Raw genomic sequence first — 57,671 nt, 5'->3', positions numbered from 1 at the left:
TCAGTGTTATCTGATTGGCCCATAAAGTTACGGATGACCTGGGAATCATTACGGATAGGCCCGATGATCCTGCCTTCGCTGGTGACAATAATCAGGCGCTTGTCCGGCGGTGTCCATTTTACCAGGGCGCGGGTCAGCCGCCGCCACCAGAGCAGGTCATTCGCCGGATCCTGTGCGAGATCAGATTCAATATGTTGCTGCAGCATCATACCCTGCCGGTACTCAGCCTCCTGGAGCGGCATCAGCTGCCGGGAGTCGAGCTTCGGCACCATCAGCACCAGTAACAGCACCAGTGCCAGGGTAAACCAGAAGATGGCGAAAATCCGCGCCGTCAGGCTGCTTATCATGTTGCTGATACCATCAGGTAACCACGACCGCGTAAGGTTTTAAACCACGGCAGGCCGTCTGTGCGCTCCGGTAATTTGCGGCGCAGGTTGGAAATGTGCATATCAATGGCACGGTCAAACGGCGTCAGACGTTTGCCCAGCACTTCCTGACTTAAGTGTTCACGGCTGACCACCTGGCCGAGATGCTGTGCCAGCAGGTAAAGCAGGGTGAACTCAGTCCCGGTCAGATCCAGCACTTCGTCGCCGAAGCTGGCTTCCTGACGGCCCGGGTTGAGCTGGAGTTTATCTACCATCACCACGGAAGAGTTACTGCTGCTGTCGCTCTGCTGCTGTTGCTCACTCCAGTTGGAGCGGCGCAGAATCGCGCGTATACGCGCCACCAGCTCGCGATCGTTAAACGGCTTCGGCAGATAGTCATCCGCACCCAGTTCAAGCCCCAGAACACGGTCGAGGTCACTGCCGCGTGCGGTCAGCATAATCACCGGTGTCTGGTAGTTCTGGCGCAGTTCTTTCAGGGTTTCAATCCCGTTTTTGCGCGGCATCATGATGTCGAGCAATAACAAGTCTATGGAATCGTCAAGGAGGGTCAGTGCCTGCTCGCCGTCATGTGCAATGACAACGTTGAACCCTTCCATATCGAGTAATTCTTTTAACAGCGAGGTTAATTCGCGGTCATCATCAACAAGCAGTATTTTATTCATTATTCACGTCCTCCACGTGCAAAATACGACAACAAACGTTTCTATTCCATGACTTTACGTTCTTTTACATGCTCTGACGCATGTTTGCAGCCGGGTGCGTATAGTTAATTCCAACGGGTCAGGTGACGCAGACTCAGAAGTTTAAGGAGCTACTATGGGTAAGATAGCAACAATCACTTTAGCGTCAATGTTTGTGATGCAAAGTGCGCCCGGACTGGCGCAGGATTCAGAAAGTGATGGCTGCGTTACCCCGGTGCAGAGTCACAGTCAGTATAAAGGTATAACGACATCAGGGGGAGATGGTTATACCTCTATGTTGACCGGTATCCGGTTAACGGAACAGCAACGGATGCAGTTGCGGGATCTGATGCACAATTACCGCGACCAGTTACGGAATGTCCGTAACCTTGCAGAAGATGATATTGCGCTGTACGAGCTGGTTAAGGCCGAAAAGTTTGATGAAGCGGCGGTGCGTAATCAGCTGGAAAAGGAGATGCGCAAGCGGCTGGATTACCAGGTTGAGATGATACGGGTTCATCATCAGATGTATCAGTTACTCAACCAGGAGCAGAAAATGCAGCTGGATGCCAATTTTGAGCCGGAGAGTATTCATACTTCATCCGCCTCCTCCGCGCAGAATATGCCGGAATGAATTTGTCAGTAGTCATTTGTCAGAGTAGTGAAGTCAGTAGAGTCGTTAAGTAGCACCCAAGAAGTTTTTCCTTGCCATAGACACCATCCCTGTCTTTTACAGCCCCTCTTGAGGGGCTTTTTTTTATCTGTTTTTTGGGTACCGGAGATGCAGCCGGTAAAAAAAAGCGGCCTTGCGGCCGCCGTAATTGAATCACAACGAGAAATTAAAAGTTGTAGCGCACGCCGATATTGCCGTGCAGCGGCGATTCCGTTTTGTCGCCTTTGCGGTAATCGATTTCCGCATACGCCTGAATCTGCGGCGTGAAACGGACTGTTAACCCGCCGCCTGCTTTCAGGCTGTCCCCGGAGAAATCGGTATCAAACGTATTGCGCTGGTTAATGGTCACATCATTATTGCTGATAAACTCATGCTGCCAGGCCAGTGTGGCGTAAGGGGTGATGATCACCTGATTGTTCAGGGTGAAATCTTTACCCGCGTGCAGGCCGAGCTCGGATTGCAGGGATTGCTGTGCATCCAGTTTTGCCTGCATATTATTGTTCAGGTGAACTGATTTGCTGTCCGCACGCATATAGCTCAGGCGGGCATACGGCTCGGTCCGGAAGGCGTCCGGCAGATCAAAGGAGTAACCGGCTTCTGCGGATGCGCCGTAAGCATTCTGTGAATAATCCCCGCGGATGCTGCTGCGGTTGGTGGAAACCGCACGTAACTCATTGTTAAAATGGTTATATTTCAGCACACCATCGAGATACCAGCCGTTATCTGAGAACCAGGTGGCGTAACCCCCGGCAGTGACACTGTCGATGCTGCTTTCGCCGCCGCGCTGATGCTTCAGTTTGACATCGTTATAGCCGGTAAAGACGCCGAGCCACAATTTGCCGTTTTCCAGCGGGACGGATTTATCCGCACCCAGCTCAAAACCGGCCTGATTCAGTTTAAAGTGTGTGTGTCCGGTGCCTGCACGGGTTCTGTCGCCAGTCAGGCGCACCCATACCCCCGCATCGCCCTGATTATCCCGTAATTCGCCGCGGCGGAACCGCAGATTATCGAGTTCGTGATTAAAAATCAGCTGCGGCGCGGCAGACATGGATAACACTGCGTCGGTGGACGGTGTGGTTTTATTGTCCGGAACAACCGGCGGAACCGGCTTTTCAGGCTCGCCGGGTTCACCGGTATTGTCATCTTTCTGAGCCGCCAGATACCAGATTTTGCCGTTCTGCTCATCACGCTGATAGAGCGAGTACATATAGGTCCCGCCGTCCACCGCATTGATATTGGTACCGTCGAGGGCGCTCAGGCGGAACTGTGCATTGCTGCTTTCGTCCGTGATTACATCAAGACGTGACTCATCCGGACGGGTAATTTCAGCCCCGGAATCCTGTACATTCAGAGCATGGTCACCACTGCCGTTACGGATGGTGAGGTAATCACCCTGTTGTTCCGCAATGGCTGTGTTCATATAGAATGTCTGGCTGCCGGAGAGATTATCAATGGTCAGATGGCTGTACCCTGCATTAACCGGCGCAACAAACCGGATCTGCCCTTGTCCGCTGAGCGAACCGGCAAAGGCGGTATTCCCGGTATCGCCGGTGATCACCAGCAGGGTGCTGTCCGTGCCGGATAAGATAATATTTTCCGCATATGCCCCGGCATCTGCCGCCAGTCTGTCTTCCGCACCGGCAGTTAGTTGTACCTGAGACTGCTGATTAACGGTGGTGACGCCGAGGAGCTGTGCGCCGGCCGCCAGCCAGCTTTTGGCGCGATCACTCAGTGTGGTATCTGTCGCGGAGGAGGCTTCGTAAATACGTTGTACGGCGGTGTCATAGAGTTTGTTATTAATCGCTTGTCCGCCGCCTTTAATAATCTGGGCACCGCCGTTTTTTATCCGGTTAACTTCCGCAATACCGGCAGCAGCGGTAGTATTTTGACGGAAAATATATTGCTGACCGCCATCAACGGTTGTATTGGTGGCTTTGGAATCATCGACAACATATTGCCGGGCTCCGGCGTTCACGAGGGTATTATCGGCAAACCCTTTGCCGTGCAGTTGCTGTAATCCGCCGTCATTAATAATGGTACTGTCCGCAAATCCGCCGGATTTCAGCATCTGGGCACCGCCGTTATTGACAACGGTATCCAGGGATTTACCGTCCTGCTGGACATATTCATAACCGCCGTCATTAACCTGTGTGCCGGTTGATTCCCCGCCCAGGTAAATAAATAATTTCCCGCCGCTGTTGACGGTATTATTTTCAGACTGGCCCGGATCATCTGCTGTACCGGTATTACTGACATAAACAGTTCCGCCGTTGAGTACGGAATCTTTTAATGTTCCGCCGTCCAGAACACGGATTAATCCGCCGCTCTGAATATCAATACGGCTGCCGGTAGCCGGAAAACCGGTGTGATACCCGTCCACAGCGATGTTAGTATTTTTTCCTATCCAGGCTTCAGCGCCGCCCTGAACCCGGGAATCCTCAAACAGGCCAAGCACACTGAGTTTACTGCCGCTCAGCAGGGTCAGCTCTTTGGCAATCCCGATATAGTCTGCGGGATCGCCGATAACCGATGCGCCAACCTCATAGCACTGATCCGCGGTGAGTTCTCCGGTGAGTGTTGAGCTCCCGCCGTAAGTGATACTGCCTCTGTCACCACAGAATGTTTCTGCCATCACCAATGAAGGCGCGGTGGTAAAAATAACGGACAATATGGCGAGATGTAATATTTTCTTTTTTGGTTTCATGAGTAATTCCCTGGTGTCGGTATATATAACAAAAGCCATTTCGTCAGACGAAAAGGGTAAATATTTAAAGCAGTTATTTTTATTTATGAGATAAGTATCTTATTTAAGATTTGTTTAATCAACGGAGAGCAATATGCATATTTAAGTGGTTTTTTTAATTTTATTTGGTGGGAATGAATCTTAATACACAGGATGAATGAAGGTAATCTGATGGTTTTTTTATTTTATTGTCCAGTATAATATTCTTGTTAAGTCTGTTTTTGGGTTGGTATTGTTGTTTAAATTCCGGATTTGATTTACCGGAGGAAATGGCGATACCCGTGATATGAGTAATAATGATGGTGTGATAAATATTAAATTAGTATGTCTGAATGTTACTGATATTCTTGTTTTTAATACCTGCCATAAGTAATATTCAATAATTGCAAAAAAATATTATATAAAATTCTATTGCATTAATTGTGTCACAATGTAAATTTTTACATAGTTTATTACTGTTTGTTTTCATTAATTACATAATGTGCGGAGAATCCGGATATATATTCTTCTCCGGATGTGATTTTTGATTTCAAATTCCGGTTTTTACTCCTCTCTTTCCTGTAACGCATTTTTTGTGAAAAAAATGTTTCGGATACGCTAATTATTTTCTGTTTTTCGGGTATCCTTAACGGGTATGCTGAATAATATCCGGTTATGACGTACCGGTGTTTCCGGTGTCTCAAAATGACAAAAAAATCCGCAAAGGTAGGTGCATCCGGCGAAACCTTATTTTACTATAGGGTTAGGTGAATCAATTCAGCACCGCATTACAGCAGTGAATTCCCGAAGCCTGACCGGGGAAGCGTGATAACATGCCGCTCAGGTTTTTCAGATTTACACATATTACATCTGCAAATCAGAGGTCATCATGAGCAAGAAGATCAAACGAATCGGTGTGCTGACAAGCGGCGGTGATGCGCCGGGCATGAATGCTGCGATCCGCGGCGTTGTCCGCGCTGCGCTGTCAGAAGAGCTGGAAGTTATCGGGATTTATGACGGCTATCTCGGGCTGTATGAAAACCGGATGAAACAGCTCGACCGTTTCAGTGTCTCTGATGTGATCAACCGCGGCGGTACCTTCCTCGGGTCAGCCCGTTTCCCGGAATTCCGTGATGATAAAGTGCGGGAAACGGCGATTGAAAATATGCGCAAAAACGGCATCGACGCGCTGGTGGTTATCGGCGGGGACGGTTCCTATCTCGGCGCCAAAAAACTGACCGAAGCGGGTTTTCCGTGCATCGGTCTGCCGGGCACTATCGATAATGACGTGGCAGGAACCGATTACACCATCGGCTATTTTACCGCGCTGGAAACCGTGGTTGAAGCGATTGACCGCCTGCGTGATACCTCCACATCCCACAAACGTATCTCTATTGTGGAAGTGATGGGGCGCTATTGCGGTGACCTGACGCTGTCTGCCGCCATTGCCGGAGGCTGTGAATTTATCGTTCTGCCGCCGAACGAAGTGGAATACAGCAGTGATGAACTGATTGCAGAAATCAAAGCCGGGATTGATAAAGGTAAACGCCATGCCATTGTAGCGATCACCGAACATGTCACCGATGTGTATGAGCTGGCGCGCCAGATCGAGGCAACAACACATCACGAAACCCGCGCAACGGTGCTGGGCCATATCCAGCGCGGCGGTTCACCGGTGGCGTATGACCGTATCCTCGCATCCCGCATGGGCGCATATTCTATTCAGTTACTGCTGGAAGGTTACGGCGGCCGCTGTGTCGGGATCCAGAATGAAAAACTGGTTCATCACGATATTATTGATGCGGTGATGAATATGAAGCGGGTGTTTAAGAAAGACTGGTATGAGACCGCGAAGAAACTCTACTAAAAAATCCTCGTCATCCTTCAGTCCGTGGCCGTGTTGGCTGCGTTCGCCCACCCCGGTCACATACTGGTGTATGTTCCCGGGGATGTTCTCACTTTGCCGCCTTGCCACAAACTGAATGATTTAGAGGATTACGCGAATTGTCCTTCAGCCTGTGGCGGTGTTGGCTTCATTCATCGCTAGGGTCACATACTGATGTATGTTCCCGGGGCTCTTCATTTCGCCGCCTTGTCACACATTTTTTGTTGCATCTCTGTCTGTAACATGGAGAATTTAAAAGAAGTCGGATACCGGATTCATAAGGACAGTGGGGCAGACCTCAATATGCATATTATTATTGCTGCAATTTCAGCATTAGCGGCGCTTGTATGGGCGTTACATTCATTACAAAACTCAGGTGTTGATCTGAATTCGTTTAATCCGTTTACCTGGGCCCGGCGAAGAAAGTGGCAAGAACAATACGGGGTGAAACCGATTTATAATTTACCGACGGCAACAGAAGCAGCTGCCGTTATTATTGTCGGGGCTCTGAAGCAGGAAGGGGAAATATCCCGGGAACAAAAACAAACGGTAATTACGCTGTTTACGGATAATTTTAACCTGGAAAATCAGGATGCTGCGGACTTGTTTTCCTCATCGTCACATCTGGTACATGATAACGAACTGAATTTTGATCAAAGTGTCCCTCATATACTTAAATTGAGTATGAAGCAATTTACACCTGAAATGGTTGTGACATTCCTTTCATTATTAGAACGTGTGGTGACGCTGGAGGGGAAACCGACAAAGGCACAGACAGATATTATTGACCGGGTGCGGGAGACATTTAAACGTGAAAATAAAAATAATATAAACTGGAAAAACTAGTTTTTTGTTATTTAAAACGACAGTACCGGCTATGATTTCACGGAACACACAAAAAAAGCGGCGATTTCGCCGCTTTTTGCTGTCCGGAATCCGGGATTATTTTGCCGCTTTGGCTGCGGCAGCAGCTTTGACGATCACGCCGAACGCATCGGCTTTCAGTGATGCGCCGCCGACTAATGCACCGTCGATATCCGGCTGAGTGAACAGCTCTGCGGCATTTTTATCGTTCACGGAACCGCCGTACTGGATGATGACCTGCTCTGCCACTTTCGCATCTTTTTTCGCGATATGGTTGCGGATAAATTTGTGGACTGCCTGTGCCTGCGCAGGAGTGGCGGATTTGCCGGTACCGATAGCCCAGATAGGCTCATAGGCAATGACCGCGCCGAGGAAAGCGTCTGCACCCTGGGTATTCAGAACAGCATCAATCTGACGTGCGCAGACTTCTTCGGTTTTACCCGCTTCATTTTCTGCTTCGGACTCACCGATGCACAGTACCGGGGTCAGACCCAGTTTTTTCAGGACAGCGAATTTTTCTGCCACTAATTCATCACTCTCACCGTGGTAAGTACGGCGCTCGGAGTGACCGATAATGATGTACTGCGCGCCGATATCTTTCAGCATTTCAGGGGAGGTTTCGCCGGTGAACGCACCGGAGAGATTCAGGCCGGTATCCTGGGCACCCAGCACAATGGAGGAGCCCGCCAGAACCTGTTTGGCCTGAGAGAGATAAATTGCCGGTGGTGCGATCGCAACATCACATCCGGTGACATTACCGATTTCATGACGCAGAGCGGTGATCAGCTCATGAACCATTTTACTGCTGCCGTTCAGCTTCCAGTTACCCATGACTAAGGGATGTCGCATTGTATTTCCTCCTGCCGGAATGAGTTAAATGACTTCAGCTTTATTACCATTGTCCGCGCAGAGCGGCGAACAGGCAAACAGAGAGACAGTATAGTGAAAGCGGCGCGAAATAGCTTTGCTTTTCGGCCACTGTTTACTGTGCTGTTTCACTATTAGATAGCGAAAGCTTAATCGGTTCAATAGCGAAAGTTACCCCATTTTTACTATCAACTACCAGAAGATAACGTAATGCACCGAATTGAGAGGCGTAAGTGCCGGTTTTGAAATCCGTTGCCAGCGCCCGGCTCAGGGCGGCATCAATATTGCTTTTATTGAGTGTCGGCTCGAACTGAATAATCAGTGCTTTAATATAGGCCAGCATCAGATCCCGGTTGTTTTTTTCCGCCGAACTGTCCGCACCGGGCAGCAGTGTCAGCTGGAGACTTTTGATTTTTTCACTGTCGCGCTCAAGGACGGCAGAGGAGTAAATATAAGGGCTGATGCGGGTTGCCGCCCGCAGATAGCTGGCAGTAATATCGTTTGAGGCCACGACTTTGTATTCCCGCAATGGCAGCAACGGGTTGTTGCGGTTAAACTGTTCGCGCATAACGGGGATGGTGATGCCGAAGGCGGGCGCATCTGCCTGAAGCCAGAGCGCTTCCGGTGAGCAGGGGATGGGGATCAGTACCGTATCACCTGCCGCAGCGGATGTGACAGGCAGCAGTGCGCATCCCGCTGTCAGGGCGGTCAGTACGGTTTTTTTGACTGCGTTCATAACGGCTCCCTGTGATCTGTCTGCAACATAACCAGTGTACACGATTAGGAAAGAGAAATGACACTACAACAATGGGCGTTTTCGTTTCACGGGCGGATCGGCCGCAAAGCATTCTGGGCGGGGATCGGCGTGTGCGGCGCAGTGCTGTTTCTCCTGATGTCATTACAGGGGCTGTTTCAGTTACCTGTTGAAGTGATTATGGTACCGGTACTGATGGTGATGTATCCGGCAGCCGCAATTTTTACCAAACGCCTGCATGATCGCAATAAACGCGGCGGCTGGGCATTGATGCTGGTGATGGCGTGGGCGCTGACCACACCGGACTGGAGCCTCGCCGGTGATTTCTGGCAGTGGGGACTGGGGCGTTTTCTGCCGATTTTTATCGTGATGATAATGGTGCTCGACTGCGGCGTGTTTAAAAGCCTTGATGAAGGTAACCGTTTCGGGGAGAGCACGCAGCCGGTGGATAAAATCGACAGCCTCTGAAGCAGAGACAGCGGGAAAACCCGCTGTCACAGGCTCACCAGTATTGTTCGCTGGTGATATGACCGGGCTTGCGGCGCAGGTGTTTGCGCATCTCCCGCTCTGTTTTCAGTAAATTCTGTGTATCTTTTACCATTTCCGGGTTACCGCACAGCATCACATGGCTGTTTTCGGCGGTCAGCGGTAACCCGGCGGCCGCTTCCAGCTCACCGGTGCGGATCAGTGCCGGTACCCGGCCATGCAGTGAGCCTTCCGCATGTTCCCGGCTGACGACAGCCACAATCCGCAGTTTGTCACTCCCGAGGTTTTTCTGCAGTTCCTGCATCAGCGGCAGATAGCTCAGGTCGGCGGCATAGCGCACGGCATGCACCAGCACAATATGCCGGAACCGCGCCAGATCCCTGCCGTATTGCAGAATGGATAAAAACGGGCCGATGGCGGTGCCGGTGGAGAGCATCCAGAGAGTATCGCAGTCCGGTACTTCATCAAGCACAAAAAAACCGGCCGCTTCATCGGTGATCAGTAGTTCATCTCCCGGGATCAGGGCTGCCAGCCGCGGGCTGAGTTTACCGTCGCCGACGGTGACCAGGTAAAATTCAAGATCATCATCATCCGGTGCATTAACATAAGAATAAGCGCGCTGTATGCGTTCGCCGTCAATTTCCAGACCGAGTTTGGCGAATTGTCCCGCCGTAAACGGGCGGACAGGTGCCTGAACATGCAGGCTGAATAAGGTATCAGTATGGTGTGTGATACGTGTGACACGTCCTGTGATCCAGTTTGACATGCATAACCTCCGTCAGTCGCAGAATGGTCGTTATTAATATGTAAACCAGTGTAATAAGCCAACGGGGAAAAATGTATCGATTAAATGCGTCAGAGGATCCTGTCGCATGAATACGATAAATCAGGATGAACTGTACAGTTTAGTTGCCGGAAACAGCATAAAAACGGTCGTTTGGTAACAAAAATAAATGTGTGAACTATCTCCCAAAATTTTTTTAATTTGCTATTTTATAGGGTATCGCAAGTATGACTGATTCTGGCTGTAATTATCACTGCCGGAATTGTGCTGTGCCCTCCCGGTAACAATGTAAAGACTGACAATAAAAATGAAAAAACTGGAAAATTTTCATCTGCTGGTAATGCTGATTGCGCTGATTGCTGTCGGGCAAATGACGCAGACGGTGTATGTACCGGTAATAACGGATATTGCGCTGGATTTCGGCGAACCGGCGGGTGCCGTGCAGAGTGTGATGGCGGCGTATTTATTTACCTATGGTGCATCCCAGCTTATTTACGGGCCGATCTCAGATAAAATCGGCCGCCGTCCGGTGATCCTCACCGGGTTATTTATTTATGTGTTATCCACGACTGCTGCGCTGTTTTCGCCGAACCTGACCATGCTGGTGATTGCCAGCGGGTTGCAGGGGCTGGGGACCGGGGTGGCCGGGGTGATGGCCCGGACCATGCCGCGTGATTTATATACCGGGATTTCCCTGCGCTATGCCAACAGCCTGCTGAATATGGGGATCCTGGTCAGCCCGCTGATTGCCCCGATGCTCGGCGGTGCGCTGGCGTTTTTCTTCGGCTGGCGCGCCTGTTATGCGTTTCTGCTCCTGCTCGGCCTGGCGGTGGGTTACAACATGTGGCACAAGCTGCCGGAAACCCGTCCGCCGATGAAAGAGAAACCGAAAATGTGGGCCTCTTTCCGCCTGCTGCTGACCAACCGGACATTTGTGCCGTATCTGGCGATGCTGATTTGCGGCCTGGCCGGGGTGGCGGTATTTGAGGCCTCCAGTGGTGTGCTGATGCGTGACGGCCTGGGGCTGAGTAGTATGGCGGTGAGTATTCTGTTTATTCTGCCGATCCCGGCAGCATTTTTCGGTGCCTGGTTTGCCGGGCGGGACAGTAAATCCTTCAGTTTTCTGGTGTGGTGTGCGGTAATCTGCTGCCTGGTGGCCGGTGCGCTGATGTGGATCCCGGGGCTGCTGGGTGTGATGAATGTCTGGACGTTACTGATCCCCGCTGCATTGTTCTTTTTTGGTGCCGGGATGCTGTTTCCGCTGGCCACCACGGCGGCAATGGAGCCGTTCCCGTATCTGGCGGGAGCTGCCGGTGCGCTGGTGGGCGGATTACAGAATGTGGGTTCCGGTGTTGCCACCTGGATTTCAGCACTGATGCCGCAGGGCGGGCAGGGCAGTGTCGGCCTGCTGATGCTGGCAGTCTCCGTGATTATGGTGCTGTGCTGGCTGCCGCTGGCTCACCGGTTGCAGAATCAGCAGCCGATGGCATCCTGAGTCAGGCTTCTGAGATAAAGAAAACGGGCACTGTTGTGCCCGTTGTTGTTTTGTTCCGCAGCGGAGTGATCACTGATGAAGTTTATGTTTTTGCAGAAACTGTACGCCTTTGTCCGGAAAATCGGTAAATAACCCTTCTGCTCCGGCCTGAATATAAATAGCATCAAATAACTGTTCAGTGTTCTCCGCATACGGCGGTAAGGCATCCGCGCGGACAGTAAACGGATGGATCATCAGTTGCGAAGCGTGTGCCTCTTTTGCCATCGGCGTCAGGGTGATGTGGCCCGGTTTGGACTCCTTGCTGATAAGCATATGATAATCAGGCCCGATGCCATCAGCATATGCTGCGATTTTACTCATCGCACCGGGAGACATCATCCAGTCATAGTTATAGTTGACCCATTTACCTTCCGCATTCTGCTCAAAGGTTTCCTGCCAGTCGGTGTAAGCGATCAGCTGTATCAGCATCAGATCCATCTTCATTTCCGGCATCAGCTCATTTTTGATGCGCTTTAATTCATTCGGATCGAAACACTGAAGAAATACCCCGGAATCTTTAGTCTGGTAGCCGTAGGCTTTCAGCACTTCCAGGGTTTTACGGGTGATATCTTTACCTTCCTGGTGGTGGAACCACGGCGCTTTGATTTCCGGGTAAATCCCGGTGTTTTTTCCGGTGGAATGATTCAGACCCTGAATGAATTCAAGTTCTTCCTGAAAGGTATGAATACGGAAATCTGATTTTCCCATCGGAAAACGACCCGGATATTTTTGTACCGCTTTACCGTTTTCGATTTCAAATCCTTCAGTAAATTTCAGGGACTTAATTTCCGCGAGAGTAAAGTCGATAGCGTAGTAACGGCCATCTTTACGCGCGCGATCCGGAAAGCGTGTTGCCACATCGGTAACACGGTCGAGATAATGATCATGCAGGACGATGAGCTCATCATCTTTGGTCATCACCAGATCCTGTTCCAGATAATCAGCACCCTGCGCGTATGCCATCGCTTTGGCCGGCAGGGTATGCTCCGGCAGATAGCCGCTGGCGCCGCGATGTGCAATCACAATCTTATTGTCTGCCGCAAAAGCGGCAGAGCCGCAGAGCACGGCACCGGCCAGGGCACTGACAAGATAAAACTGACGGGATATCTTCATCGGCCTGTCTCCGCTTAGGCTTTATTGCGGGCGATTTCATCGTGATGTTTCTTCTCACCACGCATCACCACAACTAACAGAATCACAGCGAGCACACTGCCGCCAATCATGACACCAAAACCGCCATTCCAGCCGAAATAATCCACAGTAAAGCCGACGATGGCACTTGCTGCCACCGAGCCGCCGAGGTAGCCGAATAACCCGGTGAATCCCGCTGCGGTACCGGCTGCTTTCTTCGGTGCAAGCTCCAGGGCGTGCAGGCCGATCAGCATGACCGGGCCGTAAATCAGGAAGCCGATGGTGATCATACACGCCATATCAACCGCCGGGTTTCCCGGCGGGTTGAGCCAGAAGACCACGGTGGCAATGGTGACCAGTGCCATAAAGAACACCCCGGTTGCACCGCGGTTTCCTTTAAAGACTTTATCTGACATCCAGCCGCACAGCAGTGTGCCGGGAATCCCCGCCCATTCATACAGGAAATAGGCGACAGAATAGCCCGTTATATCGAAATGTTTGACTTCCCGGAGATAAGTCGGTGACCAGTCCAGCACGCCGTAACGCAGCAGATAAACAAAGACGTTAGCAAAAGCGATATACCACAGTAACTTATTCGGCAGGATGTATTGCATAAAGATCTGTTTTGCCGTCAGTTCAACTTCGCTGTTCTCTGTATAATCATCAGGATAGTCGTTTTTGTACTCTTCGATTGGCGGCAGGCCGCAGGATTGCGGGGTATCCCGCATCAGGGCAAATGCAATGAGTGCTACCAGAATGGCGGCAAATGCCGGCATATAAAACGCGGCTTTCCAGTCACCGAACCAGTACATTCCCAGCAGCATCAGCATCGGCGGTAAGCCGCCGCCGACGTTATGGGCACAGTTCCAGACAGACACAATCCCGCCGCGCTCTTTTTGTGACCACCAGTGGACCATGGTGCGTCCGCACGGCGGCCAGCCCATCCCCTGGAACCACCCGCAGAGAAACAGCAGGATAGCCATAATCCAGACGGAAGAGGTTGCCCAGTCGCAAAAGCCCATGATTAACATGACAGCGGAGGCAAGAATAAGTCCGGTCGGGAGAAAATAGCGTGGGTTAGCCCGGTCAGAAAACGATCCCATGATAAATTTGGAAAGACCGTAAGCAATGGAGATCGCCGATAATGCCGTACCGAGCTCGCCTCTGGAGAACCCTTGTTCCATCAGGCTGGGGAAAGCAAGGGCGAAATTTTTCCGGACCAGGTAATAGGCAGCATAGCCAAAAAAGATCCCCATAAAGATTTGCCAGCGCAGACGGCGGTATACCGGATCAATACGATCGGCACTGAGCCGCTGAATATGCGGCGCAGGTTTAAACAGGCTTAGCATAGACATCTCCTTCGCTAAGTATTTGTCAGTGTGCGGTGATGAAGTTTACCGGAACAACGGCGGTTTTCTTCATGTATTTTCCTTTGCGCTCACAGACTATTCGTTTTTATTCGTTATTACTGTGAATTCCAGCACAAGATGTTACATATTGATTACAGTTGGTTAATTTTTGTGATCATGGTGGCATATCCGGGAATTTAATCTGAAGGCAGGTACTTTTACAGAGTGAGGTGGTTTTTTGTTCTGGTGATAATTGTTGTTTTCGCGCATAAAAAACCGCCGGTATTAACCGGCGGCAGAAAGGTAAAGCTCAGAGGGATTAGCTGTGATCTTCCCAGTCCTGTGCGCGGGTAACGGCTTTTTTCCAGCCGTTATAACGGACATTCCGTTCCGTGGTTTCAATGCCCGGACGGAAGGTTTTCTCGATGGTGGATTTGGCTTTTATTTCCTCCAAATCCTGCCAGAACCCGGTGGATAACCCGGCCAGCAATGCCGCACCCAGTGCGGTACTTTCGCGGATCAGCGGGCGTTCCACAGACGTGCCCAGGATATCGGACTGGAACTGCATCAGGAAATTGTTTGCCACCGCACCGCCATCGACACGCAGTGCCTTCAGACGGGTTCCGGCATCGGCCTGCATGGCTTCCAGTACGTCGCGGGTCTGATAGGCGATAGATTCCAGCGTGGCGCGGATCAGGTGATTACTGTTCACTCCCCGTGTCAGACCGAAAATGGCTCCGCGTGCATACGGATCCCAGTAAGGTGCACCGAGGCCGGTAAAGGCGGGCACCACATACACACCATTACTGTCTTTGACTTTGGTGGCGAAGTATTCGGAATCGGTGGCATCAGCAATGATTTTCATCTCATCACGCAGCCACTGGATGGAGGCTCCGGCCACAAAAACCGCGCCCTCAAGGGCATAATTTACTTCACCGCGCGGACCGCAGGCGATCGTGGTCAGCAGGCCGTGTTCAGACAGCACCGCTTCGTTACCGGTGTTCATCAGCAGGAAGCAGCCGGTGCCGTAGGTGTTTTTCGCCATGCCCGGCTGAACACACATCTGACCGAACAGTGCCGCCTGCTGGTCACCGGCAATACCGGCGATAGGAATACGGGTACCGCCTTTCCCGCCGATGTTGGTTTTGCCGTAGATCTCTGATGATGCTTTCACGTCCGGCAGCATGGCACGCGGAATGCCGAACAGATCGAGGATTTTCTGATCCCACGCCAGTGAACGGATGTTATACAGCATGGTGCGCGAGGCGTTGGTGTGATCGGTGACGTGCACACGTCCCTGGGTCATGCGCCAGACCAGCCAGGTATCAACGGTTCCGAACAGTAATTCCCCTTTCTCCGCCTTTTCCCGCGCACCCTCAACATTATCGAGGATCCACTTCACTTTGGTGCCGGAAAAATACGGGTCGACCACCAGACCGGTGTTTTCCCGGATGTAGCGGACCATTTCTTCATTCTGCTTGAGGCCGGTGCAGTAATCTGCCGTCCGGCGGCATTGCCAGACAATCGCATTATAAACCGGTTTGCCGGTCTCTTTTTCCCAGACGATGGTGGTTTCGCGCTGGTTAGTGATACCGATAGCGGCGACTTCGTCGGGATGTACGTCCGTTTTGGCGAGGACTTCCGTTAAAACGGAACTCTGTGTGGCCCAGATTTCCATCGGATCATGCTCCACCCAGCCCGGTTTCGGGTAGATTTGGGTGAATTCGCGCTGTGCGATATCGATAATATTGGCATTACGATCAAAAAGTACCGCCCGCGAACTGGTGGTTCCCTGATCCAGCGCGACGATATACTTTTTCTCACGGGTGATTGTTTCTGTTGTCATAATTAAACCTGTTTTATTTCTGAGTGAACAAACACGCGATAACGTCAGAGTACGTGATTCGCTGCGGTATTATTTTTCGTCTCCGGTATCACACACTTCACACGGCAGATGACGCCCGATGAGTTTGCGGTAGCCGAATGCACCGAGTAACCCGCCGACGACCGGCGCAAACATCGGCACCAGGAAATACGGGATATCACGCCCGCCGGTGAAGGCGATATCTCCCCAGCCTGCGAGGTATGCAACTACTTTCGGGCCGAAGTCACGGGCAGGGTTAAGGGCGAATCCGGTCAGCGGACCGAAGGAGCCGCCGATAACCGCAATCAGCAGGCCAATCAGCAGCGGTGCCAGCGGGCCGCGCGGTACGCCGTTGCCGTCATCGGTCAGTGCCAGGATAAGGCAGACCAGGATGGCGGCGATCACCACTTCGATAAAGAACGCCTGGCCCACACTGACTGCTGCTGCCGGATAGGTGGAGAATACCCCGGCAGTAAAGAGGCTTTCCGGTGAGCCGCGCACAATATGATGCACCTGGTCATAATCAAGAAACACATTGTAATACATTGAATACACCAGTGCCGCGGCAGCAAATCCGCCGAGGAATTGTGCCGCGATATACGGAATGACTTTGCGGCGATCAAAGCAGGCAAACAGCCAGAGCGCGAGTGTGACCGCCGGGTTGAGATGCGCGCCTGAGATCCCGGCTGTCAGATACACTGCCAGTGCCACACCCAGACCCCAGATGATACTGACTTCCCATAATCCCAGCTGTGCGCCGGCAATACGAACCGCAGCCACACAGCCTAAACCAAAGAAGACCAGCAAAGCTGTACCCAGGAACTCGGAAAGACATTGTCCGAAGAGGGTCGGAGATTTTAGTAGACTCATAGTATCAATCCTGATAGTGCAAAATTAGGGTGAAATAAGTGTGAATTATTAACAAATGATGTTCTTCGTGTATCAGACATATGTCTGAGTGTGAATTTATCGTTAATGTTCGTAATCGAGAAATAACGAAATCAAGAACTGTGGTTTGTGTCAAAAAATTGAGCGATTTCGCATATTTTGTAACAGGGATGCAACATTCAGGCTGATAATTGCCGGATTTTATTCTGCGGCATTATGGGGAATACACGTGATGTGACTGGACACATTGATAACACCTACTTACAATCAGAGCATCGCTTACAAGGAGGACGCAAGATGTCATTTGAAGTATTTGAAAAGCTGGAAGCAAAGGTCCAGCAGGCTATCGACACCATCACACTGTTACAGATGGAAATCGACGAATTAAAAGAAACGAACAATAACCTGAACCGCGAAGTGCAGAATGCCGCCGGTGCCCGTGAGTCACTGGTACGTGAAAACGAACAGCTGAAGCAGGAGCAGGCAGGCTGGCAGGAGCGTCTGCGGGCTTTGTTGGGTAAGATGGACGACGTCCAGTAATTACGCGTCATCCTTCGCCCTGTGGCTGTGTTGGTTTCGCTCAGCTCCCCGGTCACATACTGATGTATGCTCCCGGAGCTCTTCGCTTCACCGCCTTGCCACAGAACGAATGATTTAGCGTAATCGCGGTTTTGATGCTGTGGCTGTTTAGCGTAATACGGGTATTGTTCTGTGGTGCTGACTTCATTTGTCCGCCTTACTGCAAATAACTGATTGAGTGTGATGCGGTTTTATATGGCGTCATAACGACAAAAGGGCGGATATCCGCCCTTTTTGCTGTTTGTGTATCTGATGAGGATTATGCTTCGGTCAGCTCATCTTCATCGTCATCATTTTCTTCCGACAGGGTCAGCGGGATATCAGACAGAATAATCCCGGTGTTATCCGCATACAGATAATCGCCGGAGAAGAACGTTACGCCGCCGAAATTCACGCGGATATCACTGTCACCGATACCTTCTGAACCGCAGCCTGCCGGAATGGCGGCCATGGCCTGAATACCGATATCCATTTCTGCCAGGTCGTCCACCTGACGCACCGCGCCGTACACCACAATACCTTCCCAGCCGTTCTGCACTGCCAGTGCCGCGAGTTCCGCATCAACCAGCGCGCGGCGGACAGAACCGCCCCCGTCAACGAGCAGAATACGGCCTTCTCCCTCTTCTTCCAGGAGATCAAAGAGCAGTCCGTTATCTTCAAAGCATTTTACGGTGGTGATTTGCCCCGCAAACGATGAACAGCCCCCGAAGTTGGAAAACAGGGGTTCAACGACATTCACATTTTCCTGGTAAATGTCACAAAGCTCGGAGGTGTCGAAGGTATCATTTTTCATAGGATTTTACGTCTGGTTGCTGCCGGATACAGTCAGTATAGCCCCTTCGCACCGTTGTTTGCAAAATCAACAGCGACCGCTTTCCGATCTGAATCAAGAAAGCGGCAGATTTCGGCGTAAATCCCGGTTACAGACGCTGGCAGATAAGCCCTGCGGAAAACAGGATATTGACCAGCAGTGCGGCTTTCACCATCTGTTCCAGCAGCGGGCGCATTCCCGTGGCGGTCATGTCACCCAGCACACGTCTGATATGCATAAACAGTACCGGTGCGGAAAGCAGGAACAGCCAGCTGTACCAGCCGTGCAGATAGAGCAGGGTAAAAAGCACCAGGCACAGGAACGCTGCTGTGATCACGGCGGCGTGGTAATAGCGGGATTTCAGCGGACCGAGGCGGACAGCCAGGGTATTTTTCCCGGTCAGGATATCATTTTCGATATCGCGCATATTATTGATATTCAGCACCGCAACTGACAGCAGTCCGCAGGCGGTCGCGGGCAGAATGGTCAGCGGGCTGAAAAAACCGGCCTGCAGGTAATAGGTGCCTATCACGCTCAGCCAGCCGAAAAAGATCAGAACAGAAATATCACCCAGCCCGAGGTAGCCGTAGGGTTTTTTCCCGACGGTATAGGTGATTGCAGCGATAATCGCCGCCACACCTAACCCCAGGAAGCCGATAATATCTTCCGGTTTCTCGCAGGCGACAATAATCAGCGCCAGCCCGGACAGGCAGGCGAGCGTGACGGTCAGAATCAGTGCCTTTTTCATCTGAGCGGCGGTGATCACACCTTTTTGCATACCGCGCAGCGGGCCGAGGCGCGCTTCGGTATCGGTGCCTTTTACCGCATCACCGTAGTCATTGGCCAGATTCGACAGGATCTGCAGAATCCCGGTGGTGATAAGGGCGAGCAGGGCAACAGGGAATTTAAAGTGACCGGTCCAGTAAGCCAGCGCGGAACCGGTAATAATCGCGATCACCCCGAGAGGTAATGTTTTGGGCCGCAGGCTTTCCAGCCAGGCTTGGGTACGGCTGATGGCCGGTGAAGGGGTGACTGACATTGAAACTCGCTTACTTTTCAGAATGTAATAATAACGACAAAAAATAGTAACGCAGACTGCCGGGCGGATGATACCCGCGCAGTCTGAATAATATTATGTCTGATTATTATCGAATTACAGAATAAAGCGACTTAAATCTTCATCAGCCACGAGCTGATCCAGATGATCTTTCACGTATTCCGCATTGATCTCAATGGATTGGCCCTGTTTTTCACTGGCGTCATAGGAAATTTCTTCCATTAATCGTTCCAGCACCGTGTGTAAACGACGGGCACCGATATTTTCGGTGGTTTCGTTGACCTGCCATGCGGATTCCGCAATTTTACGGATGCCGTCAGCGGTGAAGGAAATATCCACACCTTCGGTAGCCATCAGTGCTTTGTACTGAACGGTCAGTGAGGCGTTCGGCTCGGTCAGGATACGCTCGAAATCTTCAGTGGTCAGTGCCTGTAATTCCACACGGATAGGCAGGCGGCCCTGTAATTCCGGGATCAGATCAGACGGGCTGGAAACCTGGAACGCACCGGAGGCGATAAACAGGATGTGGTCAGTTTTCACCATGCCGTGCTTGGTGGAGACAGTGCAGCCTTCAATCAGCGGCAGCAGGTCGCGCTGAACCCCTTCACGGGATACGTCCGGCCCGGAGGACTGACCGCCGCGCTTACAGATTTTATCGAATTCATCGATAAACACGATACCGTGCTGTTCAACGGCTTCAATGGCCTGCTCTTTCAGCTCTTCCGGATTCACCAGTTTGGCGGCTTCTTCCTCAACCAGCAGTTTGAAGGCTTCTTTAATCTTCATTTTGCGTGGTTTTTGTTTCTGTCCGGCCAGGTTCTGGAACATGGACTGTAACTGGCTGGTCATCTCTTCCATGCCCGGAGGTGCCATGATTTCCACACCCATTGGTGCGGCAGAGACTTCAATTTCAATGTCTTTGTCATCCAGCTGGCCTTCGCGCAGTTTCTTGCGGAATGCCTGACGGGCTGCAGACGGCTCTGCCTGGCTGTCAGTCTGACCCCAGTTATTTTTCGCCGGCGGGATCAATACATCGAGAATACGTTCTTCGGCCATTTCCTCAGCACGGAAACGGTTTTTCTCGATGGATTGCAGACGCACCATTTTTACAGCGGAATCGGTCAGATCGCGGATGATGGAATCCACTTCTTTACCGACATAACCCACTTCGGTGAATTTGGTGGCTTCAACTTTGATAAACGGCGCATTGGCCAGTTTGGCGAGACGACGGGCAATTTCCGTTTTACCGACACCGGTCGGGCCAATCATCAGAATATTTTTCGGGGTGACCTCGTGGCGCAGCTCTTCATTGAGCTGCATACGGCGCCAGCGGTTACGCAGTGCGATGGCGACAGCGCGTTTGGCTTTATCCTGGCCGATAATATGGTTATCGAGTTCGCTGACAATTTCGCGTGGAGTCATTTCGGACATAACGTCGATCCTTATGCTTTTGAAGGTAATTCTTCAAAATTCAGATTGTGGTTGGTGTAGATACAGATATCACCGGCAATAGTCAGTGCCCGCTCCGCGATTTCCCGGGCACTCAGATCGGTGGTTTCCAGCATGGCGCGGGCTGCTGCCTGGGCGTACGGGCCGCCGGAACCAATGGCAATCAGATCATTTTCAGGCTGAACGACATCCCCCTGTCCGGTGATAATCAGCGATGCGGTTTCATCGGCAACGGCCAGCAGGGCTTCCAGCTTGCGCAGCATACGGTCGGTACGCCAGTCTTTGGCGAGCTCAACGGCGGCTTTTGTCAGGTGTCCCTGATGGAGTTCAAGTTTGCGTTCAAACAGTTCAAAGAGGGTAAAGGCATCCGCGGTGCCGCCGGCGAAACCGGCAATGACTTTGTCGTGATAGAGGCGGCGGACTTTGCGGACATTACCTTTCATGACGGTATTACCCATTGTCGCCTGCCCATCACCACCAATTACGACCTGGCCATTACGGCGAACACTTACGATTGTTGTCATGAGTCAGCCCCTGGTTGTGCTAAAGGATGGAGAGAGGCCGCCGGATATATTCCCGGCGGCACAGAATTAACTTCAGATATGGGGGGAGGGCTGAAGGATTTCAACCCCCGGCGGCGCGAAGAATACAATTTGTTACGCCGGCATCAGCGGCACGGCTTTTCACCGATTGCGCGGCGGATTTTTCATACGGGCCGAGCATCACCCGATACCAGCCGCCACCCTGTGAGACGCGGCTTTCGATACCGGAGAAGGCGAGACCGGCGCGGACTTCCTCAGCCTGACCATTTTCACGGAATGATCCGCACTGGACTAACCAGCGTTCAGGTGCGGCCTGCGGTTTTTCCTGCACCGGCTTTGGTTTCTCAGCCGGTTTTTCTGCCGGTTGCGGTGCAGGACGGGTTTCCGGCTGCATACGCAGCTGCGGATCCTGACCGGTAACGACGACCTGAGAACGCGGAACAGTGCCGTTTGCCGGTACTTCCTGCAACTGAACCGGTGCCTGCTGCATATCAGACTGCATCTGCTCCAGCAGCTGCCGCTGTTCCGGGGTCAGTCTGGCACCCGGGTCAATGCGGTTAGCCGGTGTCTGCGGGTTGGCGTAATACTGTTCCGGTACCCCGGCTTCGCGGTTTTCCAGCTCTTTGATATAACGCCAGCGCTCCTCCGGGATCGGCGGGAGCCCGTTGCCGGTACTCTGCTGATGTGCAGGCGGAATGATGCTGTCAGAAGCGGTCTGACTTTTTTTGTTATGGACCAGATAGAACAGGCCGCCGACAAAAACGACCACCAGTGCCACGGCGATCACCAATGTGGTGAACGGCAGGCCTTTCGCCTGACTTTTCTTCCGTGATTTACTTTTTTTACGCGGCGCAGAGCGTCCGCGTCCCACATAATCTCGTTGTGCCACTGTTTCAATTCACTAATAAGTCGGTTAAGGAAACATCTTATTCAGCGTTATATGTTACTTAACCTTACGGTTTTTGCCTAGCTTTTAGGCGCGCAGGCACTTTCTCTGATGATTAAATCAGAATCCAGCAGGCGCGAACCTTTTGCCACGGTGTGTCCCTGCAACTGTTCCAGCAGCAGTAAAAAAGACTGACGGCCGATTTCATAGCGGGGTTGTGCGATCGTTGTCAGGGTCGGCGAACAGTATTGTGCAGCCGGTAAATCATCGAAACCGACAACCGAGAGATCCTGCGGCAGTGTCATCCCCTGTTTTCTGGCCGCCCAGAGCACGCCGATCGCCATAATATCGTTATGGCAGAAAATGGCCGTCGGCGGTTCCGGCAGTGCCAGCAGCTGTGCGGCACATTCCGCACCACTCTCGTGGGTAAAATCACCGCGCACCAGATACTCTTCCCGCACCGGCATTCCCATGCGGCGCATAGCCTGAATATACCCTTCGACACGGTACTGACATAACGGCAGCGCTTCCGGCCCGGAAATACAGGCGATACGGGTGTGTCCGAGTGACTGTAAGTAGTGTGTGGCATTAAAGGCGGCGGTCAGGTTATCAATATTGACCGTCGGCAGCTCCAGCTCCGGGGCAAATTCGTTAGCCATCACCATCGGCGGGAAGTGGCGCTGTTCATCATGGCGGTTGTCAAACGGCACATCGGAGCCGAGCAGCACCATGCCGTCAATTTGTTTGGTCACAATCAGATTCACAAAGGTGTGTTCCGGCTTGTGCTGATAACGGCAGTCGCCGATCAGGACCAGATAGCCGTGTTTGGCGGCCACTTCCTCAATACCGACAATAATATCGGTAAAAAACGGATCGCCGATATCCGGCACAATCACCAGAATGGTGCGGGATTCATTACGTTTCATCCCCCTGGACAGATTATGCGGGTAATATCCCACTTCCAGAACAGCATTTTCCACTTTCTGCCGTGTCTGCACGGACACTTTCTCCGGGTTCATCAGTGTCCGCGACACGGTCGCGGTTGAGACGCCCGCGGCTCTGGCGACATCTTTCATTGTCGCGCCGGTATCGTTGCGGCGTGGTTCCATCATTAATTCCTTTGGTTACCCTGTAAGTGTATCGATTGCGCGGTTTTTGTGATCATTATGGTCCGCTGTATTTTTCACATGCCTGTGAAAAACCGCCTGAGCTTCTTAAGTGAAATTCAGACGGTTTATTAATCATTCTATTAACGGCTATTCTAAGCCCTTTGTAAAATTAATCTGTTACCTGGTTTGCATAAAACTGTGAGTTATCTCAATTTTTTGAGATGGCACGCACTTTCTGTAAGACGTCAGTCTCAGCCGTCGGTCGGATCGACATCCACATTCCAGCGGACTTTCCGGCTTTCCGGCATCTGCTGAATATACGGAATGGCCTGCGCGACAAGTTTCTGCAACTGACTGCGGGACGGATGCTGTAACAATAACTGCCAGCGGAAACGTCCGCCGCGTTTGGCCTGGATAGCAGGCAGCGGCCCCATCAGCCAGAAATGCTCATCCCGTAACGGATGGGATTCGAATAACTGCCGCACGGCCTGCAGAAATGCATTCGCCCGCTGGTTATTCTGATCTTCGGCACGGATCATCACCTGACTGGTGTAAGGCGGCAGGCAGACGCTCTGCCGCTCATTCAGTGCCTGTGCGGCAAAAGCAGCGTAGCCTTTTTCCAGCAGCACGGTCAGCAGCGGGTGCTCCGGATGGTGAGTCTGCAAAATCACCTCACCGCGTTTACCGGCACGTCCCGCCCGTCCGGAGACCTGAGTGTAGAGCTGGGCAAAACGCTCCGCCGCCCGGAAATCTCCGGAGAACAGTGCGCCGTCGACATCCAGCAGGGCGACCAGGGTAACATCCGGGAAGTGGTGACCTTTGGCCAGCATCTGGGTGCCGATCAGGATACGGGCTCCGCCCTGATGCACATCCGCCAGGTGTTGCTCCAGCTCGCCTTTGCGGCTGGTGGTATCGCGATCCAGCCGTGTGACCGGAATATCCGGGAACAGCGGGGTGATGCTCTCTTCCAGCTGTTCGGTACCCAGCCCGACCGGCACCAGTTGCGTGGAGCCGCACTGCGGACACTGTTTCGGCACCGGTCGCTGGCTGTCGCACTGATGGCAGCGCAGCATGCGGTGGTTCTGATGCAGGGTGTAAAAATGGTCGCAGCGCGGGCATTCTGCTATCCAGCCGCACTCGTGGCACAGCATTGCCGGGGCAAAGCCGCGCCGGTTGAGGAACAAAATAACCTGATTATCTGCCGCCAGATGGTGGCGGATACGTTTGATCAGCGGTTGTGACAGCCCGGAAGTCAGCGGCAGCCCCTTCAGGTCGAGCAGGTGCTGATCGGCAAGCTGTGCATTTCCCGCCCGCTGTGTCAGCGGGAGCACCTTGTATTTTTTCTGCCGGACATTAAACAGGGTTTCCAGTGACGGGGTCGCTGTCCCCATCACAATCGGAATATCATTTTTCTTGGCGCGGAATACCGCGAGGTCGCGGGCGTGATAACGCCAGCCGTCCTGCTGTTTATAGGAGCCGTCGTGTTCTTCATCGATAATAATGATGCCGAGTGAGGTAAACGGCGTGAACAGCGCGGAGCGGGTGCCGATAACAATGGCGGTCTCCCCGCGTTTTGCCCGCAGCCAGACAGCCAGCCGTTCGCTGTCATTCATGCCGGAATGGAGAATATCCACCGGTGCCTGAAAACGGGCACGGAAGCGGGCGATAGTCTGGGGGGTCAGGCCGATTTCCGGCACCAGTACCAGTGCCTGGCGGCCTTCGGCCAGCACATTTTCCAGTACACTGAGATACACCTCGGTTTTCCCGGAGCCGGTTACACCGTCCAGCAGCCAGGGAGAAAACTGATGCTGCTCTGCGCGGATCGCCCCCACGGCAGTGGCCTGCTCGGTATTGAGTTTCAGGCGTTCGCCGGTGACGGCAAATCCCGGCTGCCAGGGTTTGCTCTCCGGCTGGACATCGTTCAGGGTGATCAGGTTTTTCTTTTTCAGTCCCTGCAATGCGCTGTCACTGAGTTCATATTCTGCAGTCTGATGGCGGTAAACCGGCTGACGGCGCAGGCAGGCCAGTGCCTGCTGCTGTTTCGGGGAGCGTTTGAGGGTATGGATATCAATCTCACGCCCCTCCGGCGTCACTTCCCAGCACCACAACGGTGCAAAGGCGGCCTCTTTGCCCTGACGCAGCAAAATCGGCATGGCATGAAACAGCACTTCCCCTAACGGATAGTGGTAATACTGCGCCGCCCAGTTCAGCAGCGGCCACAGATCACCGGGAAAGAGCGTGTCATCATCCGGACAGGCAATAACAGGTTTGAGTTTTTCCGGGCTGAAGGTGCTGGTTTCCGCCAGTTCAGCCACAATACCGACTGCCTGTTTCTGCCGTCCGAACGGCACAATCACCCGTGCCCCCGGCACCGGGCGGGGCATATCATCAGGCAGTAAATAGTCAAATGTTTGTGTCAGAGGTACTGGTAATATCACCCGGACGACTGTCATTATAATGTCCATTATCGGCAGAGCGCCGGCGTGTAAAAAACACACAGCGGCGGAAAAGGCGTAAAAGTGTCTGAATAATCACCGGATTTCAGCTTTTCCCCGGTAAAAACAGGGAAATTATCCGCAATGCGGGATCCAGAATACCACGAAAAGACAGCGGATTTCATTGCATGGTTCAGGGATTTTCTGTATGATCCGCCGCCTTTGGTAATTAAAATACCACCGATAACTTATCATCAACACGACGTGTGGTGTCCGGCAAAAAGGCCCGGATAGCGACACGGCCTTAACCGAGGTTTTCCCATGAAAAAAGGTATTCACCCAGACTACGCAGAAATCACTGCAACCTGCTCTTGCGGCAACGTAATGAAAATTAACTCTACCGCAGGTCACAACCTGAACCTGGACGTGTGCGGCGAATGCCACCCGTTCTACACCGGTAAACAGCGTGACGTTGCAAGCGGCGGCCGTGTTGATCGCTTCAACAAACGCTTCAGCGTTCCTTCTGCGAAGAAATAAGGGCACTGCGCGGCATGCCGCGCGTTGTTCCATAAAAAACGCCCTGAATGAAAATATTTCACAGGGCGTTTTTTTATGTCTGCTTCCGGGTTAATAAGTCGTATAACACGCGGATAAAACTCAATATTCCCACGTATCCGGGTCGACCCCATGCTGGCGCATAATTTCTTTTGCCACTTCCGGGATTTCATCACTGCGCTCTTTGCGCAGATCATCATCATCGGGCAGTGGCTGTCCGGTAAAAGCATGCAGAAATGCTTCACATAACAGTTCGCTATTGGTGGCATGACGCAGGTTATTCACCTGGCGGCGTGTACGCTCATCCGTTAAAATTTTAAGCACTTTCAACGGGATAGAAACTGTAATCTTCTTTACCTGCTCACTTTTCTTGCCATGCTCAGCATAAGGGCTGATATATTCGCCATTCCATTCAGCCATGGATTACCTTGTTATCTTAGTCAGTTTGAGGAGGTGCCGGGTACAGAAAGGTACCTGACAGATATCGGTATTATCCCACTTGTATATATAACCGTAAAGCAGGATGGATGTCCAGACATATTGACGGCTAAATGAACCGCGGATATGCTGATAATTCGTTCAGTGACTGACAGGGAAAGAGGTATGGCACGTAAACCCGCAACAGCGGCAATTCATAACGGACTCAATGAAGAGACCCAATTCGGCTGTGTCATACCGCCGGTGTATCTCTCATCGACTTACAATTTTCCGGCTTTCGGCAGCCCGCGTGAGCATGACTATTCACGGCGCGGCAATCCGGGCCGGGATATCACCGGGCGCACACTGGCTGAGCTGGAAGGCGGCGCCGGGGCGGTGGTGACCAGCAGCGGGATGTCAGCACTGCATCTGCTGTTTACCGTGTTTTTGTCACCGGGGGATGTGATTGTGGCCCCGCATGACTGCTACGGCGGCACTTACCGGTTGCTCGACAGTTGTCAGCAGCGCGGCCATTTTACCGTTCGCTTTGCGGATATGAATGATGAGACGTCACTCAGTGCCGCGCTGGCGGAAAAGCCGAAACTGGTGCTGATTGAAACACCGGGCAACCCGCTGCTGCGCATCACGGATATCGCGGCAGTCAGTGAAAAAGCACATCAGGCAGGGGCGCTGGTGGCGGCGGATAACACGTTTCTCAGCCCGGCATTACAGCAGCCGCTGGCGCTGGGGGCCGATTTTGTTATCCATTCCTGCACCAAATACCTGAACGGGCATTCCGATGTGGTCGCCGGTGTGGTGATCGCCGCAGACGCGGAGCACGGCGAAACACTGGCATGGTGGGCGAATAATATCGGTGTGACGCTGGGGGCGTTTGACAGCTATCTGCTGCTGCGCGGTATCCGCACCCTGATCCCGAGGATCACCTTACAGGAAAGAAATGCCGGTATTCTGGCGGATTATCTGGTGCGTCAGCCGCTGGTGAAAAAGGTGTATTATCCGGGACTGGTGACGCATCCCGGACATGAACTGGCGGCAAAGCAGCAGAAAGGATTCGGCGCAATGCTCAGTTTTGACATTAATGGTGATGAAGCGGCAATTTCCCGCTTTTTATCTCACCTGTCTCTCTTTACACTAGCAGAGTCATTGGGCGGGGTGGAAACACTGATTTCCCATGCCGCGACCATGACACATGCGGGAATGCCGGAGCAGGCGCGGCATGCAGCGGGAATTTCAGACAGCTTATTACGTATTTCTGCGGGGATTGAGGACAGCAGCGATTTGATTGCTGATCTGGATCGCGCATTTCAGTCAGTGACTAAGGGGTAAGGGTAATCATGAGTGCGTTGGCGATTGATGAATCAGTAAAAGGACGCCAGTTACATAAATTCGGCGGCAGCAGCCTGGCAGATGCGAAATGCTATCTGCGGGTGGCGAATATTATGGCGAACTACAGTGAGCCGGATGACCTGATGGTTGTGTCTGCCGCAGGCAGCACCACTAACCAGCTGATTAACTGGGTCAAACTGAGTCAGAGTGACCGCGCTGCCGCAGAGCAGGCGCAACAGACCCTGCAACGCTATCAGACTGCCCTTATCAGTGATTTGCTGCCGGAAGTTCAGGCTAATGTCCTGATTTTTCAGTTTAATGACGATATTAACCGCCTGGCGGAACGGCTGAAACACCCGCTGAATGATGTGATTTACGCGGAAGTGGTCGGTCACGGGGAGATCTGGTCTGCCCGCCTGATGGCGCAGGTGCTTCAGGAGCAGGGCATGGCAGCGCAATGGCTGGATGCCCGCACATTCCTGTGCGCGGAGCGGGCGGCGCAGCCGGAAGTCGATACCGCACGGTCGCAGCCGCTGCTGGCAGCGTTGCTGGCGCTGCATCCGGGTAAACGTCTGGTGGTGACCGGGTTTATCTCCCGCAACGCTGCCGGGGAAACCGTACTGCTCGGCCGTAACGGCAGTGACTATTCTGCCACGCAGGTCGGTGCGCTGGCCGGGGTGAAAAAAGTCACCATCTGGAGTGATGTCGCGGGGGTTTACAGCTCGGATCCGCGTAAAGTCAAAGATGCCTGTCTGCTGCCACTGCTGCGTCTGGATGAAGCCAGTGAACTGGCCCGTCTCGCTGCACCGGTATTGCATACCCGTACCTTACAGCCGGTATCCGTCAGTGATATCGATTTACAGCTGCGCTGCAGTTATCAGCCGGAACAGGGCTCGACAAAAATTGAGCGTGTGCTGGCATCCGGCACCGGGGCGAAAATCGTCACCAACCATGATGAGGTTTGCCTGATTGATATCCGCCTGCCGGCCGGAGATGATGCGAAGGCACGTTATAAAAGTATTGATCTGCTGCTTAAACGCAGCCAGATCCGCCCGCTGGCGGTTGGTCTGCATAATGATGATAATCTTATTCAGCTCAGTTATACCGCCGAAGTGGCAGACAGCGCTCTGCACGTGCTGGAAAGCGCCGGGCTGCCGGGCTCTCTGACACTGCGTGACGGCTTCTCGCTGGTGGCGCTGGTCGGGGCGGGGGTCTGCAAAAACCTGCTGCATTACCACCGTTTTTATCAGCAGCTCAAAGACCAGCCGGTGGAATTTATCTGGCAGGCCGAGGACGGCATCAGCCTGGTGGCGATTCTGCGCACCCGCCAGACCGGGCATGTGATTCAGGGTCTGCACCAGAGCCTGTTCCGTGCGGAAAAACAGATCGGTCTGATGGTGTTCGGCAAAGGCAATATCGGCAGCCGCTGGCTGGAATTGTTTGCGCGTGAGCAGCGCAATCTTTCTGCCCGCAGCGGATTTGAATTTATTCTCGCCGGGGTGGCGGACAGCGAAAGAGCACTGCTCAGCTATGACGGGCTGGATCCGAGCCGCGCACTGGCTTTCTTCAATGAGGAAGCCGAGCCGATCGCCGATGAGGACACGCTGTATCTGTGGATGCGCAACCATCCGTTTGATGACCTGGTGATTATCGACCTGACTGCCAGCAAAACCCTGGCGGAAAGCTACGCTGATTTTGCTGCGTACGGTTTCCATGTTATCAGTGCTAACAAAATCGCCGGGGCGGCAAAAACCCGCGATTACCGCCAGATCCGCGATGCGTTCCGTAAAACCGGGCGTCACTGGCTGTACAACGCCACTGTCGGTGCGGGACTGCCGATCAACCACTGTGTGCGCGATCTGCATGAAAGCGGTGACAGCATTATTGCGATCAGCGGGATCTTCTCCGGCACACTCTCCTGGCTGTTTTTGCAATTCGACGGTACTGTGCCGTTCAGCGAGCTGGTGGAGCAGGCCTGGCAGCAGGGGCTGACCGAACCGGATCCGCGTATTGATTTATCCGGCCAGGATGTGATGCGCAAGCTGATTATCCTCGCCCGCGAAGCCGGGTATGAAATTGAGCCGGAAGATGTCCGGGTGGAATCCCTGGTGCCGGAAGCGGCGCAGGAAGGCACACCGGATCACTTCTTTGATAATGTCACGGCACTGAATGAACAGATGGCCTGCCGCCTGGAAGCCGCCCGCGAAATGGGCATGGTACTGCGCTACGTGGCCCGTTTTGATGCCAACGGCAAAGCCCGGGTCGGGGTGGAAGCGGTCCGGCCTGATCATCCGCTGGCCTCATTACAGCCGGGTGATAACCTCTTTGCTGTGGAAAGCCGCTGGTACCGTGATAATCCGCTGGTGATCCGCGGACCGGGTGCCGGACGTGATGTCACCGCCGGGGCGATTCAGTCAGACTTAAACCGTCTGGCGCAATTGCTGTAATGCATCAGATTGCGACGACAACCGGGGTTAAATAGTCTCAAAAAACCGGTATGCGGGACAAAAAACGACTATAACGGGAATTGTCTTATTAAGTTTATAGTACAGGGTTGGTATAAATAACGCATGGTGATGTTTCAGGATGGACATATAACCATCATGGATGATGGCTGTGACAGGATGTCATGGTAAGGATATGCACCGGACGTGCTTTTTCTGACAGGATGTCAGTCTGAGGACAGAAACAATCCCGGCGGGATGCAATTAACGGATTTAATTGCATCCCGTTACTATTTTCACTTCCCTGTTGTTTTCTATGAAACATTTTCCATTAAACGTTTCCGCTGAATTTTTCCCTGCCGGACTGAGGATTTTCGCTCAGGCTGAATCGTTACTATTTTTGCCTTAATTCGCGATATCTGTCTGTGACGTTTGTTTTTCCCTTTCATTATGCTGACGGGACGGAATTTTACCCGATAATCCGGTATCTGCCTGTGTGCAACATAACGGCAGTACGGTAATTAAATCTGATAAAGTCCTTTCAAAGCGCGTTTTTTTTGATATGAATATAGGGCAGAGGTAAATGCAAGGGAACGGCGTCACAAAATAAGAATTAATCCGTCGTATGAAATCACTAAGATGTACAGGACAGAGAACTGCCGGCTGAAAGTTCCTCACCGGCGGTCATAGGATTCTGCCGTCAATAAGGGTCAGGGGTCGTATGAATCAACAATATTCCGCAATGCGCAGTAACGTCAGTATGCTCGGGAAACTCCTCGGAGACACGATCAAAGAGGCCCAGGGTGAACATATTCTCGAAAAAGTAGAATCCATCCGTAAGTTATCCAAAGCGTCACAGGCCGGTAATGAAATCCAGCGGCAGAAGCTGCTGATGACACTGCAAAATCTATCCAATGAAGAACTGCTGCCGGTTGCCCGCGCATTTAACCAGTTCCTGAATTTAACCAACGTGGCGGAGCAGTATCACAGCATTTCGCCGCACGGTGAGGCGGCCAGTAATCCGGTTGCCCTGGCGGCGCTGTTTGATCAGCTGAAAGCCAAAAACTTTACGAATGAAGAGATGTGCAGGGCCGTGGATGAGCTCTCCATTGAGCTGGTGCTGACCGCGCATCCGACAGAAATTGCCCGCCGTACCCTGATCCACAAACTGGTGGCGGTGAATACCTGTCTTGCACAACTGGATCACGATGACCTGGCTGATTATGAGCATGATCGTATTATGCGCCGTCTGCGTCAGCTGGTGGCACAGGCCTGGCATACCGATGAAATCCGCAAAGACCGTCCGACGCCGCTTGATGAAGCGAAGTGGGGCTTTGCCGTGGTGGAAAACAGTCTGTGGGAAGGGGTTCCGGCGTTTCTGCGCGAGTTTAATGAGCAGCTCGAGGCATCTCTGGATTACAACCTGTCCGTGGAAGCCACACCGATCCGCTTTACCTCCTGGATGGGCGGTGACCGCGACGGTAACCCGAATGTCACGGCAGATATCACCCGGCGCGTGCTGACCCTCAGCCGCTGGAAGGCCGCGGATCTGTTTTATAATGATATCCAGGTACTGGTTTCTGAGCTCTCCATGAGCGAATGCACACCGGAGCTGCGTGAGCGTGTGGGAGAGGATGCCGCCGAGCCGTACCGCGTCATCACCAAACAACTGCGCGCCCGTCTGAAAAGCACACTGGACTATCTGGAGCGCTGCCTGGCCGGTGAACCGGCGATTAAACCGGATAACCTGCTGACTGATAACGAAGAGTTATGGGAACCGCTCTATCTTTGCTACCGCTCACTGGTTGAGTGCGGCATGAAGATTATTGCCAACGGTCAGTTGCTGGATACGCTGCGCCGTATCCGTTGTTTCGGCCTGCAGCTGGTGCGTATTGATGTGCGCCAGGAAAGTACCCGCCATACCGAAGCACTGTCTGAACTGACGCAATACCTCGGCCTCGGGGATTACGCCGCCTGGCCGGAAGAGGAAAAACAGGAATTCCTGCTGCGTGAACTGCAGTCAAAGCGTCCGCTGGTACCGCAGAACTGGCAGTGCAGCAATGAAACGCGTGAAGTCTTTGATACCTGCCGGGTGATCGCTGAATCACCGGAAAATTCTGTCGCCTCCTATGTGATTTCGATGGCAAAAGTGCCGTCGGATGTCCTGGCGGTCAAACTGCTGCTCAAAGAATCCGGCAGCCCGGTCACCTTGCCGGTCGCACCGTTGTTTGAAACCCTCGATGACCTCAATAATGCAGAGAGTGTCATCACCCGCCTGCTGAGCATCGACTGGTACCGTAACCTGATTAATGACCGTCAGATGGTGATGATCGGTTATTCGGATTCAGCCAAAGATGCCGGGGTAATGGCGGCGTCCTGGGCACAGTACCGCGCTCAGGATGCACTGATTAAAGTCTGCGCCCGTGAAGGCGTGACACTGACGCTGTTCCACGGTCGCGGGGGCACCATCGGTCGTGGCGGTGCACCGGCTCACGCTGCACTGCTCTCACAACCGCCGGGAAGCCTGAAAGGCGGTCTGCGTGTGACAGAGCAGGGTGAGATGATCCGCTTTAAGTTCGGTCTGCCGCAGGTCACTATCAGCAGCCTGGCCATGTACGCCAGTGCCAGCCTGGAAGCGAATCTGCTGCCGCCGCCGGAGCCTAAACCGGAGTGGGCCGCAGTGATGGATCGCCTCTCTGATGTCTCCTGTGAGATGTACCGCGACTATGTCCGCGAACAGCCGGATTTTGTCCCGTATTTCCGTGCAGCCACACCGGAGCAGGAACTGGGCAAATTACCGCTGGGCTCCCGTCCGGCAAAACGCCGCCCGACCGGCGGTGTGGAAACACTCCGTGCGATCCCGTGGATTTTTGCCTGGTCGCAAAACCGCCTGATGCTGCCGGCCTGGCTCGGCGCGGGTGCGGCACTGAAAACGGCGGTGGATGAAGGCAACCGGGCCATGCTGGAAGTGATGTATTATCAGTGGCCATTCTTCAGAACCCGCATCGGTATGCTGGAAATGGTGTTCGCCAAAGTCGATTTATGGCTGGCGGAATACTATGACCAGCGTCTGGTGGAGCCGCGTTTGTGGCCGCTGGGAGCAAAACTGCGCGAACAGTTATCAGAGGATATTAAGAGTGTCCTGATGATTTCCAAAGATGAGCAGTTAATGGCGGATCTGCCGTGGATTGCGGAATCTATCGCATTGCGTAACGTGTATACCGATCCGCTGAACGTCCTGCAGGCTGAACTGCTGCACCGCTCACGCGAATGTGATCAGTCTGATCCGCAGGTAGAGCAGGCACTGATGGTCACTATCGCCGGTATTGCCGCCGGGATGCGCAACACCGGCTGATATCAGTCTATTTTCTTTTTCTCCGGAGATGGCCGCAATCGCGGCCATTTTTTATGGAAAATCAGCGGGTGTAACACAACACAGAAGTGTGTTTACGAAAAACGGCATTGCATTCACCGTCACTTTATATAATATAAAAACATATATTATATTATAATGGGTGAGCATGTCTTATTATCAGGAAATAATGAAAGAGATCTCAGGCAATATGCAGGATCTGAGCAAGGATATTCCGGCAGTCATGAAAGCATTTTCCGGTCTGGTGGGTGCCAGTACCGCTGATGGTGCTCTGGATAAAAAAACCAAAGAACTTATTATGATAGGGATCGCGGTCGCAAACCGCTGTGATGGCTGCATTGGTTTTCATACCAAAACGCGGGTCGAACTGGGTGTTACGGAGCAGGAACTGGCGGAAGCGCTGGGTGTCGCGGTTGCCATGGGCGGCGGACCATCGGTGATGTATGCGGCGAATACATTAAAGGCATTTAAAGAGTTCTCATAAAAACATTGTTTTTTGATACGGGTTACAGACGAAAGTGTGTAACCCGTATTTTTTATCAAAAGCAAATGGTGGTTTATTAAAATACGGCAACGATTTCATTCCTTATTATTTATTCTTTTTTAATTAAATAGGTAAGAAATCGTGGAGTTAAATGGAATAGTGCAGCAAAGATTGGGTGAAAAATCTGTAAATCAGATTACAGAGAAGGACCGTGGTGCTTTTCAAATGACAGCAGATAAGTGTATCGCGGTTGCTAACAGCGATGAGACAATCTTCGCGGGGTGCAGAGAACAGAAAGAGTATAATATCATGACTGCGTGCGGTGCATTATTGGCGCAAACACTGGTGAAGCGGGAGTATTATACTGAAGGTCTCACAGGAGACTGTGTAAAAAAACTTAATATAACATCGACTGTTGAGATTTCTGACAGACGTGAACAAGGTGTGCCCGGCAGCTACGCTATCAGCAGATGGTCTGATCTGGAAGGATTGGAGTACTCCGCTCAGGAACTGTATGACATGCTGAGCAGTGAGCTGTATGAACAGAAAGTCTCACCGGAAATGCTGGAAAAAATACGGACTGTGATGGAGATGGCTGAAAAAGGTTCAGACAGTAAATCTCTCCGGGGAACTGAATTTGCAGAGATAGTTGAAGACTATGGGGATAAGATAAAAAACGCCGTGATTTCTGAAATATTAATCGCTCATGATATTAATGAGGCTGAGCACGGGCCGGTGTTAGAAGGGACAGATATTATTCAGCTGGAATTAATGAAAGATATTTCATTTTATTCACTGAATAATTACTGACAGGTATTGTTGTAAAGCCCCGGTAAAATCACAGGGGCTTTATTGAGTGCGGTGTTATGCCACACAGGCCGCCGGGCGGACACCCAGGGTATGGCAGATAGCGTAAGTCAGTTCCGCACGGTTCAGGGTGTAGAAGTGGAAATCTTTCACGCCTTCACGGCTGAGTAGTTTCACCATCTCCATTGCCACGGAAGCCCCGACCAGCTTGCGGGATTCCGGGTCATCATCCAGCCCTTCAAACATGGTGCCGAGCCAGCCCGGGATGCGGACGTTAGTCATGCCGGCAAAACGCTGTAACTGTTTAAAGTTAGAGACCGGCAGAATACCCGGCACAATCTCCACATCAATTCCTGCCGCCGCGCAGCGGTCACGGAAACGCAGATAGGTGCTGACATCAAAGAAAAACTGCGTGATAGCGCGGTCAGCACCGGCATCAATTTTCTTTTTCAGGTTAATCAGATCCGACTGCGCGCTGCGCGCTTCCGGATGCACTTCCGGATAAGCGGCGACGGAAATATCAAAATCGGCGACTGATTTTAACAAACCGACCAGGTCAGCGGCATACATATCCGGTTTGCTGCTGTTATCCGGCAGATCACCGCGCAGTGCCACAATATGGCGGATACCGTTATCCCAGTAATCTTTGGCGATAGTTTTCAGCTCATCACGGGTGGCATCAATACAGGTCAGGTGCGGAACGGCGATAAGTCCGGTTTTCTCTTTGATATTTTTAATCACCGAATGCGTGCGATCCCGCTCACCGGAGTTCGCCCCGTACGTGACGGAAACAAACTTAGGCTTCAGCACACTGAGGCGTTCGATGGATTGCCACAGGGTTTTTTCCATTTCCGGTGTGCCCGGCGGAAAGAATTCAAAGGATACGGCCACACGACCGGCCAGTTCTGCCAGGTTCTGATTCAGTGCTTCGTGCTGGTCTATATGTAAAAAACTCATCGCTGCCCCCGCGGTCGTCCGTGGCGGATATATCCCGGCACGTGATTATTTAAGTGTCTATACGTTTAGACGTCTGGATGTAGATTACGGGATGAGTTGGTTAAACGTCAACCACTAATTGTCACAGTGCGGGTGAGGTTTTCTCACGCACTGTATGAAAGTTCGTCATGATGAGGGAAAAGCAGCGGACAGGCAGGCTGTCCGCTGAGAAGATTATGCCGGGTCTTTACAGCAGAAATGGGTGACAAGCTGAGTCAGCAGCTCGCGGGTCGGCTCAATAAAGCGGGTTTCGAGAAACTCATCCGGCTGATGCGCCTGTTCAATTGAACCGGGACCGAGCACCAGGGTCGGGCACAGATCCTGAATAAACGGTGCTTCGGTGCAGTAATTTACGGTCTGCGCTTTTTCGCCGAGCAGATTTTCAATCACACCGACCATTTTATGATCCGTCGGGCAGGCGTAACCCGGAATCGGCGCATGCAGTGCCTCAATAGCCAGACGCCCCGGCCAGCGTTGTTTTACCGGCTCCAGCGTCGCATTGAGCATGTCATCGATATCACTGAGGGTCATACCGGGCAGCGGGCGGATATCCATATGTAATTCACAGCAGCCGCAGATACGGTTTGCCGCATCACCACCGTGAATATGACCGAAATTCATGGTCGGATACGGAATGACAAACGCCGGGTTATTGAATTTTTCTTTCAGCTCGTTACGCAGCGACATCAGGTGCGTGATGGATTCATTCATCAGCTCAATCGCATTGACGCCGCGCGCCGGATCACTGGAGTGACCGGACTGGCCGGTAATGCGGATAGCATTGGAGAGGTGACCTTTGTGCGCCCGCACCGGCTGTAACGATGTGGGTTCGCCGATAATGGCAAAGGACGGGCGGATTGCAGCATTGGCGGCGAAATAGCGCGCCCCGGCCATGGTGGTCTCTTCATCTGCGGTGGCGAGGATATAGAGCGGGTGCTGCAAATCCTTCACACTGATATCACGCAGCGCGTCGAGGATAAAGGCGAAAAAGCCCTTCATATCCGCTGTTCCCAGCCCGTACAGCTTGTTGTTCTGCTCTGTCAGGGTGAAGGGATCTTTGCTCCAGCGCCCTTCATCAAACGGAACGGTATCGGTGTGACCGCACAGCAGCAGACCGCCGTCACCGTCGCCGAGACTGGCAAGCAGATTGAATTTGCCGCGTGTTTCCGGAACAGGTTGCACTTCGACATCAAACCCCAGGGTTTCAAACCAGGTCGCCAGCAGATTGATCACCGTTTCATTACTCTGATCCGATTCTGCTTCCGTGGAACTGATGGAAGGGGCCGCGATGAGCTGACGATAAATCTCAATAAATGCAGGTAATTTAATATTCACTGTTGACAGCCTTTAGTCATAATAGTATCAATATTCATGCAGTTTATGTGAATAAAAATACATTGTTTGTGTTTCAGGTACAAGGTGAAGATAACATATGTTGAAAACGCTGATTATCGGTGCCAGCGGATATACCGGAGCAGAGCTCGCTGCTTATATCCAACGCCACCCGCAGACGGAGCTGACCGGCCTGATGGTATCCGCCAACAGTGCGGACGCCGGAAAATGCTTTTCGGATCTGCATCCGCAGTTCCGGGGCCTGGTGGATCTGCCGCTGACGCCGCTGACAGACCCGGCTGTCGTTGCACAAAATACCGATGTGGTGTTCCTGGCAACCGCCCATGAAGTCAGCCATGACCTCGTGCCGGTTTTCCTTGCGGCGGGTTGCACGGTGTTTGATCTTTCAGGCGCTTACCGCGTTCAGCAGGATAATTTTTACCCACAATACTACGGATTTGAACACAAACATACCGCCTTATTGGCTCAGACGGTGTACGGGCTGGCGGAATGGCAGCGTGACAAAATTCGTACCGCGCAGCTGGTTGCAGTGCCGGGCTGTTATCCGACGGTCTCCCAGCTGGCTTTGAAACCACTGCTGGATAATGACTTACTGGATCTGACCCAATGGCCGGTGATCAATGCCACCAGCGGCGTGAGCGGCGCCGGGCGTAAAGCCGCCCTGAATAACAGTTTTTGTGAGGTGAGTCTGCAACCCTACGGGCTGTTTACTCACCGGCACCAGCCGGAAATTTCTGCACATCTCGGGACACCGGTGATCTTTACCCCGCATCTCGGCAATTTTAAGCGCGGAATTCTGGCAACCATTACCTGCAAACTGAAAAGCGGTGTGACCGCAGAGCAGGTCAGTGCAGCCTATCACCGCGCTTATGACGATAAACCACTGGTGCGGGTGTATGACCGCGGCGTACCGGCACTGAATGCGGTTGTTGGTCAGCCGTTCTGCGACCTGGGTTTTGCCGTGCAGAGGGATCATCTGATTGTCGTCGGTGCAGAGGATAATCTGCTCAAAGGGGCGGCGGCTCAGGCGGTTCAGTGCATGAATATTCGTTTTGGCTTTAATGAAACGCTGTCTCTGCTGCCACAGTAAGCAGACAGCACGACTTACTCTTTTATCTGACGGAAAACGGAAATGGAACCATTAGTCATCAAATTAGGCGGCGTGTTACTGGACAGCGAAGAAGCGCTGGGGCGTCTGTTCACCGCACTGGCCGCATACCGGGCGTCGAATAACCGTCGCATTGTCATCGTTCACGGCGGCGGCTGCGTGGTGGATGAACTGATGGCGAAATTACAGTTACCGGTGGTGAAAAAACAGGGACTGCGGGTCACGCCGGCGGATCAGATAGACATTATCACCGGGGCGCTGGCGGGCAGTGCCAACAAAACTCTGCTGGCGTGGGCGACCCGTTATCAGCTTAACGGCACCGGCTTGTGTCTCGGGGATGGCCAGAGTGTGAAAGTCACACCACTAAGTGACGAGCTGGGCCATGTCGGCAAAGCGGAGCCCGGCAGCCCGGTTCTGCTGAATCTGTTACTGAACAACGGTTTTCTGCCGGTCGTCAGTTCTATCGGTATCACGGAAGACGGGCTGCTGATGAATGTGAATGCGGATCAGGCGGCGACCGCCATTGCAGAAACGCTGGGCGCGGATCTGGTCCTGCTGTCGGATGTCAGCGGCATCCTGGACGGCAAAGGCCAGAAAATCAAAACACTCGATGGAGTATATGCACAGAAACTGATCGGCGACGGCATTATCACCGACGGCATGATTGTGAAAGTGAATGCGGCGCTGGAAGCCTCCGCCACACTGGGGCGGCCGGTGGATATCGCCTCCTGGCGTCATGCGGATCAACTGCATTTATTATTTGATGGCGAAGCCATCGGCACGCGGATTTCCGCGTAATCCGGATTATCAGCATATTGGCAGAATCACTCCGCAGCGGCGGATAACATTTACTGAAAGGACAGGGTTATGACAGAGGCAAAAAAAACAGGCATTAAAAAAATCGTACTGGCTTACTCCGGCGGCCTGGATACATCGGCGATTATTCCGTGGCTGAAAGAGCATTATGACAACTGCGAAGTAGTGGCATTTGTCGCTAATATCGGCCAGAGCGCGGAAGACCTCGACGGTGTCGAGCAGAAAGCACTGAACTCCGGCGCATCTTCCTGCTATGTCGTCGATCTGCGCGAAGAATTTATTAAAGATTTTGTCTATCCGGTGCTGAAAAGCGGCGCACTGTATGAAGGAAAATATCTGCTCGGTACCTCGATGGCACGGCCGATTATCGCCAAAGCTCAGGTGGAACTGGCGCTGAAAGTCGGCGCGGATGCCCTGGCACACGGTGCGACCGGTAAAGGGAATGATCAGGTGCGCTTTGAGGGCACCTACACCGCCCTGGCACCACAGCTGAAAGTGATTGCGCCGTGGCGTGAGTGGGATCTGCGTTCCCGTGAGGCGCTGCTGGATTATCTGAAAGTCCGTAATATCCCGACCACCGCGTCCCTGGAAAAAATCTACAGCCGTGATGAAAACGCATGGCATATCTCCACCGAAGGCGGCGTACTGGAAAGCCCGTGGAATCAGTCCAATGCGGATTGCTGGGTGTGGACTGCCGATCCGCAGGAAGCGCCGGATCAGCCGGAGCTGGTCACTGTCACCATTAAGGCCGGTGAAGTTACCGGCGTGAACGGCAAAGCGCTGTCTCCGTATAACTGCCTGAATGCCCTGAATGAACTGGGTGCGAAACACGGTATCGGCCGGATCGATATTGTGGAAAACCGGCTGGTGGGAATGAAATCCCGTGGTTGTTATGAAACCCCGGGGGGCACCATCATGATGGCGGCACTGCGCGGACTGGAAGAGATCATCCTTGACCGTGACAGTTTCAAATGGCGTCAGCAGATTGGCCTGGAAATGTCCTATGTGGTGTATGACGGTCGCTGGTTTGCCCCGCTGCGTAAATCCATTCAGGCTGCTGCAGATTCCCTGGCGGAAGAGGTCAGCGGTGAAGTGGTGCTGAAACTCTATAAAGGACAGGTCACGGCGATCCAGAAACAATCCGCCAACAGCCTCTACTCTGAAGAGTTCGCCACGTTCGGCGAAGATGAAGTCTATGACCACAGCCATGCGGGCGGCTTTATCCGTCTGTATTCACTCTCCTCGCGGATCCGTGCGCTGAAAGCACAGAAATAACCGGCGGGAGACAGGGAGATTATGCACAAGGACGTGCATCAGACTGATTTATCATTAAAAACAGAAAGAAAGGGAAAAAGTATGGCACTGTGGGGCGGACGCTTCAGTCAGGAAGCAGATCAACGGTTCAAACAATTCAACGATTCGCTGAGATTCGACTATCGTCTGGCGGAGCAGGACATTACCGGCTCTGTGGCCTGGTCGAAAGCACTGGTGACGGTTAATGTGCTGACCGCACAGGAGCAGGCGGCGCTGGAGCAGGCACTGAATGAGCTGCTGGCGGAAGTACAGGCCGACCCGCGTGCCATTCTGCGCAGTGATGCGGAAGATATTCACAGTTGGGTGGAAGGTAAACTTATCGCTAAAGTCGGCGATCTGGGGAAAAAACTCCACACCGGACGCAGCCGTAACGACCAGGTGGCGACTGATTTAAAACTGTGGTGCAAAGAGGCGGTCAGTCAGATCCTCGCGGCATTACAGGAATTACAGCAGGCACTGGTGCTGACGGCGGAGCAGAATCAGGACGCGGTGATGCCGGGCTATACGCATTTACAGCGGGCACAGCCGGTGACATTTGCTCACTGGTGCCTGGCGTACAGTGAAATGCTGGCGCGGGATGAAAGCCGTGTCCGTGATGCCCTGGCGCGCTTTGATTACAGCCCGCTCGGCTCGGGCGCACTGGCCGGAACCGCGTATGCCATCGACCGGGAACAGCTGGCCGGCTGGCTGGGATTCGCCGGTGCGACCCGCAACAGTCTCGACAGTGTATCTGATCGCGACCATGTACTGGAATTGCTCAGTGATGCGGCGATCAGCATGATCCATCTCTCCCGTTTTGCTGAAGATATGATTTTCTTCAACAGCGGCGAAGCGGCGTTTATTGAGTTATCTGATCGTGTCACCTCCGGCTCTTCCCTGATGCCGCAGAAAAAAAACCCGGATGCCCTTGAGCTTATCCGTGGTAAATGCGGCCGGGTGCAGGGTGCGCTGACCGGTATGATGATGACCCTCAAAGGCCTGCCGCTTGCCTATAACAAGGATATGCAGGAAGACAAAGAGGGGCTGTTTGATGCACTCGACAGCTGGCTGGACTGCCTGCATATGGCGGCCCTGGTGCTGGAAGGTATTCAGGTGAAACGTCCGCGCTGCGAGGAAGCCGCCAAACAGGGCTATGCCAACGCGACAGAACTGGCGGATTACCTGGTGGCAAACGGTGTTCCGTTCCGCGAGGCGCATCATATTGTCGGTGAAGTGGTGGTCGGCGCGATAGCAAAAGGCGTGGCACTGGAAGAAATGCCGCTGACAGAATTGCAGGAATTCAGCCCGGTAATTGCACTGGATGTGTATGACATCCTGTCGCTTCAGTCCTGCCTGGAAAAACGCTGCGCGAAAGGCGGTGTTTCACCGGAGCAGGTGGCGGCGGCCATCAGTGAAGCCAAAATCCGGCTGAAACTGGCGTAACATAATGCATTGTCCCCGGATCACGCTCTGTTCCCCGTGATCCGGGGTTTTTATTTATTATCATCAGTATATTTTTTGCCTGTAACGCGAAGGCCAGATGTCGGCCGGTGATACATTCAGGAAATCCGCAATAATCTTTTCGCCTTTCGGCCAGCGCCGGGCAAGGGCAATAATATCCGCCGGATGCCAGTCTTGTGCTTTATGCATATTTATTCCTTTATTAATTAATCTGACTAAATTTGGTGATTATTTAATATCATGCTAATTAGTAATATTAGTACTGAAATTAAAGGGTAGACTAAATTATAAATTTTAAAATACAGATAAAATGAGGGGTTGAAATATTGTTTTACTATGCTAAATATTAAAGTGATTTAACAAATACTCACTTGCACAGGGAATAATATGAATATTCAAAGTATCGCAATGGAAGAATTATGTAATAATCTGACAAATGATTTTTCTCAATATTTTGACTGGAATGATATGGGGATTAATTATTCCAGAATTAATCTTTCTGACAAATCTGTCAATGTCTTATCCAGTGACTATGATTGGTTACTGACATTCTGGGGGGATGATATGGATTTACGTATCGGGGAACGCCTGAGTGCCGGAATTCAGTACTGGAGGAACTACAGTGATGAGTACAGAGCGGTTTTACGGAAAGGGAAAAATAGTCAGTTTAAAGTGGATTTCTGTACGAAGCACGGCGATTTATTTGAGATTGTGTCCATCAATTCAGGAAAAAAATTATCTGTCGCGGATATGATGACCATCTATAAATGGAAACCGGTTATTTCTGATTACGCAGACAGACTCTGGAAAAAGAAAGAAGAATTGATTTTACCATTGCGGGCAGAAATAAATACGTCTGCTAATGAAAATGATCAGGTAAACAATGACTCTGCTGATATTTTAGATATCCACCAATATATGCGCTTCGGTAATATCCGTTTTACCCGCAAAGAAATTCTCACCATCCGGTTATTATTATCCCATCGTAAAATAAAAGAGATCAGCGCGATACAAGGGTGTTCAGAAGCATCAGAGCATAAACGTATTCAGCAGATTAAAGAAAAACTGGGCTGCCCGCATGCATCGTCCGGCGGGGTGTTTAATGCGCTGAAAGAAAACGGGATCACATTGGCGTGTCTGGATACCCTGGTAAGCCTGCCGTAAGCCATCTGTATAAATAACACAATAACAGAGCGGGCTGCCGGGCAGCCCATCTTTGTCAGGAGCAAAGGGAACAGAGAATGAAATGGAGATACCGGCTGGGTGCCGTGGCAGGGAATGCACTGGAGTATTACGATATCGCGGTTTTTGCTGCAATCTCCGTATACCTCAGTGCTGAGCTTGAAAGGCTGGGCTATGAATCAGCGACCGAAATGGTCTGGGGAATATTTGCGCTGCGTTTTCTGGCACGTCCGATCGGCGGCTATATTATCGGACGTTATGCGGACAGAGCAGGGAAAAAAGCGGCATTGGTTTTAACCAGCCAGCTTACCGGCGTTGCAACATTATGTATGGCGCTGTTACCCGTTCATTTGCTGGGTTCTTATACACCGATTGCGATTCTGCTGCTGCAGATGGTGTTGTCTTTCAGTTTTGCCGGAGAAAATCCGTCGCTGATGACATATTTATTCAGTGATGCAAAGAAAAATGAATATGCCAGAATTTCCGCCCTGATTGTCGGCAGTTCTGTTACCGGCGTTATTGTGTCTCTCGGATTAGTGCTGATACTGGAAAATATGCTCACACCGGAGATGATGCAAACTGTCGGTTGGCGGATCCCGTTGCTGGTCGGGGTGCTCAATATTATTATGAGTTTCTGGTTCCGCACCAGGTTACCTGCACTACCGGTACAATCTGTTATCACAAAGCGTGTTGACGGCCTGCGGGCATTACTGATTTTCCTGATGACCGTGCCGGGATCTGCGGTATTCTATTCATATAACATGTCTTCTTCACTTGTACGGGATCATATCGGGGCGGAATCCCTGAAAAGCAGTTATGCGATTTTTTCATCCTGTTTATATCTGTTCTGTATTCTGACCTGCGGGTGGCTGACGGATAAATACAGCTCGGCAGAGAAAGTGTTTAAAAGCGCGTCAGCGGCACTGGTCATTTTTTCTGTCCCGCTTTATTTCTTACTCAGCAGCGAACACACCGCCCTGGTGATTACCGCTCAGTTGATTCTGACCATTAATGCGTCCTGTATCTCCTGCACACTGGCATCGGTGATTGCCGGTATTTCCCGTGGTCATACCACTACTTTAAGTCTGGGTTATAACCTGGCATCCACCCTGATCGGCGGATTTACCCCGTTAATTATCGGCTGGCTGGTGTCATATAACCTGACATATGCCGGGGTGTATATCGCCGCCTCCGGTCTCACAGTCGCACTTTCTTACCGGTTAATGCGGAATAGTGATGTAAAGGCATACGCTTACCGGTAGCAACACCGGCCAGTGCCGGGTAATCATCCCGGCACTTCAACAGTGATATATCTGACTTTTTCCGGTTATGTTCTGCGGTGTGTTGGCTGTAGCCGGTAAAACATCGCAGGTCACGATTAATACATAATTCTAACAAAATAAAAATCTGAGCCAGATTCTCCATATGTAATAAATCAGAATAAATGAAAGTGACAGGTAAAATAGTTTATTTCTCTTGAGAAATAAAAATGGCACGAAACACAGGATCGGCAAAAAATAGGATATTGAATCATTATCTTTTGGTAGTTCACAGACGCTGTAAATACCATCACTTAATAACGATTCATAATCTGAAGATGTAAATATTTTTATTATTAATAATGAAATAAAAGTATAGGCTATCAGTAGTAATTTCATGTTTACTCCATTTATTTAATTTCAAGTAATGCTTTTACTTTATTTCTGTTTCTCAGCATCGTTCTTCCATATGAAGTATACACTCTTGAGCTGTAATCGCTTGTGTCTGCATTAATGGATTGTTTGAAATCATTTAAATTACGTTCTTTCCCTCTGTTGTATCTTGAGCCGGCAATGATGAATTGTTCATCAGTTAAATTTGTTGTATCAATATCAGGGAAATCATAAACAATCAGGTCGTGAAGATGCTTTGCAACAACATTCAGGTTAAAAATATCCTTTTGTAAGCAATTGGATATGTAGTTGACATCATTGATGCTTAGTTTCTCCGGATTCTTACCAAACATTTCACTTATTATTCTTATTTGTATTGCAACTATACCGATAGATGTATTCTCAGGCGGGTTTGTCATTGTGAGATGTTTGTCAATCCAATCAGGGCCTGAATAATCAAGTTGCCTGATCGGAAGAACAACATATTGTTTTACTCCATCAGGTTTTCCGCCAGCTTCTATTCGGGCTACACTTCCTAATAAGTCAGCAGGTATTTTATATTGTGATGCTATTTTTTTTATACTCGATTTGTGATAAATAAGGTAGCTGTCTTTATATTTATTGAGGTAATCGTCCCCTCCAAATGTTTGCCACCATGCGGCATCAATCACTCCCCATTTTGGATAATTTTCATTGCTGTCTGCATTGCATAAATCCATTAGATCTGACATTTAAAATCCTTTTATTTGTAATATATCAACCAAGTAAATTAACGTATTTTGTGTGATTGGAAATACTATCTTTTTCAGTATAGTATTTTTCAGAGATAACCGGAATTTTTTATCTGAACTGACGGGAACACCTGAACATCAGTTTACGCTTGTATCCTGCCTGTGATTTAAGCTCGACTAACAATGCAGTTGCGTTATGATAGTTATCAATTGATTTTATCTATTAATCGCAGACGGAGACACAGGCATGAATATCCGGGATTTGGAATATCTGGTGGCACTTTCTGAGCATAATCACTTTCGCCGCGCGGCAGATGCCTGTCATGTCAGCCAGCCGACACTGAGCGGACAGATCCGCAAGCTCGAGGATGAACTGGGTGTGATGCTGCTGGAGCGCACCAGCCGCAAGGTCCTGTTTACCCAGCAGGGAATGCTGCTGGTGGATCAGGCCCGGACCATTCTGCGGGAGGTGAAAATCCTTGAGGAAATGGCCTCCCTTCAGGGGGAAAGCATGGCGGGGCCGCTGCATATCGGGCTGATCCCGACTATCGCTCCGTATCTGCTGCCGCATATCATTCCGGAACTGCACCGGTTATGGCCGAAGCTCGAAATGTATCTGCATGAAGCCCAGACCCATCAGCTGCTGGCGCAACTGGACAGCGGGAAACTGGACTGCGCGATTCTGGCGCGGGTAAAAGAAACCGGCAGCTTTATTGAAGAGCCGCTGTTTAATGAGCCGATGAAACTGGCGATTTATGATGAACATCCGTGGGCATCCCGCCAGGAAGTGGAAATGCATGAACTGGCAGGGGAAAAACTGCTGATGCTGGAAGACGGGCACTGTCTGCGTGATCAGGCGATGGGATTCTGTTTCCAGGCCGGCGCGCGGGAAGATACCCACTTCCGGGCAACGAGTATGGAAACCCTGCGCAATATGGTGGCGGCAGGCAGTGGTATCACGTTACTGCCGGATCTGGCGATTCCGCCGGAGCACAAGCGCGACGGCGTGTGCTATCTCTCCTGCACTAATCCGGAACCGTTCCGTGAAGTGATCCTGGTATACCGTCCGGGGTCGCCGCTGCGCAGCCGTTACAGCCAGCTGGCAGAGGCTATCCGTGCAAAAATGTGCGCTTATTATCAGCAGGAGCCTGCCGCTTAAAATAAGCGGTTAAGCCCGTTCAGTGCGGCAACCCGGTAGGCTTCCGCCATTGTCGGGTAGTTGAAGGTGGTATTGACGAAATAATCGATGGTATTACCTTCACCTTTTTGTTCCATAATCGCCTGGCCGATATGGATAATCTCAGCTGCACGTTCGCCGAAGCAGTGGATCCCCAGAATCTGCCGGGTTTCGCGGTGGAACAGAATTTTCAGGCTGCCTGCATCCAGCCCGGCGATTTGTGCCCGTGCCAGGTGTTTGAACTGCGCCCGGCCCACTTCATACGGGATCTTCATCGCCGTCAGCTGTTGCTCTGTTTTACCGACTGAGCTGATTTCCGGAATGGTGTAAATCCCGGTCGGGATATCCTCTATCAGATGCAGCGGTGCATTGCCGTCATGGGTGATAGCACGGGCGGCAATCCGCCCCTGGTCATAAGCCGCCGAGGCGAGGCTCGGGTAGCCGATAACATCCCCGACCGCATAAATCGCCGGGTTGCTGGTCTGATAGGTATCATTGACACTGATAAGACCCCGGTTGTCAGCGGTGATCCCGACATGCTCAAGACCGAGATTATCGGTGTTACCGGTGCGACCGTTGGCAAAGAGCAGGCAGTCCGCTTTCACTTTTTTTCCGGAGCGGAAGTGAATAATCACACCGTCATCCGTGCCCTCAATCCGCTCATACTCTTCATTCTGGCGGATAACCACGCCGTTGTTCCAGAAGTGATAGGTGAGGGCGTCCGACATCTCCTGGTCGAGAAACGCCAGCAGGCGGTCGCGGGTGTTGATCAGATCCACCTTCACACTCAGGCCGCGGAAAATAGAGGCATATTCACAGCCGATAACCCCGGCACCATAAATGATGACATGGCGCGGTTCGTGTGTCAGTGACAGAATGGTGTCGCTGTTATAGATGCGGGAGTGGCTGAAATCCACATCCGGCGGGCAGTACGGGCGCGAGCCGGTGGCAATAACCACATTCTCTGCACGGAGAATATCGCAGCTGCCGTCGCTGTAGCGCACACGGACATCACCCTCTTCGGTGAATTTGGCCTCACCGCAGAACATGGTGCAGCCGTTGCGCTCATAGAAACCACGGCGCATGCCGGTTTGCTGGGTAATGACGCGGCCGGCGTGAGCCAGGATCTCAGAAAATGACGATTTCAGAACCCGGGAGTTATCACTGTACAGCGGATTCTGGTTAAATTCGATAATACGGCTGACGGCGTGGCGCAGTGCTTTGGAAGGAATCGTTCCCCAGTGGGTACAGCCGCCGCCGACGTCATCATAACGCTCAATTACGGCAACCCGTTTTCCCTGCTTCACAAGTCCCATTGCCACACCTTCGCCACCCGGGCCGGAGCCGATGACAATGGCATCAAACTGGTTCTGTTGCATATGAGAAATAACCTGTTTATACATAAATTAACAACATCATCTTAACATCAGATGGAAAATCAGCCTATGATTAGTAAGGTTTACAGGTCACACTTCGGAAAATCTTTTTTCGGGAATTTCACCGGCCATAAGCTAATCATCACTGAAAAAAGTATTAAGTTTGTTATATTGATCCGTCTGAATAAATTGAGAGTCTGAATTCCGTGAGTAACGTGATTGGTGTAAGAGCAAAACAGAAAGAAAAAACCCGCCGGGCCCTGATTGAAGCTGCCTTCAGCCAGCTCAGCGCCGAGCGCAGCTTCACCAGTCTGAGCCTGCGCGAGGTCGCCCGTGAAGCCGGGATCGCCCCGACCTCTTTTTACCGTCATTTCAAGGATGTGGATGAGCTGGGGCTGACGATGGTGGATGAGAGCGGGCTGATGCTGCGCCAGCTGATGCGCCAGGCGCGTCAGCGTATCGCCAAAGGCGGGAGTGTGATCCGGACATCAGTTGCGACATTTATGGAGTTTATCGGTAATAACCCCAACGCTTTCAGGTTATTATTGCGTGAGCGCTCCGGGACATCCGCAGAATTCCGTGCAGCGGTCGCACGGGAAATCCAGCATTTTATTGCAGAACTGGCAGACTATCTGGAACTGGAAAGTAAAATGCCGCGTCAGTTTACTGAATTACAGGCAGAATCGATGGTGACCATCGTTTTCAGCGCCGGTGCGGAAGCACTGGATATTGATCTGGAAAAGCGGGCGTACCTGGAAGAGCGGCTGGTATTACAGCTGCGGATGATCGCCAGAGGCGCATATTACTGGTACCGCCGCGAACAAGAGAAAATGCATGACCCCGATTACACCCCATTAATCTAGCACTCATCATCAAGGAGAACGTTATGACGGAACAGTATCGCCGTGACAAAGGAACCTTACTGCTCGCGTTTATTGTCGGGCTTTCAGTACACGGTACTTTTTCAGCACTTTTTAATTCCGCAGTCCATTTTTCGGTGTTTCCGGTTCTGGCATTGTGCCTTGCGGTCTATTGTTTCCATCAGCGCTACCTCAACCAGATGCTGCCGGAAGGTATGCCGAAACTGGTAACCGGTACGTTCTTCCTGGGGTTGTTCGCCTATAACGCCCTGATGCGTGCCGAATATCCGGAAGCCGGGTCAAACTACTTTTCTGCTGTCTTTATTGTGATTATTGCCGTGTGGCTCTACCGGGCGATGAAGCAGCGCCGTGCCACCGGACAAGATGAAGTGACAGAGTAATTGGTGTCAGAAAGACGATGAAAAGCCGGTCACTGACCGGCTTTTTAGTATCCGTATCAGGCACGGCAGGGAAACGGGATCACGCGGTGCGCCATCCGCTGCGTGAACTGCTGATTATGCGAGGCAACAATCATTGGCAGATTCAGCTGTGTAAGAATCGCTTCCAGACGCTGAATATTTTTCTCATTCAGGCCGTTGGTCGGTTCATCCAGCAGCAGAACAGACGGTGACATTGCCAGCACACCGGCCAGCGCGGTAAAGTTTTTCTCACCACCGGAAATCTCAGTCACAGCACGGTCTTTCAGGCGGACAATATCCAGCATTTCCAGACACTGTAAAGCGCGCTCCCGTGCGGCATCCTGTGTCATTCCCATATTCAGCGGACCAAACATCACATCATCCAGCACACCCGGGCCGAACAACTGATCATCCGGATGCTGAAACAGCAATCCCAGCGGGCCGCGCACCCCGGTGAAATCATCTTCGGAATGACGGGATTTACCGAAAACCGAAATATCTCCGGTGAACGGGATAAAACCTAACAGTGTGTGCAGCAGGGTCGATTTCCCGCTGCCGATATCACCGCACAGAAAAAGCCGTTCTCCGGCGTTCAGTTCAAAGCTCAGATCCTGAATTATCGGCGCATTGTTGCGGCTGACAACCAGATTGCTGACCTGAATCAGGGGATTTGGGGACGTCATTAACAGACCTTTTTGTATTAACAGAAGACGGACGCGCGTAAAAACCCCGGGCTTTCAGCGCCATTTCAGTGGTTTCCGCTTTGTGCATGGCTTTGATCAGCAGCAGGGCGACCAGCTGGGATAACATGGTAAATGTCCGTTTATTCATCCCTCTGCGGAATCCCCGTGCTTTCATGGCCGTTTCAAGCTGTTGTTTGGTTTCACTGAAAATCGCGATATAGCGGATAGTCAGAATAAACAGCTTTATCAGCTTGTCGGGCAGGGGGTAACGTTTCACCGCACACGCCAGATCGATATCTGTCATGTTTGTCAGCATTGCAGAGACAAACAGCAGAATCGCATTCATTTTCAGCGTGATTTGCAGAGCGAGAAATACCCCGGCCGGCGACTGGACAATGCCTTGGCTTTCAATTTTCCACGGCAGTGTCAGCCAGACAAACAGAATAAAAATATTCAGTTTCAGCACCGTCAGCAGTGAACGGCCCAACTGACGGCGGCGGCAGACAACAAACAGCAGAAAAGCACCCGACAGACCGGCGATAAGCCAGTCGGTCTGCCGGATACCGCTGAGCAGAAAAGCCCAGAGAACCGCAAGAAGCAGGCGCCGGTGGGGAGGCAGCCATTTATCCATAGGTATGCTGCCCGGGCTGATTGACCATCAGGGAAGCCGGACGCATTTTTGCCAGCGCCAGCAGAATTCCCACACTGATCAGGGAATCGGTGACAAAAATCGGCAGGTGTCCGATAAACAGCAGCCAGACCAGATCGATATAGGATTTACCGCTGTCGAGCACCAGTGCCAGTGAGGTCAGACACACCGTACCCAGCGTACCGATAACCCCGGCCATGACCCCGAGATAAACCAGACGTCCCTGACTCAGCCCCGGACGCAGGGAGTTCCGGAACAGGTAATAGACCAGCAGCGCCGGAATGGAAATATTACACAGGTTAACCCCGAGAACCGCGAAGCCGCCGAAGGAGAAAAACAGCACCTGCAGCGCGAGGGCAATCAGGAATGCCGGGAAAACCGCCCAGCCGAGAAACAATCCGGCAAGTCCGTTTAAGATCAGATGCACACTGCTGACCCCGATCGGTACATGAATCGTTCCGGCGACAAAAAACGCAGCCCCGAACAGGGCTGCCAGTGACAGACGCGAGGTATCCAGCTGGCGGATGCCAATGGCAACCCCGGCCGCAGCCACCACACCGGCACCGGCCAGAACAGGAAGATGTAATACGCCTTCAGATAAATGCATGGTCTTCCTCCTGTTATGCGGCGTTTTTAGCGGCCTGCTTCGTTAATTCACGGGCACGGAAGAATGCAATCACACCGAAAATACCCACGATATAGCCCACACCACCGAGAATATTCTGCAGATAGATCTTATTCTTCAGCTGGTCAATATCCTGGCGGATCTGAATATAACCGGAAGAGGAATCACCGCTGCCGGTATTGGCAGTGGCGGAAATAACCGGCACTTCCGTTTCCACTTTGTGCCCTTCATCACCTTCAACATAGAGAATATAATCACCGGTCGCAGGGACGTCGATTTTGAAATACCCTTTTTCATCGGTCTTACCGGATATTTCATCATCTTCATGGCCTTTCAGATACGTACCGACATAAGTATCTTTTGCCGGAGACATATCAGAATAATACGATTGGCCGCTGATCACATTCCCTTCCAGCTGTGCAACCACATGCATGGAGTGAGCTTGTGCTGTTGTTGCCAACAGCACCCCGTTAATCAGTAAAATGACAAATAAATAAACAGATTTCATAATGTTTAATTACTCAGCGTCAAAAGATAAAACATATTCCAGCTGCTGGAACCCGTATTCTTTATTATCCGGTGTGTCCAGTTTGTATTCGGCGTAAACTTTATTGGCGCCTTTTTCAGCTTTGAATTTTGCCAGGCCATCTTTATTGGTCAGCACACCCGGGTCTTCTTCGCTTTTGGCGATTTTCATGCCTTCCAGCGGCTGACCATCTTTCAGGGCTTTGATCTCAAACTCCTGACCGGCCACCGGTTTGGTCATCGGTACCAGCTCATACGGGGTGTTAAAGACTTTTGTGGCATTGTCATCCCATTTGACGATATTTTTGCTGAATTTAATCGGGTTCTTGCTGAACTCAGCATCCGGTACTTCAATTTTATTTTTCTCAACGGTACGGCCGTTCTTTAATTTACTCCAGACACCATTATCGTAACCTAATAATATAATTGACGCATTCTCAGGCATAACAAAGTAAGCTTCACCATCTTTAAAGGTAGTGCTGACCGTTTCCATTTTACCGTCATGCATTACCGCCTGAACCGGTTTTAATTTATTTTCCGGATATTTTTCTGTCGGATTATGACCAAAACGGACAACATAATCAGAGCCGTCAGTTTGTTCAATCCAAACATTGTGTGCATTTGCCTGAAAACTACCAAATAACAGGGCGGCTGAAATTAACGTCATTTTCTTCAGAGACATAAAAATACCTTTCGGTTAAGTTGCGGGATTATTTATGGCCGAGTATAGAGGAGTGAAAATAAAAATAAGACCTTAAATTCAGAAGAATAATTAATATCAGGAACTGCTCACAGTAAATTGTTAAATATTTATTTACCGAAACCGTTTTTTTTAATGGACTTGGGTGGGTTGTTAATCTATTGCGTGAGGGTTATTTTTTGTCTCTGAAATGTTATGAGTGTAATGAATATTCGTTGAATGAATATTTACAGGATTTAAATGTCACTTTATGACGTATTTTTCACCGCTTGCCAGCGGCCTCAGTGGATCATTCTGATGAATAAAGAAAACCGGGACGTCAGCCGGAGATCATAAAGAAATAATTGATATAAACTCATAAAGTAAAAAAGTTCTTGATCAGTGATCAAGAACTTTCCGGGGAAACACGTAACAACTTATCCGCGCCGGATCAACAAAACGCCGCTTTCCATGTGCGGGGTGTACGGAAACTGATCAAACAGCGCCAGTCGCACGACATCATGTGTCTGGTTCAGTGTCTCCAGATTTTCACATAATGTTTCCGGATTACAGGAAATATACAGAATCCGATCGTAGCCCTGAACCAGTTTGACGGTTTCCGCATCCAGTCCGCTGCGTGGCGGATCGACAAATATGGTATTGCATTCATAAGAGGACAGATTAATCCCCGCGAGGCGGTTAAATTCACGTGCGCCCTGCATTGCCTGTGTGAAATCTTCCGCGGACATACGGATAATCTGCACATTATCGATATGGTTAGCATCGATATTATATTGCGCGGCAGCCACTGACGGTTTGGCGATTTCGGTTGCCAGCACGCGGCGGAAATTACGCGCCAGTGCCAGTGAGAAATTGCCGTTGCCGCAATACAGCTCCAGCAAATCGCCCTCTGAACCTTCTGTCGCGGCAAGTGCCCACTCCAGCATATGGATATTGACCGCCGCATTCGGCTGCGTGAAGCTGTTTTCCACCTGGCGGTAAATCATCTCTTTACCTGCGACCGGTAAAACTTCATCAACATAATCATTATCCAGCATGATTTTTGTTTTAGAGGCACGGCCAATCAGCTGTAAATCAAAACCCAGTGACTGCAATTGTGCCCGCAATGTTTTGGCGGCTTCCGTCCAGCTGTCATCGAGTTTTTTATGATAGAGCAGGGAAACAATAATTTTGTTGCTGCGTGTCGACAGATAATCAATCTGAAAAAGTTTGTGGCGCAGGAGATGGGTCTGTTTCAGTAACGGCAAAATGGCCTGCATCATGTCATTAATCAGCTGGCTCGCGGCCGGGAAGGTATCAATCCGGATACGCTGTTTGGTCTGCTGATCAAACATGATATGCCAGAGATCATCCCCTTCATGCCAGATACGGAATTCAGCGCGCATCCGGTAGTGTGAAACCGGTGACGCAAATACGTGAGCATCCGGCGCCTGAAAAGGCTGCATCATTGTTTGCAGACTTCTTGCCTTCTCCGCAAGTTGTTCTTCATAATTTTCAATAGGTAACGTGTTGTGCATGGCGCGTCGATCCGTTTTGCTGATCACAAAAAATGTTCGTGTCCTGGTGATTAAAGTGTTCCGCCCGACAATTCAGACATCTTATTCTGGACAGGTTTTAAAACCGGATCGTAGCATGATAACTCGGTTTCTTCATAAGAATGAAAAGGGAATCCGGTGAAATTCCGGAACTGGCGCGCAGCGGTAATGGTAAAAGCAACACGATGACACTGTCATAAATGACGGGAAGTCGTTGCGGGGAATCACGTAGTACCCTCCTGAGTCCGAAGACCTGCCGAAGATTTGTCGTCCGTCCTGCTGACGCTACAAAGCAGACGGGTGGCATCCTCTTTATATATATGTGGGTGCTCAGGAAAAAATGAAAATGACCTCGCCTTATGCGCTGTCCGCTGTCGGACTGGCCGTGTTTTCCGCGTTATCGTTTAGCGCTTCTGCTAATACTAAAGATGATCAGATAATTGTTTCTGCTAACCGTTTTCAGCAGCCGGTTTCGTCCGTGCTGGCACCGGTAACCGTTGTGACCCGTGAAGAGATAGATAAGTGGCAGTCGAATTCTGTTGTCGATATTCTGCGCCGGTTACCGGGGGTGGATGTAACACAGAGCGGCGGATTGGGTCAGAGCAGTACAGTATCGGTTCGCGGGACAGATGCAAAACATTTACTGGTATTGATAGATGGTGTCCGTCTGAATAATGCCGGCATTTCCGGACAGCCGGATCTGAATCAGTTCCCGGTGGCACTGGTACAACGGGTTGAGTATATCCGTGGTGCACGTTCTGCTGTGTATGGTTCGGATGCCATCGGTGGTGTGCTGAATATAATTACTATCCGCGATGATATCGGCTCAAATATCACAGCGGGTATTGGTTCACACGGCTATCAGAATTATACCGGAACCACTCAGCAGCAGATTGGTAAAAATACCCGGGTGACAGCCGCAGCGGCGTATACCTATTCTAAAGGATTTGATATCCGCCGTGATTATGACGGTTACGCCACACCAAGCGGCCGTGACTATGGCTTTATGAATAAAACCTACTGGCTGGATGTGCATCACAAACTGGATGATCGGTTTGCCGTGTACGGACGTGCATATGGTTATGATAACCGCAGTAAATATTTCGGATTTAAATCTGAAATGTGGTCGTTACCCGCTGATCCGGCAAGTGATCGCCGTGAGTTAGAAAACCGGACCTATGATGCAGGCCTCACATTTAATCAGGGGGATTATTCTTCTCAGCTGATCATGAGCTACAGCCGGGTTAAAGACTATAACTATGATAACCGTTATGGGCGCTATGGTGATGGCGCAACCCTGGACAATTCAAAACAGTATTCTGCACAGTGGGGCAATAATTACCGTGTCGGATATGGCAGCATCAATGCTGGTATTGATTATCAAAAACAAGAAATGGAACCCGGCACCGCAATGATAGCCGACAGTAAATCTATTTCTGATACCGGTTTATATCTGACCGGACAGCAGGAAATAGACAAGGTTATTCTTGAGGCCGCCGTCCGGTCTGACCATCATTCAGAATTTAACTGGCATACTACATGGCAGACCAGTGCCGGATGGGAGTTTGTTGATGGGTACCGGATTATCGGTTCTTATGCAACCGGGTTTAAAGCACCAACGCTGGGACAGTTATATGCTAATACGACATTTGACTGGGGAACCATAGTGGGTAATAAGGATTTAAAACCGGAAGAGAGTGAACAATGGGAATTAGGGCTGGAAGGAAACACAGGGCCGCTTTCCTGGCAACTGACCGGCTACCATAATGATATTAAGAACCTGATTGACTATGAAATGGGTTCACCGAATACCTATATCAACCGCAGTAAAGCCAAAATCAAAGGTGTCGAGTGGGTGGGAGAATTTGATACCTGGATTTTCCATCATCAGATGACTTATCAATATCTGGATGCAAAAGATAAAGAGACTGATAAGCGTCTGGCGCGCCGTGCACAGCAGCAGGTTAAATATCAGCTGGACTGGACGGTGGACGAGGTTGATATGGGGCTGACCTATCAGTATATCGGTAAACGTTATGATGATGCGGCGAATAAGCAAAAACTCGGCGGTGCCAGTGTTTTTGATATCACAGCTGCATATCCGATCACTGACCATCTGACAATTCGTGGTAAAGTAGCTAACCTGTTTGATAAAGACTACGAGACTGCGTATGGCTATCGAACCGCTGGCCGCGAATACTTCCTCACAGGAAGCTACAACTTCTGATCCGAAAACCCGCCCGACAGTACTGCTGTTTGACTCCGGCATGGGCGGTTTATCTGTTTATCAGGAAGTAAGACAATTACTTCCTGATCTCCACTATATCTATGCATTCGATAATGAGGCATTTCCTTACGGTGAAAAAACCGAAGCCTTTATTGTCGAACGTGTGACTAAGATTGTCCGTCAGATTGCTCAGCAGCATCCGCTGGCAGTGATTGTCATTGCCTGTAATACCGCAAGCACTATTACGCTGCCTGCACTGCGTGCAATGTCTGATATTCCGGTGGTCGGCGTGGTTCCGGCGATCAAACCGGCAGCGAAACTGACACGCAACGGCCTGGTCGGGCTGCTGGCAACACGGGCAACGGTAAAACGGGCTTACACCCGGGAACTGATTGACCGGTTTGCTTCAGAGTGTCAGGTATCACTATTAGGATCGGCGGAGCTGGTCGAACTTGCGGAACGCAAACTGTACGGCGAGGCGATTCCGGCGGGTGCCCTGGAAACTATCCTTGCGCCGTGGCGGAATATGAAAGAGCCGCCTGACACCGTGGTGCTGGGATGCACACACTTCCCGCTGATTGCCGAAGAACTGAAATCGGCATTACCGGACGGCACCCGGCTGGTGGATTCCGGTGCGGCGATTGCCCGCCGCGTGCAGTGGTTAATCAATAACAGCGAGAAACCTCATCACTTAACTACTGAAAAAAACGTGGCGTATTGCATGCGGGATGATGAAACGACACAAAAATTACAGCCTGTTTTGCAGCAATTGGGACTCGAATCGCTGAAAAAACTGACGATTACAGGATGATTTGCTGCATTAATCAGCAGTCAGCACATTTTTATAAATTACCCCTTGCGGTCAGATGAAAACTCCCTATAATGCGCATCCGTTGTCACAGCACAGGACGCGAAGTCCGCTGAGATAACAAGGTGAAAAGTCTGAAAATAAATACTTGACACCAAATGAGGAAAGCGTATTATACGCAGCCTCGCAACAACGCAGAAGACCGGCAACGGCAGCGAAGGTTGTAACTGCTCTTTAACAATTTATCAGACAATCTGTGTGGGCACTCGCAGGACATATCACAAAAAATATATTTTTGAGAAGTCTTGAAGAGTGACCAATGCAGCAGCTTAG

General features: G+C 51.3%; 53 protein-coding genes and 1 riboswitch (1 of these 54 running past the window's edge). Of the genes, 23 read left to right on the top strand and 30 right to left on the bottom strand.

The window, feature by feature from the left end; translation table 11 throughout:
- Together cpxA and cpxR are read right to left on the bottom strand one after the other, a co-directional pair.
- Window positions 1–347, bottom strand: the start of a protein-coding gene (gene cpxA, locus ACF8OF_RS01755) for an envelope stress sensor histidine kinase CpxA (protein WP_024473658.1). Its footprint begins 1,024 nt before the window's first position; only the first 347 of its 1,371 coding nucleotides appear in the window; it begins with the start codon at window positions 345–347; its stop codon lies off the left edge, out of view.
- Entirely contained in the window at window positions 344–1,048 is a 705-nt protein-coding gene (gene cpxR, locus ACF8OF_RS01750) for an envelope stress response regulator transcription factor CpxR (RefSeq protein ID WP_004236626.1), read from the bottom strand. The genes cpxA and cpxR overlap by 4 nt, the downstream gene beginning before the upstream one ends.
- Before the next feature lie 154 nt (window positions 1,049–1,202).
- Here cpxR and ACF8OF_RS01745 point away from each other — a divergent pair, with 154 nt between their 5' ends.
- Entirely contained in the window at window positions 1,203–1,700 is a 498-nt protein-coding gene (locus tag ACF8OF_RS01745) for a Spy/CpxP family protein refolding chaperone (protein ID WP_392495521.1), read from the top strand.
- 205 nt (window positions 1,701–1,905) lie between these two features.
- On the opposite strand, the gene ACF8OF_RS01740 is transcribed toward ACF8OF_RS01745, so the two are convergent.
- Window positions 1,906–4,443, bottom strand: coding sequence for an autotransporter outer membrane beta-barrel domain-containing protein (locus tag ACF8OF_RS01740; RefSeq protein WP_392495520.1), 2,538 nt, complete (start codon window positions 4,441–4,443; stop codon window positions 1,906–1,908).
- Window positions 4,444–5,350: 907 nt separating this feature from the next.
- Between ACF8OF_RS01740 and pfkA the strand changes: the two genes are divergently transcribed.
- On the top strand, window positions 5,351–6,328 hold the full coding sequence (pfkA, locus tag ACF8OF_RS01735; protein ID WP_025151989.1) for a 6-phosphofructokinase: 978 nt from the start codon (window positions 5,351–5,353) through the stop codon (window positions 6,326–6,328).
- 261 nt (window positions 6,329–6,589) lie between these two features.
- Window positions 6,590–7,192 carry a phenylacetic acid degradation protein gene (locus tag ACF8OF_RS01730; RefSeq protein WP_392495518.1) on the top strand — a complete coding sequence of 201 codons (603 nt, stop codon included), beginning with the start codon at window positions 6,590–6,592 and terminating at the stop codon, window positions 7,190–7,192.
- A gap of 96 nt (window positions 7,193–7,288) precedes the next feature.
- Here the strand turns inward: ACF8OF_RS01730 and tpiA are convergent, their stop codons facing one another.
- Entirely contained in the window at window positions 7,289–8,059 is a 771-nt protein-coding gene (tpiA, locus tag ACF8OF_RS01725; protein ID WP_392495516.1) for a triose-phosphate isomerase, read from the bottom strand.
- A 133-nt stretch (window positions 8,060–8,192) separates the two neighbouring features.
- Window positions 8,193–8,813, bottom strand: coding sequence for a DUF1454 family protein (locus ACF8OF_RS01720; RefSeq protein ID WP_392495515.1), 621 nt, complete (start codon window positions 8,811–8,813; stop codon window positions 8,193–8,195).
- Window positions 8,814–8,870: 57 nt separating this feature from the next.
- Here ACF8OF_RS01720 and ACF8OF_RS01715 point away from each other — a divergent pair, with 57 nt between their 5' ends.
- The gene (locus ACF8OF_RS01715; RefSeq protein WP_392495514.1) at window positions 8,871–9,299 is read left to right on the top strand and encodes a DUF805 domain-containing protein; all 429 of its coding nucleotides are present in this window, start codon (window positions 8,871–8,873) and stop codon (window positions 9,297–9,299) included.
- 34 nt (window positions 9,300–9,333) lie between these two features.
- Here ACF8OF_RS01715 and fpr read toward each other — a convergent pair whose 3' ends face one another.
- Window positions 9,334–10,083, bottom strand: a complete 750-nt coding sequence (fpr, locus tag ACF8OF_RS01710; protein WP_392495512.1) for a ferredoxin--NADP(+) reductase — start codon at window positions 10,081–10,083, stop codon at window positions 9,334–9,336.
- Window positions 10,084–10,408: 325 nt separating this feature from the next.
- Between fpr and emrD the strand changes: the two genes are divergently transcribed.
- The gene (gene emrD / locus ACF8OF_RS01705) at window positions 10,409–11,596 is read left to right on the top strand and encodes a multidrug efflux MFS transporter EmrD (RefSeq protein WP_262862616.1); all 1,188 of its coding nucleotides are present in this window, start codon (window positions 10,409–10,411) and stop codon (window positions 11,594–11,596) included.
- A gap of 69 nt (window positions 11,597–11,665) precedes the next feature.
- Here emrD and glpQ read toward each other — a convergent pair whose 3' ends face one another.
- The 4 genes from glpQ to ACF8OF_RS01685 all read right to left on the bottom strand — a co-directional run bounded on the left by glpQ (window position 11,666) and on the right by ACF8OF_RS01685 (window position 16,849).
- Window positions 11,666–12,748, bottom strand: a complete 1,083-nt coding sequence (gene glpQ / locus ACF8OF_RS01700) for a glycerophosphodiester phosphodiesterase (RefSeq protein WP_392495510.1) — start codon at window positions 12,746–12,748, stop codon at window positions 11,666–11,668.
- Between the two features lie 14 nt (window positions 12,749–12,762).
- Window positions 12,763–14,115, bottom strand: a complete 1,353-nt coding sequence (glpT, locus tag ACF8OF_RS01695) for a glycerol-3-phosphate transporter (RefSeq protein ID WP_274369912.1) — start codon at window positions 14,113–14,115, stop codon at window positions 12,763–12,765.
- 319 nt (window positions 14,116–14,434) lie between these two features.
- Window positions 14,435–15,961 (bottom strand): glycerol kinase GlpK, encoded by a 1,527-nt coding sequence (glpK, locus tag ACF8OF_RS01690; protein ID WP_392495509.1) that lies wholly within the window; start codon window positions 15,959–15,961, stop codon window positions 14,435–14,437.
- 69 nt (window positions 15,962–16,030) lie between these two features.
- Window positions 16,031–16,849 (bottom strand): aquaporin, encoded by an 819-nt coding sequence (locus ACF8OF_RS01685; RefSeq protein ID WP_279797217.1) that lies wholly within the window; start codon window positions 16,847–16,849, stop codon window positions 16,031–16,033.
- 315 nt (window positions 16,850–17,164) lie between these two features.
- Between ACF8OF_RS01685 and zapB the strand changes: the two genes are divergently transcribed.
- The gene (gene zapB, locus ACF8OF_RS01680; protein ID WP_004236611.1) at window positions 17,165–17,407 is read left to right on the top strand and encodes a cell division protein ZapB; all 243 of its coding nucleotides are present in this window, start codon (window positions 17,165–17,167) and stop codon (window positions 17,405–17,407) included.
- 298 nt (window positions 17,408–17,705) lie between these two features.
- Here zapB and rraA read toward each other — a convergent pair whose 3' ends face one another.
- The 7 genes from rraA to priA all read right to left on the bottom strand — a co-directional run bounded on the left by rraA (window position 17,706) and on the right by priA (window position 25,753).
- The gene (gene rraA / locus ACF8OF_RS01675; RefSeq protein ID WP_392495506.1) at window positions 17,706–18,239 is read right to left on the bottom strand and encodes a ribonuclease E activity regulator RraA; all 534 of its coding nucleotides are present in this window, start codon (window positions 18,237–18,239) and stop codon (window positions 17,706–17,708) included.
- Window positions 18,240–18,366: 127 nt separating this feature from the next.
- A complete protein-coding gene (locus tag ACF8OF_RS01670) occupies window positions 18,367–19,296 on the bottom strand; it encodes a 1,4-dihydroxy-2-naphthoate polyprenyltransferase (protein ID WP_262860781.1) in 930 nt (309 codons plus the stop codon).
- Window positions 19,297–19,410: 114 nt separating this feature from the next.
- Complete coding sequence (gene hslU / locus ACF8OF_RS01665; RefSeq protein ID WP_262862618.1) at window positions 19,411–20,745, bottom strand: HslU--HslV peptidase ATPase subunit; 1,335 nt, start codon at window positions 20,743–20,745, stop codon at window positions 19,411–19,413.
- An 11-nt stretch (window positions 20,746–20,756) separates the two neighbouring features.
- Entirely contained in the window at window positions 20,757–21,287 is a 531-nt protein-coding gene (gene hslV, locus ACF8OF_RS01660) for an ATP-dependent protease subunit HslV (RefSeq protein ID WP_015422392.1), read from the bottom strand.
- A gap of 100 nt (window positions 21,288–21,387) precedes the next feature.
- A complete protein-coding gene (ftsN, locus tag ACF8OF_RS01655; RefSeq protein WP_262860779.1) occupies window positions 21,388–22,194 on the bottom strand; it encodes a cell division protein FtsN in 807 nt (268 codons plus the stop codon).
- Between the two features lie 77 nt (window positions 22,195–22,271).
- Window positions 22,272–23,300 carry a DNA-binding transcriptional regulator CytR gene (gene cytR / locus ACF8OF_RS01650; RefSeq protein WP_279797339.1) on the bottom strand — a complete coding sequence of 343 codons (1,029 nt, stop codon included), beginning with the start codon at window positions 23,298–23,300 and terminating at the stop codon, window positions 22,272–22,274.
- Window positions 23,301–23,551: 251 nt separating this feature from the next.
- Entirely contained in the window at window positions 23,552–25,753 is a 2,202-nt protein-coding gene (gene priA / locus ACF8OF_RS01645; RefSeq protein ID WP_279797208.1) for a primosomal protein N', read from the bottom strand.
- A 303-nt stretch (window positions 25,754–26,056) separates the two neighbouring features.
- Between priA and rpmE the strand changes: the two genes are divergently transcribed.
- The gene (gene rpmE / locus ACF8OF_RS01640) at window positions 26,057–26,272 is read left to right on the top strand and encodes a 50S ribosomal protein L31 (RefSeq protein WP_025151971.1); all 216 of its coding nucleotides are present in this window, start codon (window positions 26,057–26,059) and stop codon (window positions 26,270–26,272) included.
- A gap of 120 nt (window positions 26,273–26,392) precedes the next feature.
- On the opposite strand, the gene metJ is transcribed toward rpmE, so the two are convergent.
- Entirely contained in the window at window positions 26,393–26,710 is a 318-nt protein-coding gene (metJ, locus tag ACF8OF_RS01635; RefSeq protein ID WP_004236602.1) for a met regulon transcriptional regulator MetJ, read from the bottom strand.
- A gap of 183 nt (window positions 26,711–26,893) precedes the next feature.
- Between metJ and metB the strand changes: the two genes are divergently transcribed.
- The 5 genes from metB to ACF8OF_RS01610 all read left to right on the top strand — a co-directional run bounded on the left by metB (window position 26,894) and on the right by ACF8OF_RS01610 (window position 35,165).
- A complete protein-coding gene (gene metB / locus ACF8OF_RS01630; protein WP_279797201.1) occupies window positions 26,894–28,054 on the top strand; it encodes a cystathionine gamma-synthase in 1,161 nt (386 codons plus the stop codon).
- An 8-nt stretch (window positions 28,055–28,062) separates the two neighbouring features.
- The gene (locus tag ACF8OF_RS01625) at window positions 28,063–30,501 is read left to right on the top strand and encodes a bifunctional aspartate kinase/homoserine dehydrogenase II (protein ID WP_392495504.1); all 2,439 of its coding nucleotides are present in this window, start codon (window positions 28,063–28,065) and stop codon (window positions 30,499–30,501) included.
- A gap of 718 nt (window positions 30,502–31,219) precedes the next feature.
- Entirely contained in the window at window positions 31,220–33,853 is a 2,634-nt protein-coding gene (ppc, locus tag ACF8OF_RS01620) for a phosphoenolpyruvate carboxylase (RefSeq protein ID WP_279797197.1), read from the top strand.
- Between the two features lie 166 nt (window positions 33,854–34,019).
- The gene (locus tag ACF8OF_RS01615; protein ID WP_392495502.1) at window positions 34,020–34,355 is read left to right on the top strand and encodes a carboxymuconolactone decarboxylase family protein; all 336 of its coding nucleotides are present in this window, start codon (window positions 34,020–34,022) and stop codon (window positions 34,353–34,355) included.
- A gap of 141 nt (window positions 34,356–34,496) precedes the next feature.
- Complete coding sequence (locus ACF8OF_RS01610; RefSeq protein WP_279797195.1) at window positions 34,497–35,165, top strand: hypothetical protein; 669 nt, start codon at window positions 34,497–34,499, stop codon at window positions 35,163–35,165.
- Between the two features lie 54 nt (window positions 35,166–35,219).
- On the opposite strand, the gene metF is transcribed toward ACF8OF_RS01610, so the two are convergent.
- Complete coding sequence (gene metF / locus ACF8OF_RS01605) at window positions 35,220–36,119, bottom strand: methylenetetrahydrofolate reductase (RefSeq protein WP_392495500.1); 900 nt, start codon at window positions 36,117–36,119, stop codon at window positions 35,220–35,222.
- A 213-nt stretch (window positions 36,120–36,332) separates the two neighbouring features.
- Window positions 36,333–37,493, bottom strand: coding sequence for an acetylornithine deacetylase (gene argE / locus ACF8OF_RS01600; RefSeq protein WP_392495499.1), 1,161 nt, complete (start codon window positions 37,491–37,493; stop codon window positions 36,333–36,335).
- Window positions 37,494–37,590: 97 nt separating this feature from the next.
- Here argE and argC point away from each other — a divergent pair, with 97 nt between their 5' ends.
- The 4 genes from argC (at window position 37,591) to argH (ending at window position 42,171) form a co-directional block, all read left to right on the top strand.
- Complete coding sequence (argC, locus tag ACF8OF_RS01595) at window positions 37,591–38,601, top strand: N-acetyl-gamma-glutamyl-phosphate reductase (protein ID WP_392495498.1); 1,011 nt, start codon at window positions 37,591–37,593, stop codon at window positions 38,599–38,601.
- Between the two features lie 42 nt (window positions 38,602–38,643).
- Entirely contained in the window at window positions 38,644–39,417 is a 774-nt protein-coding gene (gene argB / locus ACF8OF_RS01590; protein ID WP_392495497.1) for an acetylglutamate kinase, read from the top strand.
- A gap of 69 nt (window positions 39,418–39,486) precedes the next feature.
- Window positions 39,487–40,710 (top strand): argininosuccinate synthase, encoded by a 1,224-nt coding sequence (locus ACF8OF_RS01585; RefSeq protein ID WP_025151960.1) that lies wholly within the window; start codon window positions 39,487–39,489, stop codon window positions 40,708–40,710.
- An 81-nt stretch (window positions 40,711–40,791) separates the two neighbouring features.
- Entirely contained in the window at window positions 40,792–42,171 is a 1,380-nt protein-coding gene (argH, locus tag ACF8OF_RS01580) for an argininosuccinate lyase (protein WP_392495496.1), read from the top strand.
- Window positions 42,172–42,234: 63 nt separating this feature from the next.
- Here the strand turns inward: argH and ACF8OF_RS01575 are convergent, their stop codons facing one another.
- Window positions 42,235–42,378 (bottom strand): transcriptional regulator, encoded by a 144-nt coding sequence (locus ACF8OF_RS01575; RefSeq protein WP_392495495.1) that lies wholly within the window; start codon window positions 42,376–42,378, stop codon window positions 42,235–42,237.
- Window positions 42,379–42,576: 198 nt separating this feature from the next.
- Between ACF8OF_RS01575 and ACF8OF_RS01570 the strand changes: the two genes are divergently transcribed.
- On the top strand, window positions 42,577–43,353 hold the full coding sequence (locus ACF8OF_RS01570) for a helix-turn-helix transcriptional regulator (RefSeq protein ID WP_392495494.1): 777 nt from the start codon (window positions 42,577–42,579) through the stop codon (window positions 43,351–43,353).
- Between the two features lie 77 nt (window positions 43,354–43,430).
- Window positions 43,431–44,633, top strand: coding sequence for an MFS transporter (locus ACF8OF_RS01565; protein WP_392495493.1), 1,203 nt, complete (start codon window positions 43,431–43,433; stop codon window positions 44,631–44,633).
- 129 nt (window positions 44,634–44,762) lie between these two features.
- Here the strand turns inward: ACF8OF_RS01565 and ACF8OF_RS01560 are convergent, their stop codons facing one another.
- Both ACF8OF_RS01560 and ACF8OF_RS01555 read right to left on the bottom strand, forming a co-directional pair.
- On the bottom strand, window positions 44,763–45,029 hold the full coding sequence (locus ACF8OF_RS01560) for a DUF2645 family protein (RefSeq protein WP_369414854.1): 267 nt from the start codon (window positions 45,027–45,029) through the stop codon (window positions 44,763–44,765).
- A gap of 11 nt (window positions 45,030–45,040) precedes the next feature.
- Complete coding sequence (locus ACF8OF_RS01555) at window positions 45,041–45,754, bottom strand: hypothetical protein (protein ID WP_262860766.1); 714 nt, start codon at window positions 45,752–45,754, stop codon at window positions 45,041–45,043.
- A 247-nt stretch (window positions 45,755–46,001) separates the two neighbouring features.
- On the opposite strand from ACF8OF_RS01555, the gene oxyR reads away from it, so the two are divergent.
- Window positions 46,002–46,913 carry a DNA-binding transcriptional regulator OxyR gene (gene oxyR / locus ACF8OF_RS01550; protein ID WP_004236590.1) on the top strand — a complete coding sequence of 304 codons (912 nt, stop codon included), beginning with the start codon at window positions 46,002–46,004 and terminating at the stop codon, window positions 46,911–46,913.
- Here oxyR and sthA read toward each other — a convergent pair.
- The gene (gene sthA / locus ACF8OF_RS01545) at window positions 46,910–48,310 is read right to left on the bottom strand and encodes a Si-specific NAD(P)(+) transhydrogenase (RefSeq protein WP_392495492.1); all 1,401 of its coding nucleotides are present in this window, start codon (window positions 48,308–48,310) and stop codon (window positions 46,910–46,912) included. The two genes, oxyR and sthA, sit on opposite strands and share 4 nt — an antisense overlap.
- Window positions 48,311–48,513: 203 nt before the next feature.
- Between sthA and fabR the strand changes: the two genes are divergently transcribed.
- Together fabR and ACF8OF_RS01535 are read left to right on the top strand one after the other, a co-directional pair.
- On the top strand, window positions 48,514–49,170 hold the full coding sequence (gene fabR, locus ACF8OF_RS01540) for an HTH-type transcriptional repressor FabR (protein ID WP_262860765.1): 657 nt from the start codon (window positions 48,514–48,516) through the stop codon (window positions 49,168–49,170).
- Window positions 49,171–49,193: 23 nt separating this feature from the next.
- Complete coding sequence (locus ACF8OF_RS01535) at window positions 49,194–49,568, top strand: YijD family membrane protein (RefSeq protein ID WP_046892928.1); 375 nt, start codon at window positions 49,194–49,196, stop codon at window positions 49,566–49,568.
- Between the two features lie 56 nt (window positions 49,569–49,624).
- Here ACF8OF_RS01535 and ACF8OF_RS01530 read toward each other — a convergent pair whose 3' ends face one another.
- The 6 genes from ACF8OF_RS01530 to trmA form a co-directional block, all read right to left on the bottom strand.
- Window positions 49,625–50,269: an energy-coupling factor ABC transporter ATP-binding protein gene (locus ACF8OF_RS01530; protein WP_262883151.1), complete on the bottom strand. Its 645-nt coding sequence runs from the start codon at window positions 50,267–50,269 to the stop codon at window positions 49,625–49,627.
- Window positions 50,184–50,900: an energy-coupling factor transporter transmembrane component T family protein gene (locus ACF8OF_RS01525; protein WP_392495491.1), complete on the bottom strand. Its 717-nt coding sequence runs from the start codon at window positions 50,898–50,900 to the stop codon at window positions 50,184–50,186. Before ACF8OF_RS01525 ends, ACF8OF_RS01530 begins: the two co-directional genes overlap by 86 nt.
- A complete protein-coding gene (gene cbiM, locus ACF8OF_RS01520) occupies window positions 50,893–51,525 on the bottom strand; it encodes a cobalt transporter CbiM (RefSeq protein ID WP_004237994.1) in 633 nt (210 codons plus the stop codon). Before cbiM ends, ACF8OF_RS01525 begins: the two co-directional genes overlap by 8 nt.
- Window positions 51,526–51,538: 13 nt before the next feature.
- Window positions 51,539–52,009 carry an Additional component NikL of nickel ECF transporter gene (locus ACF8OF_RS01515; protein WP_262864605.1) on the bottom strand — a complete coding sequence of 157 codons (471 nt, stop codon included), beginning with the start codon at window positions 52,007–52,009 and terminating at the stop codon, window positions 51,539–51,541.
- Between the two features lie 51 nt (window positions 52,010–52,060).
- A complete protein-coding gene (locus ACF8OF_RS01510; protein ID WP_392495489.1) occupies window positions 52,061–52,750 on the bottom strand; it encodes a DUF4198 domain-containing protein in 690 nt (229 codons plus the stop codon).
- 434 nt (window positions 52,751–53,184) lie between these two features.
- A complete protein-coding gene (gene trmA, locus ACF8OF_RS01505; protein ID WP_392495487.1) occupies window positions 53,185–54,285 on the bottom strand; it encodes a tRNA (uridine(54)-C5)-methyltransferase TrmA in 1,101 nt (366 codons plus the stop codon).
- 107 nt (window positions 54,286–54,392) lie between these two features.
- Window positions 54,393–54,579: riboswitch (cobalamin riboswitch) on the top strand.
- Between the two features lie 64 nt (window positions 54,580–54,643).
- On the opposite strand from trmA, the gene btuB reads away from it, so the two are divergent.
- Together btuB and murI are read left to right on the top strand one after the other, a co-directional pair.
- A complete protein-coding gene (gene btuB / locus ACF8OF_RS01500; protein ID WP_392495485.1) occupies window positions 54,644–56,530 on the top strand; it encodes a TonB-dependent vitamin B12 receptor BtuB in 1,887 nt (628 codons plus the stop codon).
- The gene (murI, locus tag ACF8OF_RS01495; protein WP_392495484.1) at window positions 56,475–57,341 is read left to right on the top strand and encodes a glutamate racemase; all 867 of its coding nucleotides are present in this window, start codon (window positions 56,475–56,477) and stop codon (window positions 57,339–57,341) included. Before btuB ends, murI begins: the two co-directional genes overlap by 56 nt.
- Window positions 57,342–57,671: the final 330 nt, after the last annotated feature.

This window comes from Morganella sp. TYF_1 (genome assembly GCF_043105645.1).
Taxonomy (GTDB): domain Bacteria; phylum Pseudomonadota; class Gammaproteobacteria; order Enterobacterales; family Enterobacteriaceae; genus Morganella; species Morganella morganii_B.
This window is presented reverse-complemented; position numbering and strand designations above follow the sequence as displayed.

Excerpts from the sequence above, each read along its gene's own strand:
- cpxR (WP_004236626.1), bottom strand. The coding sequence starts at position 1,048 with ATGAATAAAATACTGCTTGTTGATGATGACCGCGAATTAACCTCGCTG.
- ACF8OF_RS01745 (WP_392495521.1), top strand. The coding sequence starts at position 1,203 with ATGGGTAAGATAGCAACAATCACTTTAGCGTCAATGTTTGTGATGCAA.
- ACF8OF_RS01740 (WP_392495520.1), bottom strand. The coding sequence starts at position 4,443 with ATGAAACCAAAAAAGAAAATATTACATCTCGCCATATTGTCCGTTATT.
- pfkA (WP_025151989.1), top strand. The coding sequence starts at position 5,351 with ATGAGCAAGAAGATCAAACGAATCGGTGTGCTGACAAGCGGCGGTGAT.
- ACF8OF_RS01730 (WP_392495518.1), top strand. The coding sequence starts at position 6,590 with ATGGAGAATTTAAAAGAAGTCGGATACCGGATTCATAAGGACAGTGGG.
- tpiA (WP_392495516.1), bottom strand. The coding sequence starts at position 8,059 with ATGCGACATCCCTTAGTCATGGGTAACTGGAAGCTGAACGGCAGCAGT.
- ACF8OF_RS01720 (WP_392495515.1), bottom strand. The coding sequence starts at position 8,813 with ATGAACGCAGTCAAAAAAACCGTACTGACCGCCCTGACAGCGGGATGC.
- ACF8OF_RS01715 (WP_392495514.1), top strand. The coding sequence starts at position 8,871 with ATGACACTACAACAATGGGCGTTTTCGTTTCACGGGCGGATCGGCCGC.
- fpr (WP_392495512.1), bottom strand. The coding sequence starts at position 10,083 with ATGTCAAACTGGATCACAGGACGTGTCACACGTATCACACACCATACT.
- emrD (WP_262862616.1), top strand. The coding sequence starts at position 10,409 with ATGAAAAAACTGGAAAATTTTCATCTGCTGGTAATGCTGATTGCGCTG.
- glpQ (WP_392495510.1), bottom strand. The coding sequence starts at position 12,748 with ATGAAGATATCCCGTCAGTTTTATCTTGTCAGTGCCCTGGCCGGTGCC.
- glpT (WP_274369912.1), bottom strand. The coding sequence starts at position 14,115 with ATGCTAAGCCTGTTTAAACCTGCGCCGCATATTCAGCGGCTCAGTGCC.
- glpK (WP_392495509.1), bottom strand. The coding sequence starts at position 15,961 with ATGACAACAGAAACAATCACCCGTGAGAAAAAGTATATCGTCGCGCTG.
- ACF8OF_RS01685 (WP_279797217.1), bottom strand. The coding sequence starts at position 16,849 with ATGAGTCTACTAAAATCTCCGACCCTCTTCGGACAATGTCTTTCCGAG.
- zapB (WP_004236611.1), top strand. The coding sequence starts at position 17,165 with ATGTCATTTGAAGTATTTGAAAAGCTGGAAGCAAAGGTCCAGCAGGCT.
- rraA (WP_392495506.1), bottom strand. The coding sequence starts at position 18,239 with ATGAAAAATGATACCTTCGACACCTCCGAGCTTTGTGACATTTACCAG.
- ACF8OF_RS01670 (WP_262860781.1), bottom strand. The coding sequence starts at position 19,296 with ATGTCAGTCACCCCTTCACCGGCCATCAGCCGTACCCAAGCCTGGCTG.
- hslU (WP_262862618.1), bottom strand. The coding sequence starts at position 20,745 with ATGTCCGAAATGACTCCACGCGAAATTGTCAGCGAACTCGATAACCAT.
- hslV (WP_015422392.1), bottom strand. The coding sequence starts at position 21,287 with ATGACAACAATCGTAAGTGTTCGCCGTAATGGCCAGGTCGTAATTGGT.
- cytR (WP_279797339.1), bottom strand. The coding sequence starts at position 23,300 with ATGGAACCACGCCGCAACGATACCGGCGCGACAATGAAAGATGTCGCC.
- priA (WP_279797208.1), bottom strand. The coding sequence starts at position 25,753 with ATGACAGTCGTCCGGGTGATATTACCAGTACCTCTGACACAAACATTT.
- rpmE (WP_025151971.1), top strand. The coding sequence starts at position 26,057 with ATGAAAAAAGGTATTCACCCAGACTACGCAGAAATCACTGCAACCTGC.
- metJ (WP_004236602.1), bottom strand. The coding sequence starts at position 26,710 with ATGGCTGAATGGAATGGCGAATATATCAGCCCTTATGCTGAGCATGGC.
- metB (WP_279797201.1), top strand. The coding sequence starts at position 26,894 with ATGGCACGTAAACCCGCAACAGCGGCAATTCATAACGGACTCAATGAA.
- ACF8OF_RS01625 (WP_392495504.1), top strand. The coding sequence starts at position 28,063 with ATGAGTGCGTTGGCGATTGATGAATCAGTAAAAGGACGCCAGTTACAT.
- ppc (WP_279797197.1), top strand. The coding sequence starts at position 31,220 with ATGAATCAACAATATTCCGCAATGCGCAGTAACGTCAGTATGCTCGGG.
- ACF8OF_RS01615 (WP_392495502.1), top strand. The coding sequence starts at position 34,020 with ATGTCTTATTATCAGGAAATAATGAAAGAGATCTCAGGCAATATGCAG.
- metF (WP_392495500.1), bottom strand. The coding sequence starts at position 36,119 with ATGAGTTTTTTACATATAGACCAGCACGAAGCACTGAATCAGAACCTG.
- argC (WP_392495498.1), top strand. The coding sequence starts at position 37,591 with ATGTTGAAAACGCTGATTATCGGTGCCAGCGGATATACCGGAGCAGAG.
- argB (WP_392495497.1), top strand. The coding sequence starts at position 38,644 with ATGGAACCATTAGTCATCAAATTAGGCGGCGTGTTACTGGACAGCGAA.
- ACF8OF_RS01585 (WP_025151960.1), top strand. The coding sequence starts at position 39,487 with ATGACAGAGGCAAAAAAAACAGGCATTAAAAAAATCGTACTGGCTTAC.
- argH (WP_392495496.1), top strand. The coding sequence starts at position 40,792 with ATGGCACTGTGGGGCGGACGCTTCAGTCAGGAAGCAGATCAACGGTTC.
- ACF8OF_RS01575 (WP_392495495.1), bottom strand. The coding sequence starts at position 42,378 with ATGCATAAAGCACAAGACTGGCATCCGGCGGATATTATTGCCCTTGCC.
- ACF8OF_RS01570 (WP_392495494.1), top strand. The coding sequence starts at position 42,577 with ATGAATATTCAAAGTATCGCAATGGAAGAATTATGTAATAATCTGACA.
- ACF8OF_RS01565 (WP_392495493.1), top strand. The coding sequence starts at position 43,431 with ATGAAATGGAGATACCGGCTGGGTGCCGTGGCAGGGAATGCACTGGAG.
- ACF8OF_RS01560 (WP_369414854.1), bottom strand. The coding sequence starts at position 45,029 with ATGAAATTACTACTGATAGCCTATACTTTTATTTCATTATTAATAATA.
- ACF8OF_RS01555 (WP_262860766.1), bottom strand. The coding sequence starts at position 45,754 with ATGTCAGATCTAATGGATTTATGCAATGCAGACAGCAATGAAAATTAT.
- oxyR (WP_004236590.1), top strand. The coding sequence starts at position 46,002 with ATGAATATCCGGGATTTGGAATATCTGGTGGCACTTTCTGAGCATAAT.
- sthA (WP_392495492.1), bottom strand. The coding sequence starts at position 48,310 with ATGCAACAGAACCAGTTTGATGCCATTGTCATCGGCTCCGGCCCGGGT.
- ACF8OF_RS01535 (WP_046892928.1), top strand. The coding sequence starts at position 49,194 with ATGACGGAACAGTATCGCCGTGACAAAGGAACCTTACTGCTCGCGTTT.
- ACF8OF_RS01530 (WP_262883151.1), bottom strand. The coding sequence starts at position 50,269 with ATGACGTCCCCAAATCCCCTGATTCAGGTCAGCAATCTGGTTGTCAGC.
- ACF8OF_RS01525 (WP_392495491.1), bottom strand. The coding sequence starts at position 50,900 with ATGGATAAATGGCTGCCTCCCCACCGGCGCCTGCTTCTTGCGGTTCTC.
- cbiM (WP_004237994.1), bottom strand. The coding sequence starts at position 51,525 with ATGCATTTATCTGAAGGCGTATTACATCTTCCTGTTCTGGCCGGTGCC.
- ACF8OF_RS01510 (WP_392495489.1), bottom strand. The coding sequence starts at position 52,750 with ATGTCTCTGAAGAAAATGACGTTAATTTCAGCCGCCCTGTTATTTGGT.
- trmA (WP_392495487.1), bottom strand. The coding sequence starts at position 54,285 with ATGCACAACACGTTACCTATTGAAAATTATGAAGAACAACTTGCGGAG.
- btuB (WP_392495485.1), top strand. The coding sequence starts at position 54,644 with ATGAAAATGACCTCGCCTTATGCGCTGTCCGCTGTCGGACTGGCCGTG.
- murI (WP_392495484.1), top strand. The coding sequence starts at position 56,475 with ATGGCTATCGAACCGCTGGCCGCGAATACTTCCTCACAGGAAGCTACA.